Origin of the sequence: Pseudomonas machongensis (assembly GCF_034961125.1) — a bacterium.
Lineage (GTDB): Bacteria > Pseudomonadota > Gammaproteobacteria > Pseudomonadales > Pseudomonadaceae > Aquipseudomonas > Aquipseudomonas machongensis.
The window spans coordinates 1-50,846 of record NZ_JAYFUI010000040.1 but is presented as its reverse complement, the minus strand read 5'-3'; the positions used below and the strand labels follow the sequence as shown (position 1 = coordinate 50,846).

Genomic DNA, 50,846 nt, shown 5'->3' with positions numbered 1-50,846 from the left:
AGCGCGTCTACCAATTCCGCCACCTGGGCAAAGCTTTTACATCTACTGCATGAAACTTGAATCGTGTTGCTGAATGACAGAAAAACCTGCTATCTATCACTCGAAATATTTGGTGCCCAGGAGAAGACTCGAACTTCCACGACCGTTAAGTCACTGATACCTGAAACCAGCGCGTCTACCAATTCCGCCACCTGGGCACACATTTTGTCGAGGTCACATGATGCTTTACATCAGGTTTCATCTCAACTACAACGTCGGCTGTCCGTCGTTGTGGTGCGCACTATACGGATGCCCCTGAGGGCTGTAAAGCCCCGGATCGAAAAAAATTTCAAAAAATTCAAGTTGTTGATTCCAGTGACCTAATGCCGCTGCCGGGGTGCCCCGCAGGGGCTGTCCAAGGCAAAGATTTCCGGTTTCAATACGCCTATGCCAGAATTCCTATCTATATACCCCAAGGTGAACCCCTTCTGATGGCCGATTGGCAATCCCTCGATCCCGAGGCCGCTCGCGAAGCGGAAAAATACGAGAATCCCATCCCCAGCCGTGAGCTGATCCTGCAGCGCCTTGCCGACCGTGGCGAACCCGCCGCGCGCGAGGAGCTGGCGGCAGAGTTCGGTCTGTACGAAGAAGACCAGATCGAAGCCCTGCGCCGCCGTCTGCGCGCGATGGAGCGTGATGGTCAGCTTATCTATACCCGGCGCGGCACCTATGCCCCGGTAGACAAGCTCGACCTGATCTGCGGCCGCGTCTCCGGCCACCGCGATGGCTTCGGCTTCCTGATCCCCGACGACGGCAGCGAAGACCTGTTCCTCAGCCCTGCGCAGATGCGCCTGGTGTTCGACGGCGACCGTGGCCTTGCCCGCGTGTCCGGTGTCGATCGCCGTGGCCGCCGCGAAGGCGTGCTGGTCGAGATCATCTCCCGCGCCCATGAAAGCGTGGTTGGCCGCTACTTCGAAGAAGGCGGCATCGGCTATGTGACCCCCGACAACCCGAAGATCCAGCAGGAAGTGCTGGTGACGGCGGGGCGCAACGGCGGCGCCAAGATCGGCCAGTTCGTCGAGATCAAGATCACCCACTGGCCGACCCCGCGGTTCCAGCCGCAAGGTGATGTGGTCGAGGTGATCGGTAACTACATGGCGCCGGGCATGGAGATCGATGTCGCCCTGCGCAGCTACGACATCCCCCACGTCTGGCCCAAGGACGTGATCAAGGAAGCGCGCAAGTTCCGCTCCGAAGTCGAAGAGAAGGACAAGGAAAAGCGCATCGATCTGCGCCACCTGCCGTTCGTCACCATCGACGGCGAGGACGCCCGCGACTTCGACGACGCCGTCTATTGCGAGCCGCTGGGCAAGCTGCGCCTGTTCTCCGGCGGCTGGCGCCTGTACGTGGCGATCGCCGACGTTTCCAGCTACGTGCGCCTGGGCTCGGCCCTGGACGTCGAGGCCCAGCAGCGCGGCAACTCGGTGTACTTCCCCGAGCGTGTGATTCCGATGCTGCCCGAGGAACTCTCCAACGGTCTGTGCTCGCTGAATCCGCATGTCGATCGCCTGGCCATGGTCTGCGAGATGACCATCAACAAGGCCGGCCAGATGGTCGACTACCAGTTCTACGAAGGCGTAATCCACTCTCATGCGCGTCTGACCTACAACAAGGTCAGCAGCATGCTCGAGCACTCCCGCACCCGCGAGGGCAAGGCCCTGCGCGAGGAGTACAGCGCGGTACTGCCGGACCTCAAGCACCTCTACGCGCTGTACAAGGTGCTGGTCGATGCCCGTCATACCCGTGGTGCGATCGACTTCGAAACCCAGGAAACCCGGATCATCTTTGGCGAAGACCGCAAGATCGACGAAATTCGTCCGACCGTGCGCAACGACGCCCACAAGCTGATCGAGGAATGCATGCTGGCGGCCAACGTCGCCACTGCCGAGTTCCTGCAGAAGCACAACGTGCCGTCTCTGTACCGCGTGCACGATGGGCCGCCACCGGAGCGCCTGGAAAAACTGCGCGCCTTCCTCGGTGAACTGGGTCTGTCGCTGCACAAGGGCAAGGACCCCTCGCCGAAGGACTACCAGGCCCTGCTGGCGAGCATCGCCGGGCGCCCGGACTTCCACCTGATCCAGACCGTCATGCTGCGCTCGCTGAGCCAGGCCGTGTACAGCACCGAGAACAATGGCCACTTCGGCCTGAACTACGAGGCGTACACCCACTTCACCTCACCGATCCGCCGTTACCCGGACCTGTTGGTGCACCGCGCCATCCGTAGCGTGATCCGCTCGAAGGTCGACACCCCGCACGTCAAGCGCGCCGGTGCGATGAGCATTCCCAAGGCGCGGATCTACCCGTACGACGAGAACAGCCTCGAGCAGATGGGCGAGCAGTGCTCGATGACCGAGCGCCGCGCCGATGAAGCCACCCGCGACGTGGTCAACTGGCTCAAGTGCGAATACATGCGCGACCGCGTGGGTGAGACTTTCCCAGGCGTGATCACCGCAGTGACCGGTTTCGGCCTGTTCATCGAGTTGACCGACATCTATGTCGAAGGCCTGGTGCACGTCAGTGCGCTGCCGGGCGATTACTACCACTTCGATCCTGTGCACCACCGCCTGGCCGGTGAGCGTACCGGTCGCAGCTTCCGCCTGGGCGACACCATCGAAGTGAAGGTGATGCGCGTCGACCTCGAGCAGCGCAAGATCGACTTCGAACTTTCCGAGGCCGCGATCAAGGCACCGGGCGGCCGCAAGCCGCGTAGCGAATCGGCTGACGCCGGCAAGCCTGCGACCACCAAGGGTGCGGCCAAGTCCGAGCCGGCAGCGGCCACCGAGGCGAGGATCTCGCCCAAGCCGCGCAGCCGCAAGAGCGAAGCTTCTGAAGCCTACTTCCCGAAAGACGCCGTGCAGCGTAACGCCGAAGTGCGCAAGAGCCGCGAGATGAAGAAGGCGCTGATGGGGGATGCGCGGCAGCACACCAGCAGCAAGGCCGAGAAGGGCAGCAAGGCTGCGGGCAAGACCAAGCATCGCAAAGGCCCGTCGAAGTCCGGCGCGCCACGTAAGGGCAAGAGCGGCAAGTCATGAGTCAGCTGGAAAAAATCTACGGCGTACATGCCGTGCAGGCGTTGCTGCAGCACCATCCCAAGCGGGTCAAGCAGATCTGGTTGTCGGAGGGGCGTAGCGAGCCGCGTCTTCAGGCGCTGCTGGCGCTGGCTGCAGAAAACCGCGTTGCGGTCGGCCAGGCCGAGCGCCGCGAACTGGACGCCTGGGTCGAGGGCGTGCACCAGGGTGTGGTCGCCGAGGTGAGCCCAAGCCAGGTGTGGGGCGAGGCGATGCTCGAGGAGTTGCTCGAGCGCACCGAGACGCCGCCGCTGATCCTGGTGCTCGACGGTGTCACCGACCCGCACAACCTTGGCGCCTGCCTGCGCACCGCCGATGCTGCGGGCGCGACTGCCGTGGTGATTCCCAAGGACAAGTCGGCCACGCTCACAGGCGTGGTGCGCAAGGTCGCCTGTGGCGCTGCCGAGGTGATCCCGCTGGTGGCCGTGACCAACCTGGCGCGCACCCTGGAGAAACTCCAGCAGCGCGGCCTGTGGGTGGTCGGCACTGCTGGCGAAGCGGAGCAGGAGATCTACCAGCAGGACCTCACCGGTCCGCTGGTGATGATCATGGGCGCAGAAGGCAAGGGCATGCGCCGCCTGACCCGTGAGCATTGCGACTTCCTGGTGAAGCTGCCGATGGCCGGTAGTGTCAGCAGTCTGAACGTCTCGGTGGCGACCGGAGTGTGCCTGTTCGAGGCGGTGAGGCAGCGTCAGGCCAAGCGTTGAGAGCCTGAAGCGGCGGCGTTCCTTTCGCGGGCAAGTCGGACCGCCGAACCGCCGCTCCCACAGACCTGCGTAAGCCTCTGTGGGAGCGGCGGTTCGGCGGTCCGACTTGCCCGCGAAAGCATCACCGCCGCGTTCACATATCCCGCCAATATGTTTCCGACTGTTCAAATAATCGCCAATCACCTTGCTTGTCCAACCCGCCTTCTCTACAATTGCGCCCCTTGCCGAGCTGGCGGGTGCGCATGTGCCTTCACTCAAGCAAGACATACAGTGTCATTCACTCCTTGTCTGACCAGATTCGCTGGCAGACTACTAACCCGTAAGGAGCATTCATGCGTCATTACGAAATCATCTTCCTGGTTCACCCGGACCAGAGCGAGCAAGTCGGCGGCATGGTCGAGCGTTACACCAAGCTGATCGAAGAAGATGGTGGCAAGATCCACCGCCTGGAAGACTGGGGCCGTCGTCAACTGGCCTACGCAATCAACAATGTTCACAAGGCTCACTACGTGATGCTGAACGTTGAGTGCACCGGCAAGGCCCTGGCCGAGCTGGAAGACAACTTCCGCTACAACGATGCCGTTATCCGTAACCTGGTCATCCGTCGCGACGAAGCCGTTACCGGTCAGTCCGAGATGCTGAAGGCTGAAGAGAACCGCAGCGAGCGCCGTGAGCGTCGCGAGCGTCCTGAGCATGCTGACTCCGCCGATGGCGACGACAGCAATGACAGCGACTCCAGCGATAACGCTGACGAGTAATCCACGGACCTTTAGAGGAGCCTATTAAATGGCACGTTTCTTCCGTCGTCGTAAATTCTGCCGCTTCACTGCTGAAGACGTGAAAGAGATCGACTTCAAAGATCTCAACACCCTGAAAGCTTACGTATCCGAAACCGGCAAGATCGTTCCAAGCCGTATCACTGGTACCAAAGCTCGTTATCAGCGTCAGCTGGCTACCGCTATCAAGCGCGCCCGCTTCCTGGCCCTGCTGCCCTACACCGACAGCCACGGCCGCTGAGACCGGGTCGTCGACAAGTAGTAAGGGATAGGCATGCGAGCGTTGGCTGATTTCATCATGCGCGGTCGTGTGCAGGCCACTGTCGTGGTGGCTGGTTGTGCGGCATTGCCGCTGTTGTTCTGGTTGAGTGCCGCCGCCGGGAGCCTGGTGTTCCTGCGGCGTGGTTTCAAGGACGCATCCTCGGTCATCGTGTGGGGCATCTTGCCCGCGCTGGCCTGGTGGATCTTCGGTGAGCCGCGCACCTTGATGGTGCTGCTGGGGACGCTGGGGCTGGCTGCGCTGTTGCGCGCCGGGCACTCCTGGAACCGGGTGCTGTTGTCCAGCATCGCCTTGGGCCTGTTGTACGGTGTCATCCTCGGTTCAGTGTTCCGCGAACCGATCGAAGCTCTGGCGCGAGCGCTTGAAAAAGCCCTGCCGCAGATGCTCGACGGTCTCTACCAGCAGTTGTCGGTGGAGGAGCAGGCACACCTGGGGGCACTCATCGTACCGGTGCTCAACGGCCTGATTGCAGCTTTGCTGCAGGTCGTCAGCGTTCTGGCCCTGATGTTGGGCCGGTACTGGCAGGCCGCGTTGTACAACCCGGGAGGTTTCGGCCGCGAGTTTCAAGCGGTGCGGATTCCCCTGGTGCCGGCACTGGTGCTGCTGGCGTGCATGGTGTTCGGGCCGAACTTCGGTTCCGCCGTCGCCTTGCTTACGCCGCTGTGCAGTGTGCCGCTCATGTTCGCGGGCATTGCCCTGCTGCATGGGCTGGTGGCCCAGAAACGCCTGGCCAGGTTCTGGCTGGTGGGGTTGTACGTGACGCTGGTGCTGTTCATGCAGCTGACCTATCCGTTGCTCGTGGTCTTGGCCATTGTCGACAGCCTGATTGATTTTCGCGGTCGCCACTCCCCCAAGGGGAATGATTCCGCGAACGGTGAAGGTTAAAAGTTAAGAGGTTTTACCAAATGGAACTGATCCTGCTGGAAAAAGTCGCCAACCTGGGCAACCTGGGCGACAAAGTAAAAGTTAAGGCTGGTTACGGCCGTAACTTCCTGCTGCCATTCGGCAAGGCCACCGTTGCCAACGCCGCTAACCTGGCTGCATTCGAAGAGCGTCGTGCAGAGCTGGAAAAAGCCGCTGCCGACAAGAAAGCTTCGGCTGAAAGCCGCGCTGCCCAACTGGCCGAGCTGGAAGTGACCATCACTGCCACCGCTGGCGACGAAGGCAAGCTGTTCGGTTCGATCGGCACCCACGACATCGCTGATGCCCTGACCGCCTCCGGCGTTGAAGTGGCCAAGGCTGAAGTTCGTCTGCCGAACGGCACCATCCGTCAGGTTGGCGAATACGACGTAGCTGTGCACCTGCACAGCGACGTTGAAGCCACCGTACGCGTGGTCGTCGTAGCTGCCTAAGCTGCGCTGACTGACTGGCCCCTCGCGGGCCAGCCGGTTAACATCGGGCACGGTCCTGTTTTTCAGGCCGTGCCCTTTGTCTTTTTGAACCCCCCAGAATTCTTGCGTGGCCATGAACGAGATTACCAATCCCGAACAGCTCGACCTGCAAACCGCTGCCCTGAAGGTGCCGCCGCATTCCATCGAGGCCGAACAGGCTGTGCTCGGTGGCTTGATGCTGGATAACAACGCCTGGGAGCGAGTGCTGGACCAGGTGTCCGATGGCGATTTCTACCGGCATGACCACCGTCTGATTTTCCGTGCCGTGCACAAGCTGGCCGATGCCAACCAGCCGTTCGACGTGGTCACCCTGCACGAGCAGTTGGACAAGGAAGGCCTATCGACCCAGGTCGGTGGCCTGGCGTACCTGGCCGAGCTGGCCAAGAACACTCCGTCGGTGGCCAACATCAAGGCCTACGCCGCGATCATCCGTGAGCGGGCGACGCTGCGCCAATTGATCAGCATCAGTACCGACATCGCCGACAACGCCTTCAACCCGCAAGGGCGCAACGCCGAAGAGATTCTCGACGACGCCGAGCGGCAGATCTTCCAGATCGCCGAGGCGCGGCCCAAGACCGGTGGACCGGTGGGGGTCAACGAGCTGTTGACCATGGCGATCGACCGTATCGACACCTTGTTCAACTCCGACAGCGACATCACCGGTGTTTCCACCGGCTTTACCGACCTGGACGAGAAGACCAGCGGCCTGCAGCCCGCCGACCTGGTCATCGTCGCCGGCCGTCCGTCGATGGGCAAGACCACCTTCGCCATGAACCTGGTCGAGAACGCCGTGCTGCGCAGCGACAAGGCTGTGCTGGTGTTCTCCCTCGAGATGCCTGGCGAATCGCTGATCATGCGTATGCTCTCGTCGCTGGGTCGCATCGACCAGACCAAGGTCCGCTCCGGCCAGCTCGACGACGATGACTGGCCGCGCCTGACCTCGGCGGTCAATCTGCTCAATGACCGCAAGCTGTTCATCGACGACACCGCCGGTATCAGCCCCTCGGAGATGCGTGCACGTACTCGCCGCCTGGCGCGTGAGCATGGCGAGATCGCGCTGATCATGGTCGACTACCTGCAGCTGATGCAGATTCCGGGCTCGGCCGGCGACAACCGGACCAACGAGATTTCCGAGATCTCGCGCTCGCTCAAGGCCCTGGCCAAGGAGTTCAACTGCCCGGTCATCGCCCTGTCGCAGCTCAACCGCTCCCTGGAGCAGCGCCCGAACAAGCGCCCGGTCAACTCCGACCTTCGTGAATCCGGAGCGATCGAGCAGGACGCCGACGTGATCATGTTCGTCTACCGTGACGAGGTGTATCACCCCGAGACCGAGCACAAGGGCGTGGCGGAAATCATCATCGGCAAGCAGCGTAACGGTCCGATCGGTTTTGTCCGCCTGGCGTTCATTGGCAAGTACACCCGCTTCGAGAACCTGGCGCCGGGCATGTACAACTTCGACGACGACGAATAACCACCCGGAGCTGAATCGGCCCCCTGTGGGAGCGGGTTTACCCGCGAATGCGATGTTGAACCCGCCATCGCATTCGCGGGTAAACCCGCTCCCACAGGGGGCGATGTTTTTCTGGGCGATCACTATGATTCCGACCACCACCGTCGGATTTGGTCAAAATTTGTGCTATATTCCGCGCCCGCGATTTCCCTGCACACCAGAACCGGTCACTGACATGCAAGCAGCCAAACCACTCTACGACTATCCCAAGTACTGGGCCGAATGCTTCGGGCCAGCGCCTTTCCTGCCGATGAGCAGGGAGGAGATGGATCAGCTCGGCTGGGATTCCTGCGACATCATCATCGTGACCGGTGACGCCTACGTCGACCACCCATCGTTCGGCATGGCCATCATCGGCCGCCTGCTGGAAGCCCAGGGCTTTCGCGTCGGTATCATTGCCCAGCCGAACTGGCAGTCCAAAGATGACTTCATGAAGCTCGGCGAGCCGAACCTGTTCTTCGGTGTCGCGGCCGGCAACATGGATTCGATGATCAACCGTTACACCGCCGACAAGAAGGTGCGTTCCGACGACGCCTACACGCCTGGTGGCCTGGCCGGCAGCCGTCCGGACCGCGCCAGCCTGGTGTACAGCCAGCGCTGCAAGGAAGCCTACAAGCACGTGCCGATCGTGCTCGGTGGCATCGAGGCCTCGCTGCGCCGCATCGCCCACTACGACTACTGGCAGGACAAGGTCCGCCACTCGATCCTGGTCGATGCCAGCGCCGATATCCTGCTGTTCGGCAACGCCGAGCGGGCGGTGGTCGAGGTTGCCCAGCGCTTGTCCAACGGCGAGAAGATCGAGTCGATCACCGACGTGCGCGGCACCGCGTTCATCCGCCGTGACACCCCCGAGGGTTGGTACGAGATCGACTCCACCCGCATCGACCGTCCGGGCCGTGTCGACAAGATCATCAACCCCTACGTCAACACCCAGGACACCCAGGCCTGCGCCATCGAGCAGGCCAAGGGCGAGGTGGAAGACCCGAACGAAGCCAAGGTCGTACAGATTCTCGACAGCCCGCGCATGACCCGCGAGAAGTCGGTGATCCGTCTGCCATCGTTCGAGAAGGTACGCAACGACCCGGTGCTCTATGCCCACGCCAACCGCGTGCTGCACCTGGAAACCAACCCAGGCAACGCCCGCGCCCTGGTGCAGAAGCACGGTGAAGTGGACGTGTGGTTCAACCCACCACCCATTCCCATGAGCACCGAGGAAATGGACTACGTGTTCGGCATGCCCTACGCGCGCGTCCCGCACCCGGCCTATGGCAAGGAGCGCATCCCGGCCTACGAGATGATCCGCTTCTCGGTGAACATCATGCGCGGCTGCTTCGGCGGCTGTACCTTCTGCTCGATCACCGAGCACGAAGGCCGGATCATCCAGAACCGCTCCCACGAATCGATCCTGCACGAGATCGAGGAGATGCGCGACAAGGTACCGGGCTTCACTGGCGTGGTCTCTGACCTGGGCGGGCCGACCGCCAACATGTATCGCATCGCCTGCAAGAGCCACGAGATCGAGAAGCACTGCCGCAAGCCGTCATGTGTGTTCCCGGGCATCTGCGAGAACCTCAATACCGACCACAGCTCGCTGATCTCGCTGTATCGCAAGGCGCGTGCGCTGCCGGGGGTAAAGAAAATCCTCATCGCCTCGGGCCTGCGTTACGACCTGGCGGTCGAGTCGCCGGAGTACGTGAAGGAGCTGGTCACCCACCACGTCGGTGGCTACCTCAAGATCGCCCCGGAGCACACCGAGCGTGGTCCGCTGGACAAGATGATGAAGCCGGGTATCGGCAGCTACGACCGCTTCAAGCGCATGTTCGAGAAGTACTCGAAGGAAGCGGGCAAGGAGCAGTACCTGATCCCGTACTTCATCGCTGCGCATCCTGGCACCACCGACGAAGACATGATGAACCTGGCCCTCTGGCTCAAGGGCAACGGTTTCCGCGCCGACCAGGTGCAGGCGTTCTACCCTTCGCCCATGGCGTCGGCCACGGCCATGTACCACTCGGGCAAGAACCCGCTGCGCAAGGTCACCTACAAGAGTGAGGGTGTGGAGATCGTCAAGAGCGACGAGCAGCGCCGCCTGCACAAGGCGTTCCTGCGCTACCACGACCCGAAGGGCTGGCCGATGCTGCGTGAAGCGCTGACCCGCATGGGGCGCGCCGACCTGATCGGCCCGGGCAAGCACCAGTTGATCCCGCTGCACCAGCCGCAGACCGACAGCTACCAGAGCGCCCGTCGCAAGAACTCGACGCCGGCTGGCAGCCACAAGGTGGCCAAGGAGCAGAAGATCCTCACCCAGCACAACGGCCTGCCGCCGCGTGCCAGCGATGGCAGCAAGCCGTGGGACAAGCGCGAGAAGGCCAAGGCCGAGGCATTCGCCCGCAACCAGCAGGCGGCCAAGGAGCGCAAGGAAGCGGCCAAAGGCAGCAAGGGCAACAAGAAGCCGCGCCAGCCAGTGATTCCGCGCTGACCTCCAGGCCCGCAAGGAACATTGTGGGGGCGAAGCGCCGTCCCCACAGGTTCTGTAAAACGATCAATCAGGCTTGTGATCGACCCACTTCGGCGCCACCGGGGCGATGAAGCTGTCCATGCCATCGAGCAGCTCATCCGCCTGCTGACCGAGCAACAGCATCGCCCGGTGCTGCGGCCGCACGAAACCTTCCTCGACGATATGGTCGAGGAAGCCGCCAAGCTTTTCATAGAAGCCATTCACATCCAGCAGCCCCAGCGGCTTGGCGTGATAGCCCAGTTGGCCCCAGGTCCAGACCTCGAACAACTCTTCCAGCGTACCCAGCCCACCCGGTAGGGCGATGAAGGCATCGCTGAGCTCGGCCATGCGCGCCTTGCGGGCATGCATGCCGTCGACCACCTCCAGGCGCGTCAGCCCTTTGTGGCCGACTTCGGCGTCCATCAGGCTCTGCGGGATGATGCCGATGACTTCGCCGCCAGCGGCCATGGCAGCATCGGCGACGATGCCCATGAGGCCGACGGCGCCACCGCCGTAGATCAGAGTCAGGCCGCGGTGGGCGATGGCCTGGCCGAGGGCGATGGCGGCCTCACGATAGGCCGGGTTGGCGCCGATGCTGGCGCCGCAGAAGACACAGACGGAACGTACGGGCATTGCTTATCTCCAGTGCAGTTCACCCGCTGCGCAGGCAGCGGGGCACACAGGGTAAGGCGCAATGCCGCGTGCTCCAAGCGTCGAATTCACTCCGGTCGGGCGAACTCGCAGACCGCAGCACCGGTTGCGCCGCACGCATAGGCAGCCAACAGGCCGCGCATGAAATTTCCGAGATTCATGGCACTTGCTCCTAAATGAGAGGTTGTCCCATCGTCTATCAAGCAGGCATGATGTGCTCTTAGATTGTTTGTATACAATCCATTGAACAATACTACTGGCTGGCTCATTGATGGCCCTTGATTCAAATCAGCAAGGGCCTGGCCGGTTTCAGGCAGTCTCGCAATTGATAAAACCCTGCCAAGGAGATTCACGATGTTTGCGAAAGCTGTAGCGGTATCCCTGCTGACCCTCGCCAGCGCTTCTGTCTTTGCCGCCGACTGCAAGGTGACTGTCGACTCTACCGACCAGATGTCGTTCAACACCAAGGAGTTCACCGTCGACAAGAGCTGCAAGACCGTCGAGATCGAACTGACTCATGGTGGCAGCCTGCCGAAGAACGTCATGGGCCATAACCTGGTGATCAGCAAGACTGCCGACATGCAGGCCATTGCCACCGAGGGCATGGCCCAGGGTCTGGACAAGGACTACATCAAGGCTGACAACGCTGCGATCATCGCCCACACCAAGATGATCGGCGCTGGCGAGAAAGACACCATCAAGCTGGACACCTCCAAGCTCGAAGCCGGTGGCGACTACAGCTTCTTCTGCACCTTCCCGGGCCACATCTCGATGATGAAGGGCAAGGTTGTCGTCAAGTAATGTCTGCTGTGTAGGGCCTTAAGGCCCAATTCGCGGGCAAGCCCGCTCCCACAAGTTGTTCACTGCCCTTGAGAACAGTGAACAACTTGTGGGAGCGGGCTTGCCCGCGAAGCTTTTCAAGGGGCGAACGGCAGTTCGCGCTTGTGCTGGGTCTTGCGGTAGGTGGCGACGATGATGTCGAACGCTGCCTGGTCAACCGGCTGCCCATGCAGGAAGGCATCGATCTGCTGATAGGTCACGCCATGCGATGCCTCGTCCGGCTTGCCTGGTTCCAGGTCTTCCAGATCTGCAGTTGGCACCTTCTCCACCAGCGATTCCGGCGCACCGAAGCTGCGCGCGATCGCCCGCACCTGGTTCTTCACCAGCCCGCTCAGCGGCGCCAGGTCACAGGCACCATCACCGAACTTGGTAAAGAAGCCCATCACCGCCTCGGCGGCGTGGTCGGTGCCGATCACCAGGCCTGCGCGCGCGCCAGCGATGGTGTACTGGGCGACCATGCGGGTGCGCGCCTTGACGTTGCCGACGACGAAGTCGACCAGGGTCGGCGAGCCGTTCTTCAGTTCCACCACTTCGGCGGCCAGGGCCCTGACAGCCGGGGCGATATCGACGGTGTGCACTTCGTCTGCCTTGATCACCTCCAGGCAGGCCTGGGCGTCGTGCTCGTCGTGCTGCACCTGGTAGGGCAGGCGCACGGCGATGAAGGTGTAGGCCTGGTCGCCGGTCTCGGCGCGCAGTTCATTGACAGCGCGTTGGGCGAGCAGGGCAGCGGTCAGCGAATCGACGCCGCCGCTGATGCCTAGCACCAGGGTCTTGAGCCGGGCGTTGGCCAGGCAGTCCTTGATGAAGGCCACGCGCCGGGCCACTTCCTTCTCGAGCGCGGCGGCGTCGGCGAAGGGCGGCTGTACCTTGAGCGCCTGGGCAATCTCTTGCTGAACGGCTTGCATGGGTTACTCCTTGCTAGGGACTTTGAATACGTGACGCAGGTAGGCGACGAAGTTCTCGTCGCGGCATTGGGTCTTGGCGGCTTCGTCGGAAATCTTCGCCACTGGCGAGCCGTTGCAGTCGGTCATTTTAAGCACGATGCTCATCGGCGCCACACCCGGAATGTCACAGGTCAGGTTGGTGCCGATGCCGAAGCTGACATTGATGCGACCGCGCAGTGCGCGGAAGATCTGCAGGGTGCGCGGCAGGTCCAGGCCATCGGAGAACACCAGGGTCTTGGTCATCGGATCGATCCCCAGCTTGCGGTAGTGCGCGATGGCCTTTTCCGCCCAGGCCACCGGCTCGCCGGAATCGTGGCGCAGGCCGTCGAAGAGCTTGGCGAAGTACAGGTCGAAGTCGCCAAGGAATGCATCCATGGTGATGCAGTCGGTCAGGGCGATACCGAGCAGACCGCGGTACTCGCGCACCCAGCAGTCCAGTGCGGCGATCTGGCTGTCGATCAACCGTGGGCCGAGTTGCTGGTGGGCCATGATCCATTCGTGGGCCATGGTGCCAAGTGGCTTGATATCCAGTTTCCATGCCAGGTCGACGTTACTGGTGCCGACGAAGCGTGCTGGGAAGTCATCGCGCATCACCCGCACCACTTCTTCCTGCACGCGGCTCGAGAAGCGTCGGCGGGTGCCGAAGTCGGCGACCTGCAGGGCGCCCAGCTCCTCTTCGCTGGCATTGGCGCGCAACCAGTCGAACTTGCGATGGAGCTGGTCGCGCGCAGCGTTCAGGCGCATCTGCGGATGCAGGTGGCGGTTGCGCACTTCACTGATGATCGCCAGCAGCGGCACCTCGAACAGGATCACGTGCAGCCACGGGCCGCGCAGACGCAGGAACAGCTGGTCGTGCTCGATGCCGATGCGCAGGTAGCGCAGGTTGAAGCGGAACAGGCCGAGAAAGCGCAGGAAGTCGGGCTTGAGGAAGCTGATGCGCTCAAGGAAGGCCAGTTGGCCGTCGTCGAGGGTGAGGTCGGCCAGCCGTTCGATCTGCCGGCGGATTTCGCCCAGATAGGGGCGCAGGTCTTCGCCATTGCGGCAGCGGAATTCCCATTCCACGTCGGCGTCCGGGTAGTTGTGCAGGACGCCCTGCATCATGGTGAGCTTGTAGAAGTCGGTGTCGAGCAGGTTATGCACGATGCGCTCGGCGAATGCGCTCTCGCTCATTGAATGGCTCCAGGGCGGCGATTGGTGCCTATTGTGCCAGCTTCGAGAGGGGGCCAGGGATTTGTGGTGGCCCCTTTGCGGGGAAACGCCGCCTGACTGCGAAAGGCCATCATCGATAAACCACCATTCCCCGTCACAGCGTCTAGCCTTGAAACAGTGCCTGCCTGTAGCAGTCGCGCACCAGCGGTGTGCACTTCGGTGACGTCATGCTGTTACAGGATGGTTGCACGTAAACACTTGCGAGGGTTGCAATGATGGCACCTTGCGGTTGCTCCTTTGTTTTGCGTTCAGTGGCGCCTGCCCTGTGGCAGACGGTTGCACGCTCAATAAAGAAACGACCGCCGGGGGTCTGCAGTGGCCCAGCGGAGTGTGTTTTCCCGGAAGACAAAACCGATGGCACGGCCCTTGCTCAGAGCACAGGGTTGATGAAGTTGTAGTGCCAACTAAAAAAACTCTAGGAGCACCACCTCATGTCGCAGACGTTTTACAAGAAAGGTTTCCTGGCACTGGCCGTGGCTACGGCACTGGGTGTTTCTTCGTATGTACAGGCCGACGTAAAGATCGGCGTAGCGGGCCCGATGACCGGCGCCAACGCAGCGTTTGGCGAGCAATACATGAAGGGCGCCCAGGCGGCAGCCGATGTGGTCAACAAGGCCGGCGGCATCAACGGCGAGAAGATCGTCCTGGTCAAGGGCGATGACGCCTGCGAGCCAAAGCAGGCCGTGGCCGTGGCCAACCGCCTGGTCGATCAGGACAAGGTGATCGGCGTGGTCGGACACTTCTGCTCCTCCAACACCATTCCCGCCTCCGAGGTGTACGACGAAGCGGGCGTCATCGCAATCACCCCCGGGTCGACCAACCCGCAGGTCACCGAGCGTGGCCTGTCGGCCATGTTCCGCATGTGCGGACGTGACGATCAGCAGGGCATCGTTGCCGGCGACTACATCGTCGATGTGCTCAAGGGCAAGAAGGTCGCGGTCCTGCACGACAAGGACACCTATGGCCAGGGCCTGGCCGATGCGACCAAGGCGCAGCTCGAGAAGCGCGGCGTCAAGCCTGTGCTGTACGAAGGCCTGACCCGTGGCGAGAAGGACTTCAGCGCCGTGGTCACCAAGATCCGCTCCACCGGTGCCGACGTCGTCTACTTCGGCGGCCTGCACCCGGAAGCCGGTCCGCTGGTGCGCCAACTGCGCGAGCAGGGCCTGAAGGACGTCAAGTTCATGTCCGACGACGGTATCGTCACCGACGAACTGGTGGCCACCGCAGGCGGTGCGCAATACACCGACGGCGTGTACATGACCTTTGGTGCCGATCCGCGCCTGCTGCCGGACAGCAAGGCGGTGGTCGAGGAGTTCCGCAAGGCCGGCACCGAGCCTGAAGGCTACACCCTGTACGCCTACGCCTCGATCCAGGCGCTGGCCGCCGCGTTCAACGGCGCCAAGTCGAACAAGGGCGAAGACGCCGCCAAGTGGCTCAAGGCCAATCCGGTCAAGACCGTCATGGGCGAGAAGAAGTGGGACAGCAAGGGCGACCTGACCGTCTCCGACTACGTGGTCTACCAGTGGGATGCCAACGGCAAGTACCACCAGCTGGAAAAACAAAAATAACAACGGCTCGCGGCCCGGGCGCGTTGGCGCACCGGGCCCCAGCCCCGCGGTATTTGTACTTTATCCGTAGATCTGCACAGTCCTGCGCGGCGAGGGACGCTCTGCCCTTGCCCTCGCCGTGGTCGGCGCTCGTGCAATCTCAACAGGTGAGATTGCGTTATGGATGGTATTTTCCTGCAGCAACTGATCAATGGGCTGACCCTCGGGTCTGTCTATGGTCTGATCGCCATCGGCTACACAATGGTCTATGGCATCATCGGCATGATCAACTTCGCGCACGGCGAGGTGTATATGATCTCCGCGTATCTCGCGGCGATCAGCCTGGCATTGCTGGCCTACTTCGGTATCGAATCCTTCCCGCTGCTGATGCTTGGCACGCTGTTGTTCACCATTGTCGTCACCGGTGTCTATGGCTTCACCATCGAGCGCATCGCCTACAAGCCACTGCGCAACTCCACCCGCCTGGCTCCGCTGATCAGCGCCATCGGTATCTCGCTGATCCTGCAGAACTACGCGCAACTCAGCCAGGGAGCGCGCCAGCAAGGCGTACCGACCCTGCTCGAAGGTGCCTGGCGCGTCGATATCGGCACCGGCTTCGTCCAGCTCACCTACACCAAGATCTTCATCCTGGTTGCCGCCTTCGTCGGCATGGGCCTGCTCACCTATGTCATCAAGTACACCAAGCTCGGGCGCATGTGCCGCGCCACCCAGCAGGACCGCAAGATGGCGTCGATCCTCGGGATCAACACCGACCGGGTGATCTCCTATGTGTTCGTCATCGGTGCGGTGATGGCAGCGCTGGCGGGTGTGCTGATCACCATGAACTACGGCACCTTCGACTTCTATGCGGGCTTCATCATCGGCATCAAGGCGTTCACTGCCGCGGTACTCGGGGGCATCGGCTCGCTACCGGGCGCCATGCTCGGCGGGATCATCCTGGGCATTTCCGAGTCGCTGTTCTCTGGGCTGGTCAACTCCGACTACAAGGACGTCTTCAGCTTCTCGCTGTTGGTGATAATCCTCATCTTCCGTCCACAAGGCCTGCTCGGTCGCCCGCTCGTGGCTAAGGTGTGATCATGTCCGTTGCCAATACTGCCTCCACTTCCTCAAGCAAGGGTTTCGACATCAAGCGCAGCCTGATCGAGACCCTCGTCGCCGGCCTGCTGGCGCTCATCGTTTTCGGACCTGTCGTCGGCGTGGTGCTCGACGGCTACAGCTTCAATGCAGAACCCCGGCGTGTGGCCTGGCTGGTCGGCGGGGTGATGATCGGTCGCTTCGTGCTCAGCCTGTTCCTGCAGACAACCACCGGCCAACGCCTGCTGCAAGGTTTCGACAGCGGCGGCTCAGGCGTGCACGTGCTGGCACCCGATTACAAGTCGCGCCTGCGCTACATCATCCCGGCGCTGATCGTCATCGCCATCGTCTTCCCGATCTTTGCCAACAAGTACTTGCTGACCGTAGTCATCCTCGGGCTGATCTATGTGCTGCTGGGCCTGGGCCTGAACATCGTGGTCGGCCTGGCCGGGTTGCTCGACCTGGGTTACGTAGCGTTCTACGCCATTGGCGCCTATGGCCTGGCGCTGGGCTACCAGTACCTGGGGCTGGGTTTCTGGAGCGTGCTGCCGCTGGCGGCCATCGCTGCGGCACTGGCCGGATGCATACTGGGTTTTCCGGTGTTGCGCATGCATGGCGACTACCTGGCGATCGTGACCCTGGGCTTCGGTGAGATCATCCGCCTGGTGCTGAACAACTGGCTGTCGTTCACCGGTGGCCCGAACGGCATGCCGGCGCCGTCGCCGACCTTCTTCGGGCTGGAGTTCGGCCGTCGGGCGAAGGATGGCGGGGTGCCGTTCCACGAGTTCTTCGGTATCGAATACAACGCCAACTACAAGTTCCTGTTCATCTACATCGTGCTGTTCCTGGTGGTATTGGCGGTGCTCTACATCAAGCACCGGCTGACGCGCATGCCGGTCGGCCGCGCTTGGGAGGCGCTGCGCGAAGACGAGATCGCCTGCCGTTCGATGGGCCTGAACCACGTGCTGGTCAAGCTTTCGGCCTTCACCCTTGGTGCTTCTACTGCCGGTCTTGCCGGGGTGTTCTTCGCCACTTACCAAGGCTTCGTCAACCCGTCCTCGTTCACCTTCTTCGAATCGGCGTTGATCCTGGCCATCGTCGTGCTGGGCGGGATGGGCTCGACCGTGGGCGTGGTGATCGCCGCCTTCGTGCTGACCGTGGCGCCGGAGCTGCTGCGCAGCTTCTCCGAGTACCGCGTGCTGCTGTTCGGTGTGCTGATGGTGCTGATGATGATCTGGCGACCGCGAGGGCTGATTCGCATCAGCCGCACTGGCGTGGTCCCACGTAAAGGAGTGGCGCCATGAGCGACGAAATCATTCTCTCGGTCGACAACCTGATGATGCAGTTCGGCGGCATCAAGGCGCTCAGCGACGTCAGCCTGAAGGTCAAGCGCAACCAGATCTTCGCCCTGATCGGCCCCAACGGCGCCGGCAAGACCACGGTGTTCAACTGCCTGACCGGCTTCTACAAGGCCAGCGGTGGGCGTATCGAGCTGAACGTGCGTGGCAGCCACACCAACGTCATCCAACTGCTGGGCGAACGCTTCGAGGCGACGGATTTCGTTTCGCCGGCCCGTTTCGCCAATCGTCTGTACTACAAGATGTTCGGCGGTACCCATCTGGTGAACCGCGCAGGCCTTGCGCGCACCTTCCAGAACATTCGTCTGTTCAAGGAAATGTCGGTGGTGGAAAACCTGCTGGTGGCCCAGCACATGTGGGTCAACCGCAACCTGCTGGCCGGGGTGCTCAACACCAAGGGGTATCGCCAGGCCGAAAGCGACGCGCTGGATCACGCGTTCTACTGGTTGGAGGTGGTCGATCTGGTCGATTGCGCCAACCGCCTGGCTGGCGAGTTGTCGTACGGTCAGCAGCGTCGGCTGGAGATCGCCCGGGCCATGTGCACGCGGCCGAAGATCATCTGCCTGGACGAGCCGGCCGCCGGTCTCAACCCGCAGGAGACCGAGGCGCTGAGTCGTATGATCCGTGTGCTGCGCGACGAACACGACATCACCGTGGTGCTGATCGAGCACGACATGGGCATGGTCATGAGCATTTCCGATCACATCGTCGTGCTCGACCACGGCAATGTGATCGCCGAAGGCGCTCCGCAGGACATCCGCAACAACCCGACGGTAATCGCCGCCTACCTGGGTGCCGACGAAGAGGAACTGATATGAGTGCACCCATTCTCGAGCTCAAGGACCTGGATGTGTTCTATGGGCCGATCCAGGCGCTGAAGAAGGTCTCGATGCACATCGAGGAGGGCGAGACGGTCAGCCTGATCGGTGCCAACGGCGCGGGCAAGTCCACGCTGCTGATGTCGATCTTCGGCCAACCGCGGGCAGCTTCCGGGCAGATCCTCTACCGTGGCACTGACATTACCCGCAAGTCGTCGCACTATATCGCCTCCAACGGCATCGCCCAGTCACCGGAAGGGCGGCGGGTGTTCCCCGACATGACCGTCGAGGAGAACCTGATGATGGGCACCATCCCCATCGGCGACAAGCATGCCGACGAAGACATGCAGCGCATGTACGAGCTGTTCCCGCGACTCAAGGAGCGACGCAACCAGCGGGCCATGACTATGTCTGGCGGCGAGCAGCAGATGCTGGCCATCGCCCGCGCCTTGATGAGCCGGCCCAAGCTGCTGTTGCTGGACGAGCCGTCGCTGGGGTTGGCGCCGATCGTGGTCAAGCAGATCTTTTCGACCCTGCGCGAGCTGGCCAAGACCGGCATGACCATTTTCCTGGTCGAGCAGAACGCCAACCATGCGCTGAAACTGTCGGACCGGGCCTATGTGATGGTCAACGGGCAAATCCGCATGACCGGGACCGGGCAGGAGTTGCTGGTCAACGAAGAGGTGCGTAGCGCCTATCTGGGTGGGCATTAAGGTGTGGCAGGGGCTGCTTTGCGGCCCCGGTCGCCAATGTGGACAACTTGTCGCACATCCCGCTTGAACCACCGTAGATTCCCTGCATAACCCCTTGTTTCCACAGGCACGATGTTTTCCACGATTAATGTGGAACCGCCTGTGGAAAACATGGTGGCATGTCGCTGAAACCCACGTATCCAAAGGCCTGCATGGCGTTGGTCAATATTTGATCAGTCACGCTTTGTGCACTATTGCGTCGCGCTTTTGCCCATGAATCGCGGCTCGAAATCGCTGTTGCCTTTCTGTGGATAAGTCTGTGCGCAACCCTTGGACAGACTGCTGGACACGGCGTGGTTGAAAGCGTTGCGCCATCACCTGAGCGTTCTGAATGAGTTTATCCAGGTCAAAGGGTTCCCTTTGACCGACGAGTTGCCCCCAATCTATGGGGAAAGCCTTGTGGATAAGATGCGTATAGCCAGCACCAGCCCTTGTGCTGCAAGGCTTTCGAAGCGTTGCCTGTTTTTTGACCAGTACCGAAAACGGCTTGCTGCCAGCGTGCGCCGCGGGCATGCTGCAAGGCCTGCGACGACCCCTACAGCGAAGGAGAACAGCATGACGTCCACCGTATTCATCACAGGTGCCACTTCCGGTTTCGGTGAAGCCACTGCCCGTCGTTTCGCCGACGCAGGCTGGAAGCTGGTGCTCACCGGTCGCCGCAAGGAGCGCCTGGATGCCCTGTGCGCCGAGCTGTCGGCCAAGACCGAGGTGCTCGGCCTGGTGGTCGATGTGCGCGACCGCAAGGCGATGGAGGCGGCCATTGCCAGCCTGCCGCCGGCCTTCGACAAGCTGCAGGGCCTGGTCAACAACGCAGGGCTGGCCCTGGGCGCCGACCCTGCACCGCAGTGCGACCTGGACGACTGGGAAACCATGGTCGATACCAACATCAAGGGCCTGATGTACACCACCCGCCTGCTGTTGCCACGCCTGATCGCCCATGGCCGTGGCGCAAGCATCCTCAATGTGGGTTCGGTGGCGGGCAACTATCCCTATCCGGGCAGCCATGTGTATGGCGGCACCAAGGCCTTTGTCGGGCAGTTCTCCCTGAGCCTGCGCTGCGACCTGCGTGGCACCGGCGTACGGGTGACCAACATCGAGCCGGGCCTGTGCGAAAGCGAGTTCTCGCTGGTGCGCTTCGGTGGCGACCAGTCGCGCTACGACGCTACCTACGCGGGCGCCGAGCCGATCCAGCCGCAGGACATCGCCGATACCATCTTCTGGGTACTCAACCAGCCGGCGCACATCAACATCAACAACCTTGAGCTGATGCCGGTAAGTCAGGACTGGGCTGGGTTCTCGATCGACCGTTCGGCCAAGGGTTGAAAACGGTTCCACGCCAGCCCTTGCAGGAGCGGCGGTTCGGCGCCCCTACATCAATCAGAGCAGGCGTTGCAGGCCTTCGAGGCAGGTGGCCAGGTGGTAGGGCGTGGTGGACGGCATGTCGTGTCGGCTGACTGCGCCCTGGCCGTCGCGGCATTCGTGCCAGCCGCCGGCATGCAGGAAGTTGTCTTCGAGGGCTTTGAGCTGGGTCATCAGCTTCGCCTCGTTGCCTGGCTTCAATGCCAGCGCCCGCAGATATTCGGCCTGGGCCCAGATCCGCTGGGTCGCATCGATCACCTTGCCTTCGACATCCAGCGAAGCGAGCACCGCCGCGTCCTTCACGCCGCAGCGCTCGGCATATTCGAATGCCCGGCTGATCGACGCATGCAGCGGTGTGCCGCGCAGCAGTGGCGAGGTGTCGAGCAGGTAGAACCATTCGAACTGGTGCCCAGGCTCGAACCAGTTATCCACAGTACCGCGGGGTTTCTCCAGCATCACGCCGTGGGTCGGATCGATGAACTGCGCCTGCAGGGCTGTGCATAACTGCACCAGGGCCGCTTGCGCGGCATCGTCCTGGCGCACCGCCAGGGTCTGCAGGAAGGCTTCGACCAGGTGCATCTGCGGGTTCTGCAGCGGGCCGCTGCCAAGATCGGACCAGTCTTCGCCGAGCACGGCTTCGTAAAGGCCATCATCCCGGGCGAACTGCTCCTCGATGATTTCCAGGGCGGCGTTCAGCGCCGACTCGACCAGCCCTTCGCGGACCTTGCCCCAGTAGTGGGCGCAGGCGAAGACGATGAAGGCGTGGGTGTAGAGGTCCTTGCGTCGGTCCAGTGGCTTGCCGTCGGCATCGATGCTGTAGAACCAGCCGCCGTGCTCGGCATCGTGAAAATGCCGTTGCAGCGAGCGGAACAGAGCGGCGGCGCGCTCGGCGGCACCGGGTTGCTCGATGCGGCTGCTGAACAGGTAAAGCTGGCGTGCGCAGGCCATGGCGCGGTAGCGCTGCACCGGCAAGGGGTGGTGTTCGGCGTCGAGGGCTTCGAAGGGCAGGGCCATGTCGGCGTTCCAGCCGGGACCTTGCCACAAGGGCACGATGCGCTCGGCGAAATGTTCGCGCACAGAAGCCAGGCAGGTACTCAGCTCGGACGGGGTAGGGCGGGGGTTGGACATGAAGGCGCTCGTCGCAATCGGGCAGGGCGCCATGGTAGCAGAACTGGGGGAGGGGTTGATTGTGCCGGCCGCTTCGCAGGCTTCAGCCCGGATTCCCCAACCCCTGCCAATGCCGCGCCCCGACGAAAATGAAGCGCAGTTGCTGGGTGATCTTGTCCTGCGCGGTCAGCGCCTGCGGGCAAGCCGGATCAGGGCTGTCGATCAGCTCTGGCAGGGTGGCGAACACGGTCTTGACCACCAGGTCGGCCATCACCCCGAGGGCGGCGCTGTCCAGATGCTGCCAGCGGGTCATGCGTGCAAGGTCGGTGGCCAGGTCAGAGCTGATATCCCGGCGCAGCCGGGCGATGGCCTGGCGCACGGGCTGCGAGCCGCCGTACTGTTCACGGGCGAGGAACAGGAACTGGGCGCGGTGTGCCGCTACCACGTCGAGGAAGATACGTACCGAGGCGTCGGTGATGCCACCGAGTTCGAATTCGTTGTGGCGCACCAGGCGAATGGTCTGGCGGAAGGTGGCATCGACCTCGGCGACCAGCGCCAGGCCCAGGGCATCCATATCGGGGAAATGCCGGTAGAAACCGGTGGGGACGATGCCGGCCGCCTTGGCCACTTCGCGCAGACTGATGCTGCCGAAGCCCCGGCCACTCTCCATGAGCTGGCAGGCGGCGTCGAGCAAGGCCTGGCGGGTCTGTTGCTTCTGTTCGGCACGCGGCAGCATGGGGCTCTGGATTCTGTGACTGTACGGCTTGGCACTCTAGATAAAAAAACGAAGCCCGGTCAATGGACCGGGCTTTGGAGGGGAGCAAGCGCTGTATGTCGAGTTGTCGTTATCAGCCATGGGCATCAGCTCACGCGGCGGATTTCGACCAGACGATCCGAGCCGCCTTCGGCTACGCGGTTGTTGCGTTCGATCAGGCGGTCCGAGTCACCTTCGGCTACGCGGTTGTTGCGTTCGTTCAGGCGATCCGAGCCACCTTCGGCTACGCGGTTGTTGCGTTCGATCAGGCGATCCGAGCCACCTTCGGCAACGCGGTTGTTGCGTTCAATCAAACGATCCGAGCCACCTTCGGCAACGCGGTTGTTACGTTCGATCAGACGATCCGAGCCACCTTCGGCAACGCGGTTATTACGTTCGATCAGACGATCAGAGCCACCTTCGGCAACGCGGTTGTTACGTTCGATCAGACGATCAGAGCCACCTTCGGCAACGCGGTTGTTACGTTCGATCAGACGATCAGAGCCACCTTCGGCAATCGTCTTCAGAGGCTGGGAAATCACTGCCGAGCTGGAACGGGCTTCGGCACTCAGGTGTTGGTCGGCAGCCGGCAAGGCGAAGGCGTTGGCGGCCAGGATGGAAAGACTCAGGCTCAGCAGCAGTTGGCGTTTCATGATTCGGTGCTCCTCGTGGGACGCTGGAAAGTGGGTACGAGGGCAATGCTACGCTTGGTAACTCAAGAAAAAAGTTCATATGGCTAATGGTAACAATCGACGCAAATGATGGTGGGTCGGAAGGGCTCTGGATCAATGATTTCGGGGTGGTTGGTGGCTACGTGCTACCGCGTTTCACCGGTAACATCCAGGTCGATTTCACCCGCAAAGCTGAGAAATGGGTCAGAAAAAACTTCGCTATCATTGCCCTCGTCGATAAAACCCCTCGGGCTTTCATCAGTCCGAAGTAGGGAATGCCTTTGCCGCACCGCTTCAAGTCTTGCAGTCAGGAGAGCCCCGCAATGACGCGCCCCGCCAGAATCTTCACCTGGATCCTCGCCAGCCTCGCGGCCTTGCTGGCGATACTGGTGGTGGTGATTGCCACCTTCGACTGGAACCGTATCAAGCCGCTGCTCAACGAGAAGGTCTCCGAAGCGCTGCACCGCCCGTTCGCCATCAAGGGCAACCTCGCCGTGCACTGGCAGCGCGAGCCCGATGAGGGCGGCTGGCGCGCCTGGGTGCCTTGGCCGCGCTTCGTGGCCGAAGACCTGACCCTGGGCAACCCCGACTGGCTCAAGGAGCCGCAGATGGTCGGCCTGGAACGTGTCGAGTTTCGCCTGTCGCCGCTGCCGCTGTTGTTCCAGCAGATCTCGATCCCCCGAATCGACCTCACTCATCCCACCGCCAGCCTCACGCGCCTGGCTGACGGCCGCGCCAACTGGACTTTCGATTTCGGGCCCAAGGACGAGAACGCCGAACCTTCCAGGTGGGTGCTCGATATCGGGGCGATCGGATTCGACCAGGGTAATGTGCGCTTCGACGACCAGACCCTGAAGACCGACATGAAGGTGCAGATCGACCCGCTGGGCAAGCCGATCCCGTTCAGCGAGATCGTCGGCAAGGCCAGCGCGGAAAAAGCCGGTGGCGCGCAGGATTACGCGTTCGGGCTCAAGGCCGAAGGCCGCTACAAGGACCAGGCAGTGTCCGCGACCGGCAAGATCGGCGGCTTGCTGGCGCTGCAGGACGCCAGGCAGCCATTCCCGCTGCAGGTCGATGCACGCGTGGGTGACACCCGCGCAGCCGTCGCCGGCACCCTGACCGATCCACGCAACCTCGGCGCTCTGGACCTGCGCCTGAAGCTTTCCGGCAGCAGCCTGGGCAACCTGTACCCGCTGACCGGTGTGACCCTGCCCGATACCCCGGCGTATTCCACCGACGGCCACCTCAGCGCCAACCTGCATGATCCGCAGGGCGCGCGTTTCCGCTACGAAGGCTTCAACGGCAAGATCGGTGACAGCGACATCCATGGCGACCTGGCCTTCGTCGCCAGCCAGCCACGCCCCAAGCTCTCCGGCAACCTGGTCTCCAACCAGTTGCTGTTCAAGGACCTGGCGCCACTGATCGGCGCCGATTCCAATGCCGAGCAGAAAGCCCGTGGTGGTGCCAGCAAGCAGCCGACCGGCAAGGTGCTGCCGGTAGAGGAGTTCCGCACCGACCGCTGGCGGGCGATGGATGCCGACGTGACGTTCGCTGGCAAGCGCATCGTGCATAGCGAGCAGTTGCCGTTCAAGGATCTGTCTGCCCATGTGGTGCTCGAGGACGGTCTGCTGCGTATGGTCCCGCTGCGCTTTGGCGTGGCCGGCGGCAACCTCGATGCCAATATTCGCCTCGATGGCCGCTCGGTGCCGATGCAGGGCCGGGCACGCCTGACTGCCCGCGGCTTCAAGCTCAAGGAACTGTTCCCCACCTTCGCGCCGATGCAGACCAGCTTCGGCGAGCTGAACGGCGACGCCGATCTGAGCGGTCGCGGCAACTCTGTGGCGGCGTTGCTGGGCACTTCCAACGGCGACCTGCGCCTGCTGATCAATGATGGTGCGATCAGCCGCAGCCTGATGGAGATCGCCGGGCTCAACGTCGGCAACTACGTGGTCGACAAGCTGTTCGGCGACGAGGATGTGAAGATCAACTGCGCGGCGGCCGACGTCGGTATCAAGGATGGCCTGGCGACCACGCGGCTGTTCGTGTTCGACACCGAGAACGCGATCATCTACATCAATGGCACGGCGAATTTCGCCAGCGAGCAACTGGACCTGAAGGTCACTCCGGAATCCAAGGGGCTGCGCCTGTTCTCGCTGCGCTCACCGCTTTATGTGCGTGGGCCGTTCGCCAAGCCCAGTGCTGGTGTGCAGGCGGTGCCGCTGGCCTTGCGTGGCGCAGGGATGGTGGCGCTGGGTGTGGCCATCGGGCCGGCCGCCGGGTTGCTGGCGCTCATCGCTCCGAGTGGTGATGTGCCCAACCAGTGCACGCCGCTGCTGGAGCGGATGAAGGCCGGCAAGGCGCCTGCGGCGGTGAAGCCGAAGAAGTAGAGGGAACGGCACGGCGGTTCGGCGCCCCGACTGGTCCCGCGATAGGGCCGGCCCAGCCAAATAACCGGCTACAGCCCGAGCGCCGTCAGGAAGGCATCGATCTGCCGCTCGAACGCCGGCCGCTCATACTCCACCAACGCCATGCGCCACAGCCCCTTGAGGTAAGTGGCGATGATCGCTGCATTCCATGGCGGGTCCATGCTCGACGGCAACTCTCCACGCTCGCGGTCCTCGGCCAGGCGCCCGGCGAACATCGCCTTCAAGTCCGCCAGCGCCTGCTCGGCGCGTAACCTCAGCTCGTCGTCGACCAACACCGCCGAGACCTTCCAGCCGCCGCGCAAGTGGGCCGAGCAAGCCTACGCTGAACTGTTCTACTGGAATGAAGCCGAGCACGGCGGGCACTTCGCGGCGTTCGAGCAGCCGCAGATCTTTGCCCGGGAGATGTGGCGGGCCTTTGCGCGGTTCCGCTGAGAGGGTTGAGCGGACTTGTCGCGGTGCCGGGCACCGCGACGGCCTCTTCGCGGGCAAGCCCGCTCCTACAGCCCTTGCAGCAGGTCGGACATATCGTCCGCGTGCTCTTCTTCCTGGGCCAGGATGTCTTCGAAGATGCGACGGGTGGTCGGGTCCTTGTCACCGATGTACTGGATGATCTCGCGGTAGCTGTCGATGGCGATACGCTCGGCAACCAGGTCTTCGAGCACCATCTCCTTGAGATTGCTGCCGGCCACGTACTGCGCGTGGGAGTTCTTGCTCAGGTTGTCCGGGTTGAAGTCCGGCTCGCCGCCCAGCTGGACGATACGCTCGGCCAGCTTGTCGGCGTGTTCGGACTCCTGGTTCGCGTGCTCGAGGAACTCCTCGGCAGCGACGCTGGCCTTGATACCACTGGCCATGAAGTAGTGGCGCTTGTAGCGCAGGGTGCAGACCAGCTCGGTGGCCAGCGACTCGTTGAGCAGGCGGATGATGGTCTCGCGGTCGGCGTTGTAGCCTTCGGTGACGGCGCCTTGCTCTACATGCTGGCGTGCGCGCTGGCGCAAAGTGTTGATATCGGTCAGTTCAACGTTGCTCATGATTCTCTCCATACAGATCAGGGGGTAAGTGGGCGGGAGGGCTTACTGGCCGGGTAAGGCCTTGCGGTCCTCTTCTCGCTGTTTGCAGGTCTTGAATCCCTTGGCGTCGACATGCCCGCTGGCGTCGAAGCGCACGTAGTAGGGCTGTTGCTTGCCATCCTTGTAGAGGATGTAGTCGTTGCAGATCCCGCCGTTGGGCAGGTCGCTCATGTTCGATGGGCTGCCGCCGATGGCGATGACCTTTTGCGTGGTCATGCCGTGCTCGACCTGCTTGACCAGCGGCTCGTCGCGATAGGTGACGTAGTCCGCCGGGTTTTCCGGACGGCTGCCGCAGGCCGCGAGGGTCGTGCTTGCGACAAGAATGGCCAGGATCGCTTTGTTCATGGTTCCGCTCCTTGCAGAAAGGTCCGTTGCGGGTGGCTGTCAAGGTTGGAACCGCACGGCGCGTCAAGAGTTCGATTCATCAGGCGAAGCGGCGACTACCCTGAGAAGGGCAGGGTTCAGGGAGAGGAACGGCAGATGACAAACGAACTGGCCACACGCTACCCACTGGTGCTGGTACCGGGCATGCTCGGTTTCGTGCGCTTGCTGCTCTACCCCTACTGGTTTGGCATCGTGCCGGCGTTGCGCCGGGGTGGGGCACAGGTGTTCGCGGTGCAGGTCTCGCCGCTGCATTCCAGCGAGGTGCGTGGCGAGCAGTTACTGGTGATCATCGAAGACATCTGCCAGCGCACCGGGGCAGACAAGGTCAACCTCATCGGCCACAGCCAGGGCGCTTTGAGCGCGCGTTATGCCGCAGCGCGCAGGCCTGGGCGAGTGGCGTCGGTCACCTCTGTTGCCGGTCCCAACCACGGCTCGGAACTGGCCGATCATCTTGAACGCAGCGCCCCCGGCGATTCGCCACGGGGGCGCCTGCTCAAGGCTGCACTGCATGGCCTGGCGCTGCTGCTGGTGTGGCTGGAAACCGGCTGGCGCCGTGATCCGTTGCCGATCGATGTGCACGCCTCGCACCAGTCGCTGACCTGTTCGGGCGTGGCGCTGTTCAACCAGGCTTATCCACAGGGCTTGCCGCAGCACTGGGGCGGCGAGGGCGCTGCCGAGGTCGACGGCGTGCGCTACTACTCCTGGTCCGGCATCCTGCAGCCTGGACGCACCGACAAAGGCTGGAATCGCTTCGATGGCAGCAACCGCTTCTGCCGGCTGTTCGCCCGCAGTTTCATTCGGGAAAAAGGCCAATGCGATGGCATGGTCGGGCGTTACAGCTCGCACCTGGGCCAGGTGATCGGCGATGATTACCCGCTCGATCACCTGGACATCGTCAACCAGCAGTTCGGTGCCGTGGGCAAGGGCGCCGACCCGGTGCGCCTGTTCACCGAGCACGCTGCCCGGCTCAAGGCTGCCGGGCTGTAAGCGCGCGGCGCACGGGAGTGGTCCAGCGTTCGGCGAGGATGACCCCGGCCAGTGTCAGCAGGCCGCCATACAAGTGATAGCTGGCCAACTGTTCGTTCAGGACGCCAGCAGCGATCACGGCAGTCACCACCGGCAACAGGTTGAAGAACAGGGTCGTGCGGGTCGGCCCGAGCCTGTGCACGGCCTGCATCCAGAACTGCGGCGCGATCATCGACGCCAGCACACAGGCATACAGCACCAGGCCGATGTTGTTCGCGGTCAGCCCGGTCTTCTCCGACAGCAGGTACATCGGCAGCAGTACCAGGATCGCCATCCAGATCTGCAGATACAGCAGTTGCATCTGTGGCAGGCGCAATTGCCATTTCTTCAACAGCACGCTGTACAGCGCATACGCGAAGGTGGCGACCAGCATCAGCAGGTCACCGCCATTGAGCCCTTGGTGCAGCAGCGCGCCGGGATTGCCGGCGGACACCACCTCCAGCACGCCGAAGAACGACACCAGGGCGCCGAGCGAGGCGCCGTAGGTCAGGCGCTGGCCGAGCCAGGCGATCGACAGGGCCAGCGACATCAGTGGCATCAGCGAAAGGATGATGCCCATGTTGGTGGCGCTGGTGATGCCGGCGGCGAAGTACGCCATGCTCTGGTACATGACCATGCCCAGTACCCCCAGGACGAACAGCTTGCCCAAGAGCGGGCGGATCGCTGTGCGATTGCGCCACACCTGCGGCAGCAGGAAGGGGGTGAACAGCAGGCCTGCGAGCAGCCAGCGGTAGAAGCCGATCTCGGCGGGAAAGATCGCCCCGGCGGACATCTTGGTGACGACGGTGTTGCCGGCCCAGATAAGAATCGCCAGGACGGGGAAGCTGCAGTTCATGAGGCTTTGACTCGTGGGAATTGCTGTTTCGGTGTGACGCTTCTGGGGGGCGGTTCGGCGCTCCGACTTGCCCGCGAAAAGAACACCGCAGATGCCCGCCATTATCCTCTGTCTGTCCACAAGGCTATACTCCCATCCAGACAACTCGCCCCGTGAAGCAGACAGCATGTCCGCCAAATACCTCGACCATCCCCGTTTCCCCGAACTCCCGGCGCCGGTGTACTTTCGCTACGACGAGTTCGGCGCCGACACGGTCAGCGCCCCGCACTTTCATCCGTGGGGCCAACTCAACTATGCCGCCCATGGCGTCATGCACCTGGATGTCGACGGCCAGCGTTTCATCTCGCCGCCCAACCACGCGGTCTGGGTTCCTCCTGATCATGAGCACGGTTGCTACAACCCGCAGGCCGTCGTCTTCCGCTCGGTCTACCTCGACCGCAGCCTATGCGCCGATCTGCCAGCCCAGCCCTGCAGCCTGGCGATAAGCGACATCCTCAAGGCGATCCTCGGCGATTTCGCTCGTCGCGACCTCACGGTCGCCCAGGATGAACGCGATCAGCGCCTGGTCCAGGTGCTGCTCGACCAACTGCAGCTGGCGCCCACGCAAACCTGCTACCTACCTTTCGCCCGCAGCGACGGCCTGCGTCAGGTACTCGAGGCCCTGCACGCCGAGCCCGGCGATAACCGACCGCTCGGCGACTGGGCCGCTCAGGTGCATGTCAGCGAGCGCACCCTGGCCCGCCAGTTCATCCGCGAACTGGGCATGAGCTTTGGCGAATGGCGCCTGCGCCTACGCTTTCTGCGCGCCATCGAAGCGCTGGAAAGCGGCTTGCCTATCCAGAGCATCGCGTTCGATCTCGGCTACAGCAGCGCCTCGGCGTTCATCGCCATGTTCCAGCGCCAGGCCCGGTGCACGCCTGAGCAGTACCGGCGGAGGGTGCGGGCAGGGATGTAAGAATTCTTGTCTACACTCAGCTCGACGACCGTGCATCCTGCGCGGGACAAGGAGACCACTCCATGAAGATGCTGCATGTGTCATTGCTGGTACTGGGGATGTCGATCGCCGGGCAAGGATTCGCCGCTACGCCGCAGCAGGAAAAGATGAAGACCTGTAACGCCGACGCCACCACTCAGGCCCTCAAGGGCGACGAGCGCAAGGCGTTCATGAGCAACTGCCTGAAAAAAGCCGAGCCTGCCAAGCCGACCACGCCACAGGAGCGCATGAAGGCCTGTAACGCCGACCCGAAGGCCACGGCGCTCAAGGGCGACGAGCGCAAGGCATTCATGAGCGAATGCCTGAAGAAGAAGTGACCTGCGCCTATGCCTTGCGCCTGAAGGCTGGCAGACTGCGGGTCTTTCCGCTGTCTGCCGCCGAGGCTGTATGACTTTCACTCCCCGCCAGATCACCCTGGCCAGCTGCATCATCGTCGTTGCCGGCCTGCTCCTGGCGTTGCCCCTCAAGCTGCTGCCGAGCCTGCTTGCGGGCCTGCTGGTGTTCGAGCTGGTCAACATGCTCACCCCGCGCCTGCAGCCGCTGATCGCCGGACAACGGGCGCGCTGGCTGGCGGTGGCGCTGCTCGGCACGCTGGTGGTGAGCACGCTGACGCTGTTGATCGCCGGCGCTTTCAGCTTCCTGCTGCACGAGGCGGAGAACCCCGGCGCTTCGCTGGACAAGTTCATGGGCCTGGTGGAGCGCGCCCGAGGGCAGTTGCCGCCGTTCATCGAGGGTTACCTGCCGGCCAGCGCGGCAGAGTTCAAAGTGGCCATCGGTGACTGGATCCGCAGCCACCTGAGCGACCTGCAACTGGTGGGCAAGGGCATGGCGCACATGTTCGTGACCTTGCTGATCGGCATGATCCTTGGCGCGATCATCGCCTTGCAGCGCCTGCCCGACCTGTCCCGACGTAAGCCGCTGGCCGCTGCGCTGTTCGAGCGCCTGAGCCTGCTGGTGCAGGCGTTTCGCAACATCGTCTTCGCGCAGATCAAGATCTCGCTGCTCAACACCGCGTTCACCGGCATCTTCCTCGCCGTGGTGCTGCCGCTGTTCGACGTGCACCTGCCGCTGACCAAGACCCTGATCGTACTGACCTTCCTGCTCGGACTGCTGCCAGTGATCGGCAACCTGATGTCCAACACCCTGATCACCATCGTCGGGCTGTCGCTGTCGATCTGGGTTGCGGCGGCGGCGCTGGGCTACCTGATCGTCATCCACAAGGTCGAGTATTTCCTCAACGCGCGGATCGTCGGTGGGCAGATCCGTGCCAAGTCGTGGGAGCTGTTGCTGGCGATGCTGGTGTTCGAAGCGGCGTTCGGCTTGCCGGGGGTGGTGGCGGGGCCGATCTACTATGCCTACCTGAAGAGTGAGCTGAGGCGGATGGAGCTGGTCTGAGGGGTTGCTTGAACGTGTACCGGCCTCTTCGCGGGTTTACCCGCGAAGAGGCCAGCACAGGCAAAGGGTTAGATTGTCCCGTACCGCTTGCGCGCCTCAATGGCCAGCCCGCTGCCAATGCTGCCAAAGATATTGCCTTCCACATGCCGCGCATTGGGCAGCATCGCCGCAACGCTGTTGCGCAGCGCCGGAATGCCGCTCGAGCCCCCGGTGAAGAACACCGTATCCACCTGCGCTTCACTGACCCCGGCCTTGGCCAGCAGCTCGCTGACGCTGCCACGGACCCGCTGCAACAGGCCGTCGATGGCGTCCTCGAACAGGCCGCGGGTCAGGTCCGCAGCCAGGCCCGGCTCGACCCGGCCCAGGTCGATGCGCCGGCTGACCTGGTCGGTCAGCTCGATCTTGCTGGCCTCCACTTCCATCGCCAGCCAGTGTCCGGCGCGCTGTTCGATCAGGTTGAACAGGCGGTCGATGCCCAGCGCATCCTCGATGTCGTAGCGCATGCTGCCCAGCGCCAGTTGCGACTTCTGCGAGTACAGGGCGTTGATGGTGTGCCAGGTCGCCAGGTTCAGGTGGTAGCTGGTCGGCATCAGCGCGCCGCTCTTCATGCGGCTGCCATAGCCGAACAGCGGCATCACGCCTTGCAGGCTCAGTTGCTTGTCGAAGTCGGTACCGCCGATGTGCACGCCGCCGGTGGCGAGGATGTCATCCTGGCGCTCATCGACCAGGTGCCGTTCGGGCGACAGGCGGATCAGGGTAAAGTCCGAAGTACCACCGCCGATATCGACGATGAGCACCAGCTCTTCGCGGCTGATGCCCGACTCGTAGTCGAAGGCTGCGGCGATCGGTTCGTACTGGAACGACACGTCCTTGAAGCCGATCTTGCGTGCGACTTCGGCGAGGGTATCCTCGGCCTCCTGGTCGGCCGCTGGGTCCTCGTCGACGAAGAACACCGGGCGGCCCAGCACGACCTGGTCGAAGCTGCGCCCGGCATTGGCCTCGGCGCGCTTCTTCAGCTCGCCGATGAACATGCCCAGCAGGTCCTTGAATGGCAGCGCGCTGCCGAGCACGCTGGTGTCATGCTTGATCAGCTTGGAGCCCAGCAGGCTCTTGAGCGAGCGCATCAGGCGGCCTTCGTAGCCTTCCAGGTACTCGTGCAGGGCCAGACGGCCATACACCGGGCGCCGCTCCTCGATGTTGAAGAACACCACCGACGGCAGGGTGATCTTGCCCTCTTCCAGGGCGATCAGCGATTCGACGCCAGGGCGGTGCCAACCCACCGTGGAGTTGGAGGTGCCGAAGTCGATGCCAAGGGCGCGAGCCGGGGATAGGTCAGACATGGGGAGGGGCTTCCGGAGGCCAAACGGCCGCGCAGTTTATGCCAGTGGCCGACAGAATCAAGACCGATCGTCTGCCATATGACAAACCCAAGCGAACCTTGAAAGGCTATGCTTGACCCCAATCTTCAGATGCAACACGAAAATTCCTACTGGTGATCCTTAGATGGACTTCAAAGACTATTACAAGATACTCGGCGTCGAGCCCAGCGCGGACGAGAAGGCGATCAAGGCCGCGTACCGCAAGCTGGCGCGCAAGTATCACCCCGACGTCAGCAAGGAGCGTGACGCCGAGGAGAAATTCAAGGAGGCCAACGAGGCCTACGAAGTGCTGGGCGATGCGCAGAAACGCGCTGAATTCGACGAGATCCGCAAGTACGGCGGCCAGCATGGCCGGCCGTTCCAGGCGCCGCCAGGCTGGGAAAGTCGCGGCGGTGGCGGCGGCTTCGAGAGCGGTGACTTCTCCGACTTCTTCAGCTCGATCTTCGGTGCCCGTGGCGGCAATCCCTTTGGCGGCGCACGCGGCCAGCAGCGCAGTGCCGGCAGGCGAGGGCAGGACGTGGAACTGGAACTGGCAGTGTTTCTCGAAGAGACCCTGAGCAAGGACTCCAAACAGATCAGCTTCCAGGTGCCGCAGACCAACGCTGCCGGGCAGCGCACCGGTTTCACCACCAAGACGCTGAACGTGAAGATCCCGGCCGGAGTGACCGACGGCGAGCGCATTCGCCTCAAGGGCCAGGGCGCTCCGGGTGTCGGCGGTGGTGCCAACGGCGACCTGTTCCTGACCATCCGCATGGCGCCGCACCCGCTGTTCGATGTCGAAGGCCACGACCTGATCATCACCGTGCCGCTGGCTCCCTGGGAGGCAGCGCTGGGCACCAAGGTGGCGGTTCCGACCCTGACCGGCAAGATCAACCTGACCATCCGCCCCGACAGCCAGAGCGGCCAGCGCCTGCGGGTCAAGGGCATGGGCCTTGCGAACAAGCAGGGCGAGCGTGGCGATCTCTACGCCCAGCTCAAGGTGGTCATGCCGAGCACCTCCGATGCGACCACTCGCGAACTCTGGACCAAACTCTCCGAGAAGGCCGCGTTCAACCCGAGGACACAATGGAGTAAGTGACCATGAGCAGCACCCTGATCGTTCAACTGGACATGCGAACCTTGTGTCAGGAGGCCGATGTCACGGCCGACTGCGTGATCGAAATCGTCGAGCACGGCATTGTCGAACCCTCCGGGCGCACCCCCGAGGACTGGTTGTTCGACGATCAGGCGCCGTTGCTGACAAAGCGCGCGGCGAAGCTGCACCAGGAGCTGGAACTGGAGTGGGAAGGGGTGGCGCTGGCGCTGGAGCTGCTGCAGGAAGTGCAGCAGTTGCGCAGTGAGAACAGCATGTTGAGGCAGCGTTTGGGGCGGTTTACCCAGATGTGAGGTTTGCAGGCCCGGCCTCTTCGCGGGCAAGCCCGCTCCTACAGGTACTGCACAATGCCTGTGGGAGCGGGCTTGCCCGCGAAGAGGCCAGCACAGCCAACATCAATTTCAGGTTGGTTCGGCACCTGGATTCAGCACCAACTGCATCAAGGTAAGGTCCATCCAGCGTCCGAACTTGACGCCCACCTGCGGCATCTGTCCGGTCACCACGAACCCCAGCCGCTCATGAATGCGCACCGAGGCAGCGTTGCCACTCTCGATGGCCGCCACCATCACATGCTTGCCACAACTGCGTGCACGTTCGATCAACAACTGCATCAGCACCGGCCCCAGGCCTTTACCACGTTGATCCCCACGCACATACACCGAGTGCTCGACGGTGAAGCGGTAGCCCTCGAAGGTACGCCAGTCGCCAAAGGAGGCGTAGCCCAGCACGCCGCTTTCATCCACGGCCACCAGCACCGGATAGCCCTGCTCTACACGTGCAGCGACCCAGGCCTTGCGGTTGGCCAGGTCTACCTGTTGTTCGTTCCAGATCGCCGTGGTGTTGCGCACGGCGTCGTTGTAGATGTCGAGGATGCCCGCCACGTCTTCGGGTAGGGCATCACGGATCTGGTAGCTCATGGCAGTGTCTCGCAAAGTCGATGTTGCAGATTAAATGGTTACCAGCCCGCGCACACCTTCGGCCTGCATGTTTTCGCCGCGGCCGCGCTGGACGATTTCACCGCGGGCCATGACCAGATATTGGTCGGCCAGCTCTTCGGCAAAATCGTAGAACTGCTCGACCAGCAGGATGGCCATGTCGCCGCGCTGGGCGAGGCTGCGGATGACCGCGCCGATTTCCTTGATCACCGACGGCTGGATGCCTTCGGTGGGTTCATCGAGGATCAGCAGGCGCGGACGGCTGGCCAGCGCGCGACCGATCGCCAGCTGTTGCTGCTGGCCGCCGGAGAGGTCGCCGCCACGGCGTTGCTTCATCTGTTCGAGCACCGGGAACAACTCGTAGATGAATGCCGGCACCTCCCGCGCCTCGCGGGCGCTGAAGCGCGACAGGCCCATCAGCAGGTTTTCCTCCACGGTCAGGCGCGGGAATATCTCGCGGCCCTGGGGCACGTAGGCGATGCCGGCATGCACCCGCTGCTGGGGCTTGAGCGCAGTGATCGGCTTGCCCTCCCACTCGATGCTGCCTTCGCGGGCTGGCACCAGGCCCATCAGGCAGCGCAGCAGGGTGGTCTTGCCCACGCCGTTGCGGCCCAGCAGGCAGGTGACTTCGCCGATCCTGGCTTCGAACGACAGGCCTCGGAGGATGTGGCTGCCGCCGTAGTACTGGTGCAGGGTGTCGATCTTGAGCATGTTTGGTTCCTGACAAATCTGTTTGATCTGTACCGGCCCTTTCGCGGGCAAGCCCGCTCCCACAAGGATCGTGTGCCCCCCTGTGGGAGCGGGCTTGCCCGCGAAGAGGCCAGTGCAGGATTCCTGGTCTAGCGGCCCAGATACACCTCGACCACCCGCTCGTCCGCCTGCACCTGCGCAAGCGACCCCTCGGCCAGCACCGAGCCCTGGTGCAGCACCGTCACATGGTCGGCAATGCTGCCCACGAAGCCCATATCGTGCTCCACCACCATCAGCGAATGCGTGCCCGCCAGGCCCTTGAACAGCTCGGCGGTGAACTCGGTCTCGGCGTCGGTCATGCCCGCCACCGGCTCGTCGAGCAGCAGCAACTGCGGCTCCTGCACCAGCAGCATGGCGATCTCCAGGAACTGCTTCTGGCCGTGTGACAACAGCCCGGCCTGGCGCGAGGCCAGGCTGTTCAGGCGCACGGTCGTCAGCACGTGCTCTATTCGCTCACGCTGCTCGCTGCTCAAGCGCGCCGCCAGGCTGGCCCAGACCGACTTGTCGGTCTTGAGCGCCAACTCGAGGTTTTCATGCACGCTGAGCGCCTCGAACACCGTGGGCTTCTGGAATTTGCGGCCGATGCCCGCCTGGGCGATCTGGTACTCGCTCATGCGGGTCAGGTCCAGGGTATCGCCGAAGAACGCACTGCCGGTGTCGGGGCGGGTCTTGCCGGTGATCACGTCCATCATCGTGGTCTTGCCGGCGCCGTTGGGGCCGATGATGCAGCGCAGTTCGCCAACGCCGATGTACAGGTTGAGCGCGTTGAGCGCCTTGAACCCGTCGAAGCTGACGCTGATGTCTTCAAGGCTCAGTACCGTGCCATGGCGGGTGTCGAGCCCGGCCTTGCGCGGCTGGCCCAGGCCAATGGCGTCGCGGCCGGTGCCCACCTGATCGAAGACCGGCTCCAGCATGAATTCCGGATGAACCGCAGGGATGCCTCTCATGGCTGGCTCCTTTTCTTCAGCAGCCCGACCACGCCCTTGGGCAGGTACAGGGTGACCAGGATGAACAGTGCGCCGAGGAAGAACAGCCAGAACTCCGGGAAGGCCACGGTGAACCAGCTCTTCATGCCATTGACCAGACCGGCGCCGAGCAGCGGGCCGATCAGCGTGCCGCGCCCGCCCAGGGCAACCCAGACGGCGGCTTCGATGGAGTTGGTCGGCGACATCTCGCTGGGGTTGATGATGCCCACCTGCGGCACGTAAAGCGCCCCGGCCAGGCCGCACAGCACGGCGCTGAGCACCCACACCAGCAGCTTGAAGCCGCGTGGATCGTATCCGCAGAACATCAGGCGGTTCTCGGCGTCGCGCAGCGCGGTGAGCAGGCGCCCGAACTTGCTGCGCGTCAGCCACCAGCACAGGTACAGGCTGCCCAGCAGCAGGGCGACCGTGAGCAGGAACAGCACCGCGCGGGTACCCGGTGCGGTGATCTCGAAGCCCAGGATGGTGCGGAAGCTGGTGAAGCCGTTGTTGCCGCCGAACCCGGTTTCGTTGCGAAAGAACAGCAGCATCCCGGCAAACGTCAGGGCCTGGGTCATGATCGAGAAGTACACCCCCTTGATCCGCGAACGGAAGGCGAACCAGCCGAACACCAGTGCCAGCATCCCCGGCGCCAGTACCGCCAGGCACAGCGCCCAGGCGAAGTGCTGGGTGCCGGCCCAGTACCAGGGCAGCTCGCTCCACGACAGGAAGGTCATGAAGCCCGGCAGGCCGTCGCCGGCCGCCTGGCGCATCAGGTACATGCCCATGGCATAGCCGCCGAGGGCGAAGAACAGGCCGTGGCCCAGCGACAGCAGCCCGGCGTAGCCCCAGACCAGGTCCAGTGCCAGGGCGACGATGGCGTAGCAAAGGATCTTGCCGACCAGGGTCAGGGTGTAGGCCGAGACCTGCAGCGCATGGCCCTCAGGCAGCAGCGACAGCAGCGGCAGGGCCAGCAGCACCAGGATGACGATGGCGCCGGTGGCCAGTGACAGGCGTGGCCCGAGCTTTTGCGTGGCAGTGACAAGCAGTGGCTGGTTCATCAGTCGATTACCCGTCCCTTGAGGGCGAACAGGCCTTGCGGGCGTTTCTGGATGAACAGAATGATCAACGCAAGGATGAGGATCTTGCCGAGCACCGCACCGATCTGCGGTTCCAGCAGCTTGTTGGCGATGCCCAGGCCGAAGGCGGCCCAGAGGCTACCGGCCAGTTGCCCGACGCCGCCGAGCACCACCACCAGGAAGGAGTCGATGATGTAGCTCTGGCCCAGGTCAGGGCCGACGTTGCCGACTTGGCTCAGGGCCACCCCGCCCAGCCCGGCGATGCCCGAGCCCAGGCCGAAGGCGAGCATGTCGACGCGCCCGGTGGACACACCGCAGCAGGCCGCCATGTTGCGGTTCTGCGTGACCGCGCGCACGTTCAGCCCCAACCGTGTGCGGTTGAGCAGCAGCCAGGTGAGCAGCACCACCGCCAGGGCGAAGCCGATGATCACCAGGCGGTTGTAAGGCAGCACCAGGTTGGGCAGCACCTGGATGCCGCCAGACAACCACGCCGGGTTGCTCACCTCGACGTTCTGCGCGCCGAACAGCAGGCGCACCGCCTGGATCAGGATCAGGCTGATGCCCCAGGTCGCCAGCAGGGTTTCCAGCGGGCGGCCGTAGAGATGGCGGATGACGGTGCGTTCCAGCGCCATGCCGACTCCGGCACTGACGGCGAAGGCCACCGGCAGGGCGATCAGCGGGTAGAACTCGATGGCGCCGGGGGCGTAGCGCTGCAGCAGCACCTGCACCAGGTAGGTGCTGTAGGCACCGAGCATCAGCATTTCGCCGTGGGCCATGTTGATCACCCCTAGCAGGCCGAAGGTGATCGCCAGGCCCAAGGCCGCCAGCAGCAGGATCGAACCCAGCGACAGGCCGCTGAACGCCTGGCCGAGGATCTCACCGAACAGCAGCTTGCGTTGGACCTGGGCCAGGCTGGTCTCGGCGGCGGTGCGCACTCCGGCGTCGGGTTCTGCGCCAGGCTGCAACAGGGCTTCCAGACGGGTACGCGCCAGCGGGTCGCCGGTTTCCCCGAGCAGGCGCACTGCGGCCAGGCGTACCCGAGGTTCGCTGGCGCCCAGTTGCAGGTTGGCCAGGGCGAGGCCCAGGGCGGCGTGCACGGCGGCGTCCGGCTCACTGGCGAAGGCGCGATCGAGCAGCGCCATCTGCGCCGGTTGCGCGCTCTTTTGTAGTTGCCGTGCTGCGGCCAGACGCAGGTTGCTGTCGGCGCTGAGCAGTTGATGGCTGGCCAGGGCGTTGTCGATCAGGCCGCGCAGGCGATTGTTCAGGCGCACCTTGCGCGTGTCGTCTTCGGCTATGCGCCCTTCGCGCAGGTTTTCCAGCAGCGCCAGGCGGGCCGGTTCGGGTTGTGCGGCCCAGCCTTCGAGCAGGCTGGCCTGTTCGGCGGGCTTGGCGCCGAGGAAGAATTCGCCCTCGCTGGCGTGGGTGGCCAGAGGCAGGAGCAGCAGGAGGGTGAGCAGTAGTCTGAGCATGCGGGTAATCCTGGAAATCGGCGGTGGATTCTTCGCGGGCAAGCCCGCTCCCACAGATCTCGAGAACACCGCTGAACCTGTGGGAGCGGGCTTGCCCGCGAATGGGCCGCAACGCGGCCCCCGTGCAATCAGTTACCCTTCACCGCATAGTCAGGTCGCTTGTCGTTACCCGGAATGAACGGGCTCCACGGCTGCGCGCGCAGCGGCTGCTCGGTCTGCCAGACCACACTGAACTGCCCGTCTTCCTGGATCTCGCCGATCATCACCGGCTTGTGCAGGTGGTGGTTGGTCTTGTCCATGGTCAGGGTGAAGCCGGACGGCGCCTGGAAGCTCTGCCCGGCCAAGGCCTCACGCACTTTGTCGACATCGGTGGACTTGGCTTTCTCGACCGCCTGCGCCCACATGTGGATGCCCACGTAGGTGGCCTCCATCGGGTCGTTGGTCACCGCCTTGTCGGCACCCGGCAAGCCCTTGGCCTTGGCGTAGGCTTTCCAGTCGGCGACGAACTTCTGGTTGACCGGGTTCTCCACCGACTCGAAGTAGTTCCACGCCGCCAAGTGGCCGACCAGCGGCTTGGTGTCGATGCCACGCAGTTCCTCTTCACCCACCGAGAAGGCCACCACCGGCACGTCGGTGGCCTTCAGGCCCTGGTTGGCCAGCTCTTTGTAGAAGGGCACGTTGGAGTCGCCATTGACGGTGGAGATCACCGCCGTCTTGCCGCCTGCGGAGAACTTCTTGATGTTGGCGACGATGGTCTGGTAGTCGGCGTGGCCGAACGGCGTGTAGACCTCTTCGATATCCTTGTCGGCCACGCCCTTGCTGTGCAGGAAGGCGCGCAGGATCTTGTTGGTGGTGCGCGGGTAGACGTAGTCGGTGCCCAGCAGGAAGAAGCGCTTGGCACCACCGCCGTCTTCGCTCATCAGGTACTCCACCGCCGGGATCGCCTGCTGGTTGGGCGCAGCGCCGGTGTAGAACACGTTCGGCGACATCTCCTCACCTTCATATTGCACCGGGTAGAACAGCAGCCCGTTGAGCTCCTCGAACACCGGCAGCACCGACTTGCGCGACACCGAGGTCCAGCAGCCGAACACCACCGCGACCTTGTCCTGGGTCAGCAGTTGGCGGCTCTTCTCGGCGAACAGCGGCCAGTTCGAGGCCGGGTCGACCACCACCGGTTCGAGCAGCTTGCCATTGACCCCGCCCTTGGCGTTGATCTCGTCGATGGTCATCAGCGCCATGTCCTTGAGCGACGTTTCGGAAATGGCCATGGTCCCGGACAGCGAATGCAGGATGCCGACCTTGATGGTCTCGGCCGCCTGGATGCTCCAGCTCAGGCCCATCGCCGCAATCGATGCGCTGAGGGTGAAGGCCTTGATCAGACTGCGTCGCTTCATGTGCTCTCTCCGCTGAGTTGTTGTGGTGTTGGCAGAAGGGAGATTGCAAAGGCTGTGCCGTGGTGCGCGAGGCTGCAGATTAGAAGGGTTGTGCTTCGATGCGGGGCTTGGATGAGGGCCAGGTTGGTGCTTGCGCGGCTGGCCTGCACAGGATTGGGGCCAGGGCGGTGAACAGTTTTGACACATAAGCGGTACTTGAGTACCGTTCGGCACCGCAGTAGATTCTGCGGCCGGGATTGGCGTCCCGTTATACAGAGAGATCGAGCATTGACGCTCCTTGCGACTTTGCTCTGCATGGCTGCACCCGTTATGGGCGGAGCCGTGTGTGGGAGCCTTCGGGCTCACCGGTTCTCTCTGCCGGCACGCCAACCCGCACGGCTCCGTCCACCCATATTGGCGTATGGGCTCGGAGCGTCATAAAGAGAGAGCTGCAAGGAGACGCACCATGCTCAAGAAGATCGTTCCAGATCCACCTTCCGCATCCACCCAGCGGGAGGCTCAGTCATGATCCATGACCCATACATCCCAACCCCGCGTCGTCGCCGGCCTGTCACGGCCAGCATGGATTACGGCACCTGCCATCAGTCCCATGACCCGATCTGTACCGTGCGCGCAGGCATCGACAGCGCCGACGCGCTGGTGTGCGCGATCGCGGCGCTCAAGGCAGCGTATGAAACCAATGCGCTGGCGTTGGAGCAGGTGGGGGAACCTCTGCGCAGCTTGCTGACTGCGACGGAAAACTCACTGGAGAAGGGCGTGGCGTTGGCTGAAGCGGTGCTGGAGGGGCTGGAGGTGCCGTAGCGGGCAAGCCCGTGCCATCCAGCACCGCAGATCAAAGGGTTACCAGGCCATGTACACCTTCGGGCTGCATGTTTTTGTCACGGCCACGCCCTGAAGCGCTGGCAGGCCAGCACCTGCAGGCTCGGCGCCGGGCCGAACTTGCAGGTGTGAGCATACCTTGCCGGGTCAGGTGTCGGAGGGCGTGTCATCCTTGGCTTGTTTGAGCAGCTTTTGCACAGCATCAGTAAAGGCCTGATCGCCAGCCTTGGCGGTGTAGACCATGTTCAGTTTGATGTCGGTAATCACGGACAGATCTTTGAGCAACGCCTTGTCGCCCAGGATCTTCAGCTCCCATTGCGAAATGGCGCCGGTGCCTTCGAAAGGCAGGTAGCGCCCGTCATGGAACATCAGCTCGTATACCCAGGTGCCTGGCTCATACCCCAGGCCATCCTCGGTTGTCGTTTCAGACAAGGCTATCTGTTGATTGACGCCTGGATTGCGCAATACCAGTAGTGGATCCAGAGCGGCCTTTTCGCGCGCCTCTTTCTCCTGCATGGTCGCCGTTTCAATGACAGGATACATCGATGTGGCCGCAGTGCTGTTTGGCTCGAGCAAGGTGTTGCTCGCCACCTGGGTGAGCACGGCGCATAGCTCGCTCAGGTCCGGCCTGTCCTTCATGACCAAGGTGACGGAAACGTGTTTCAGTTGGCGCAGATAGTGGCCTGGGTAGCTCTTGTCGAAGTCCGCTGCCGAAAACGCGAAATTCAAGGAAGGCGCTGAGTCGGCGTTGGAACCTTTCTCGAAAAGGCTGTCCCATTGCTTTTGCCCCAATTGATGGTTGAGGCTGAAGGTCTTGCGGATGGTCAGTCGCCGTTCGTTGTTCGACAGGTACTCGTTTTCCATCTGCTGTAACCCCAGCAGCAAAGACTCGCCGGCCAGCATGCCCTTGTATTTGTCGTGCCAGGCATAGGCGTCGAAGAAGCCCTGGCGGCGATAGTCGCCAATCTCCAGGCGCCAGGCAGACTCGGTCATCTGGCACAGAGACCGCACGGCGTCGTAGGCACTGCCGTAGATCTGTTCCTGGCGCGCCGTGAGCCAGTCGTAGGTCGCCACGATGTTGAAGCTGTTGGTCATGGACGCATGGGCCTCCCACAGGTTTTTGCGGTCCTGGACACAACGCGCCAGTTCGATGTTGCTGGCGCTGAGCTCAAGTTCCAGTTCCTCGAGATTATTGTTGATAACGCTCAGGTCCCATTCGGCTTCGCGCTTTTCGAACGCCCAGTTGTCTGCGCGGCGGTTGTAGTCGGCTTGTGTCTTGAGCTCTATGGCCAGCATGTCCGAGACATCGCTGGCGATCTTCAGGCCCGCAGCGGTTGCATACATGGGCGCCGCAGGCTTTTGCCCACCGACCGCCAAGCCGAAGATTGTCGGCACACCAGTGTCTACGGCCGAGCCTGCGAGCTCGAAAGGAATGCTCAACAGTTTGGTGCTGTTGGAGATCCAGGTGAACGCGGTCGCGGCTTCTTCTTCAGGGGAGCGTCCGATGTTGATCAGTTCGTCTAGCCAGTCGGCGCGGGCGATCAACTTGCTTCTGCTCATCTGTAGCCCTGATTTGCGCTTTTGCAGGCTGTTGATGGATTTTTGCTGCAGGCGAATGGCGAAGTCCGCCATCTTGAGATTGTGTGCCTGGCGCAACACCAGCAGTTTCTTGTCGAACTGGCCTTCCATCAGCGCGAGGTAATGACGACCCAGATCTGCCAGTTGGCGTGCAGCCTCTGTGGCCAGGGGCAGCAGGTGGCGGAAACGATAGTGTGGCAACCTTTCCTGGGCTCTTCGAAATACTGCAGGTTGGCTGTTGAATCCACCTTGGCCACCAGGGAAGGCTTCCAGGCTCTCGCTGTTCCAGGTCAGCGGCGGCAATGCTTTGCCATCGATCGTCAGGCCGTGGCGCAGATTGGACAGGCGTTGCCTGAGCAGCTGCTGCAACCCGGTCACGCGAGGGTTGGTGGGCCTGCGGAAAACATCATCGCTCAGCGTTTCGAGCGCTGTGACCCTCCAGCGGGAGGTCAGGTCCGCCTTGGTCAGTGGGCCGAGCAGTTGTAGTGCCTGCTGATAACACAGCCAGGCCTGGTTCAGGCTGCTGAGGGTGATCTGGCGATAGAAGTGGTCGCCTTGCATCTGCCAGTTTTCGAGCAACGAAAGGTAGATCGCTTCCTGGTAATAGCGCGAACGCAGAAAGACCCAGGTGATGGGGTCGACGTCCTGGCTCAGGGTCGAGCTCAGGGTGCCGACTTCGGCCAGCGGGCGCGTGCACCAGGGGGCGGGGCGTCCTTCGGCATCAGGTTTGGTGCGATACGGGTTGAACAGGTAGCGCAGGTACCAGTCTTCGGCTTCCTCGAACTGCTGCTGTTCGGTCAGGCGCATGGCTATCATGGCCGGTACGTGTAGGAACAGCTCACGCAAGTACAGCGCGTTGGCGCCGTGGAAGTCTGTGGGCAGGGAGGTATCGCTTTCATCCAGCGAGGGTTCGGGCAGCGACTGGGTGTCCCACGCAAGTACCCGTTCGACGCCTTGGCTGGCACGGGCGACGAGGTTTTTGCCGAAGAGCGTGTTGAGGCGAAACTTGTCGCTACTGAGATGTGGCGGGTCGTCCTTGACTGCGGTCAAGTCCAGGTACTGAGCCTGTTTTGTATTGGCTGCAATGGAGATGCTCCAGGGTTTATCTACACCGGACTGATGTATCTTGTACTCTCTAATATAGAAAAAGTAATCATCGACTAAGGGGGTCCAAAGAAAGAATTTCAGGTGAGTGACATCGGTGGAAGGTATCGACATGCCATTGGTGAAGTCCTTGAGTTCCCACCGGGTCGCTGCTTCAGGTGACGAAATTGTTTTTATATAGATATGGCCTTTTATATCGATAGAGCGAGGCTTAAGATGTGAAGTGAAGTTAATGGTTAGGTTGCTGTTTGTTTTGTTGATTTTTAATTCAAGGTGTGCTGGGTCGTTGTCTGTTATGTTGTCTGGCGTCCAGACTAGATCGCCTGAAACGTAGGGGTGTGATAGGGCAGTAAACTCATCGTAGTTCGCTGGGAATTTGTTTGGGGTGGGTGGGGGGGGCGGTAGTGGAGTCATATCTTTGGCGTACCGACGTAGATAGTTTGAGTGCCCAATGTAGGGCTCGATCAGCGAAGCGAGGATAATTTCCCCATCGTAAGGGTGAACAACTGAATGCTCTCGCCCAAAACTATTGATCAGAACCTGGCTGAGCGAATCGGCATCGGTATTGCTCAGGCTTTTTTCCTCCACCAACAGCAAGTCTCGGAAAACCAGGTAGTAATCACGGTCATGAACGCGTTCTTCTTTCGCGTTGCTGTCGTATAGCAGTACGGTCAGCCAAGGATCGCTGGCTCTCTCCCCTTCCTGATTCACGGTAACAATCAGACCTGGCTCGAATTCTTTATTTTTGGCATGGGTCTCTGGTTTCCACTCGCCCTTTGCAAAACCGTCCAGACACAGGATTTCATTGGGGGTGCTCCAGGTGTCGTCGCTCTGCTGGAAGCAATAGTTGACCGTAAGCTTGCGCTTTCCGAGCAAGGTGGCGCTGGCATCATTACCGTTGACCAGATCGTTGGCGCTGCGCTCCAACCAGAAGACGTAGCGTCGACCAGCAATGACGACGGGACGTACCAGATCGGCGCGGCTGTCGGGCTGAGCGGCGCCGACGATCTCTCCGGCAGGGGACAGCGAGATTGGCTGCCATTCGCTCCAGGCCAATGGGCTCAGGCGGCGTTTGTCGTCGCACAGGCTGATGTCCAGGGTGCGCCAGTAGTATTCCAGCGGCGTGCTGTTGGTGCGGGCGATCAGGTGGTAGGTGTTGCGCTTGGGATCGTGCCCATCCAGATACCCGCTGACCACCTGCAGGTTACTGATGCGTTCGAACTTGGTGAGGTAGTTGCAGATGGCGGTGTGCAACAGGGTGATGTCCATCTTGCCCTGATTGAGCTCGATTTCCAGCGCCTGAAAGGCCTTGCTCTTGTTGGTGCGATGGGTGTAGTGGATCAGGTTGGCCGGATGGTTCAATTGTTCACGGTTGCGCTTCCAGGTGCCGTACTGACCCATCTGGCCTTGCCAGGCCAGTTGCTGCTCGCCAGACGGCGCGTTGTCCAGGTAGCCCGGCTCCAGACGTGCGTGCACGCGCGACAGATAGTGCTGCAGGCTGCCGATGGCCTGGTCGAGCAGGGTGGTCTGCACCTCGGGGCCGACCAGGATGTCGCACAGGCAGTAGGTGCACAGATCATCGGCATTACCGAAAGCGACCGAAGCATTGCCTGCACCCTTGGCCCCGTGCCCGATCAGGTAGCCGGCCAGCGCATCACGCCACGATTCGGCGCTCTGTGCGTCGACGCTGGCCCGCATGGTTTCGTCGGTACTGGCCAGTAGCAACTGGCTTGAGGCTTCGTACTGACGGTAGCTGGAGTGTTCGGTGAGCTCGGTGAGGTCGAGCAGCGAACGGCAGGCAAGGCCCGTGGCCTGGGCCAGAGATTTCATGCGCAGGATGTAGTCGATCTGCCTGATGTTGGTGGGTACACCCGGGATACCCACCGACCGGCTTACGGTACCCGGAGCAGTACCCACGACTTCGAATTCGAGCGGGTGATACTCATGGCCTCCTTTGTCTGCTGATTTCCACGTCGCCAGCCATTTTTCGGGTTTGTAGGCGTCCTGGTATTGTTTTTCGGTAACCAGTAGAGGGCCGGGATTCTGATCGAGGAACCTCAGCAGCTTGCCGTTCAAGCTGCCGAACTCGCTGTCTTTATAATTCCAGGAGCCAGCCACGCGAATGATCACCCTGAGCAACACCAAGTCGATCTTGAAGCGCTCGTAAGCGGCCAGCTCAGCGGTAGATAGCGTCTCCAGGAAGTCGTTGAAGGTCGGTCGGGTATCCTCCACTTCCATGAGCTCTTCGTAGGCCGGGCAGGCTGCCGCGACGTCGTCGTCGGTCCAGGCACAGAGCGTGGCCATCGTCCTGGCGAACTGTTGGCGATCTGTAGCAAGGGTGCTGGGTTGCAATCCTTTGAAGAAGCGCAATACGTCTTCCTCGCTACGCCCTTGCTCGGTACTGACTGCTACCCAGCCTTTGAGGCAGGCGAGCTTGTAGCAAACATCGAGGGTGACTGCCTGGCTGTTGCGCTCAAGCGCGAATCTATCGGGGTGATCGGCGATGCACTGAATCAGTCCAGGGCTCAACGCAAACAACACGCTCACTGCGCAGCGTTTTTCCAGATCAAGCCAGCTCTGGCTTGCCTCGCCCGCCTGTGCAGGGCTGGTGGCGGTCAGCGAATCAGCAGCCTGCAACAGCTCGGCGTGGCTTTTCCCGACCCAGTTCACCAGTGGTTCGACATGGTTCAGGGTGAAACCGGGCATGTTCAGCTGCAGGCCCAATGTGTCTGCCAAGAGTTGGGCAACCAGTGCTGTGTGTCGCACTGGCTCCTCAACAGGGTCAGGTGCGCTATCACCGGGGCGTGTGGATGCATCCTTCAATGCAGCGTCGATTGCGACCTGATGCAGCCTGATCGCCTTCGCTCGATGGTCTTCGATCCAGCTGCCGTCTGTTTGTTGGCCGATGGTCAGGGCAGCAAGCAGTGCACTGGGAAGTATCTGTTGTTGACGCAGCCACTGATCAAGATTGGTCAGTGCGATCAATACGTCGAGGATGCCGGTCGTCTCGATATCACTGATCAGCGGTGTGCCGCTCAACTGTGTCTGCACGTCGATGCCGGCGTTGGCCAATAGCTGGAGCAGGGCATCGGTTTCCTGTCGCGAGCGCTTGAGCATGCGGTGCAGGCGGCTGAGCCGATAGAGTGCCGACAGCAGTGAGAGCGACAACGTCAGTTGCAGATTCGGCTGGGCGTTTTTTACCAACTGCAGCCAGTCGAGGGTTGTCTGTTCATCGACCCCCAATGCCTTGGCCAGGCCCGGAAGTATCTCGAACTGTCCTTCGGCACCGTCGTTCGGGTCCAGGGGCCGGTCATCGAGTACCAGTGATGATGAGGTATCCAGTGCGGTGCTGCCGGGGCCATCGAGCACGCGGTCGAGCAGGGCCGGCTGGGTGCCGACGGTATAGGGGCAGACCTCGCACACCAGTGCAGCGAATTGTTCGGCGCTGATGGCGTAGGCCTCGCTCAGATAGCGGAACACCCCCAGCGCACGCAAGGTAGTGGGCGACAGATCCCAGTCCTTTTTCTGACCTTCGGCCCGGAGGATCGAGATCAACAGAAGGTCGACCTCGGCGAACGGCAGGTCCAGTTCGCGTTGCAGGTGAATCATCTGATACATGCGTGGCAAGCAGTTGCCGTCGAGTCTGTTGAACGTCGCTTTGATACCGGCGCCGGACAAGGTGTCCTTCAGTGTCAGGCGAACCTTGCTGCGTGCATTGATGAAGACCGCGCCGGAATGGAAGTTTTCCAGCGACGTTGCGCTCGTCGGTTGGTAGGCCTCGGATGTTCGGACAGTGCTGTGACCGGCTTGTGCGTCATCGTCGATGCTGGCTATGGCAAGCAGCTCCAGCACCTGTTCGAACGCAAGACCGGTCTTGCCCATGAACGTCTCGACGTCCTTCAGGCTCGCGATAGCCTTTTGCTCTGTTGTGTTCTGCAGCCCGTACCATTTGCGCCAATCCCTGAGTTTTAAGTTCAGCGCGTCGTTATCGAGCAGCAACTGCTGCACCCCGGGCCCGAAGCCGCTGGCCATGCGCATGGCCTGGCGCAGCTCCTTGCTGCGCAGTTGTGCTTCACAGAACACCGGGTAACAGCGCAGCGACTGTTGCAGCAGTTCGAAGTAGGGGATCTTTTTGTGTGCAAGCACCGTCTTGATCTGCTCGTGCGCATGGTGATATGGCAGATTTACGTGCAAGCCTGCATCAGCGAGCACTTCGGGCAGGTCGGTAGTTGAACCTGCGCGGGCCTGGGCGTGGTGAGTCAGTGTCGAAATGGCCAATGCCAGTGCATTGACAGGTTGCTCCAGGCGTTCAGGGTCCAGTACCAGTTGTGCCAGATCCGGGCGACGCTGAGCCAGTGTCTGACGTTGCTCCGATTCGCTGGTCGCTTCGATGCTCAGAGCCTTTTGATAAAGCGCATGCAGGTAGGCGATGGGGCCGGTATTCGATTCAGGCGCAGCGGGGTCGCAGGGGTTGGCCAATTGTTCGGGAAACAGATGGGCGTAAGTACAGGCGAGGTTGCTCTGATCGGACATGACAGCGTGCTCCAGGCGAATGAAGACACGTCAGGCAGGTTTGCCATGACGCATGGGTCCTGGCGCTATTGGAAGGGGGGCGGCGAAAACGCACAACTGGCAGAAATATTAGGTGTGCACGCCAGCCCAGGCAGGGCGCGGGCTGGCGAGGGGCAGATGACGGCTTCTGGTGTCAGCCGTTGCGCGCCGCAGTACGCGGATGACGCTTGCTGCGCACGAACTGGTAGGTAACGGCCAGCAGCAGGAACCAGATCGGCGTGACCACCAGCGCCGAACGGGTGTCGGCCTCAAGGCTCAGCAGCACCAGGATGCCGGCGAAGAACACCAGGCACACGTAGCACATGAAACGCCCGCCAGGCATCTTGTAGATCGACTTCTCGTGCAGCGCCGCGCGCTGCTTGCGGTAGCTCAGGTACGACAGCAGGATCAGCGTCCAGACGAACATGAACAGCACCGCCGACACCGTGGTCACCAGGGTGAAGGCTTCGATCACGTTCGGCACCAGGTAGATCAGCACCGCGCCGAGCAGCAGGCACAGGCAGGAGAAGTACAGGCCGTTGGCCGGTACGGCGCGCCGCGAGAGCTTTTCGAAGGCCTTCGGTGCATCGCCTTCCTGGGCCAGGCCGTAGAGCATGCGGCTGGTGGAGAACACGCCGCTGTTGGCCGACGAAGCGGCCGAGGTCAGCACCACGAAGTTGATGATGCTCGCCGCTGCCGGCAGGCCGGCCAGCACGAACAGCTCGACGAACGGGCTCTTGCCTGGCACCACGTCGCGCCACGGGGTCACGGCCATGATCGCGATCAGCGCCAGCACGTAGAACACGATGATGCGGATCGGGATCGAGTTGATCGCCCGCGGCAGGGTGCGCTCGGGGTTCTTCGCTTCGGCGGCGGTGGTGCCCACCAGCTCGATGCCGACGAAGGCGAATACCGCGATCTGGAAGCCGGCGAAGAAGCCGAACAGGCCATTGGGGAACATGCCGCCGTCATTCCACAGGTTGGCCAGGCTGGCCGTGTGGCCGCTCGGCGACTGGAAGCCGGTGATGACCATGTACAGGCCGGTGGCGACCAGGCCGAGGATGGCGACGATCTTGATCAGGGCGAACCAGAACTCCATCTCGCCGAACAGTTTCACCGTGACCAGGTTCAGCGACAGCAGCACCGCCACGCAGGTCAGCGCCGGTATCCACTGCGGCAGGTCGGGGAACCAGAACTGTGTATAGGCGGCGATCGCCACCACGTCGGCGATGCCGGTGACGACCCAGCAGAACCAGTAGGTCCAGCCAGTGAAGTAGCCGGCCCAGGGGCCGAGCAGGTCGGCGGAGAAATCGATGAACGACTTGTAGTTGAGGTTCGACAGCAACAGCTCGCCCATGGCACGCATGACGAAGAACAGCATGAAGCCGATGATCATGTAGACGAAGATGATCGACGGGCCCGCGAGGCTGATGGTCTTGCCCGAGCCCATGAACAGGCCGGTGCCGATGGCGCCACCGATGGCGATGAGCTGGATGTGGCGGTTGGTCAGGTTGCGCTGCAGATGCTGGTCATCTGCCTGGGGGGATGAGGTCCGGGTCATAGGCTGCATTCCATTGAGGGTCAGTCTTCTTGTGAGCGAAAGCCGGTTAGGCTAACACGCACTGCAAAGGTGCGGGCGTGACAGATCGCCACGATCTTGGCGGTGCAGTGGGGATTCTTGAATGACCGAAATCAACGGATGCCCTTTTCGCGGGCAAGCCCGCTCCCACAGGTACGGCGCTGAGTCGGGGTTCAGCGCCGTACCTGTGGGAGATTCTATGGTTCTCAGCAAGCCAGTTTCGCCCCTTTGGTGACGTATTCGTCCTGATTTTTCATCAGGGCGAATGCCACCCGCGCGAGCTTTCTTGCCAGGATTACCAGAGCTTGGGTCGTTGCTTTACCCGTGCTCAGATGCTGTTCATAAAGTCCCTTCCAAGCGGCAGATCTGCTGGCAGCCATCGCAGCGTTATGCAATAAGCGACGAATTTCTGAGCAACCTCGCTTGGTAAGGCGGCGGCGTCCATTCTTCTGTCCGGAATCATTAACTCGTAGATCCATTCCCAGGAATGCAATGTACGAGTCACTGCTTTTGAACTCGCCCCTCACAAAAGCCATCACCAATGCTGTCGCTGTGAGAAAACCAATGCCCTCTACTGCTTGGCAGCGAGCGACCTGCTCCTGCAGCCCAGCCTCTCGCAGCACTTCTTTAATCTTCTTTTGGATCAACTGATCCAAT

The 50,846-nt window shown here is 62.3% G+C and carries 43 protein-coding genes and 1 tRNA gene; 23 read left to right on the top strand and 21 right to left on the bottom strand.

What is annotated here, in order from left to right; all coding sequences use genetic code 11:
• Window positions 1-110: 110 nt before the first annotated feature.
• Window positions 111-197: transfer RNA gene (locus VA602_RS02855), tRNA-Leu, on the bottom strand.
• Between the two features lie 273 nt (window positions 198-470).
• On the opposite strand from VA602_RS02855, the gene rnr reads away from it, so the two are divergent.
• The 8 genes from rnr (at window position 471) to VA602_RS02815 (ending at window position 10,247) form a co-directional block, all read left to right on the top strand.
• Window positions 471-3,071, top strand: a complete 2,601-nt coding sequence (gene rnr / locus VA602_RS02850; RefSeq protein WP_323452417.1) for a ribonuclease R — start codon at window positions 471-473, stop codon at window positions 3,069-3,071.
• Window positions 3,068-3,814, top strand: a complete 747-nt coding sequence (rlmB, locus tag VA602_RS02845; RefSeq protein WP_063546384.1) for a 23S rRNA (guanosine(2251)-2'-O)-methyltransferase RlmB — start codon at window positions 3,068-3,070, stop codon at window positions 3,812-3,814. Before rnr ends, rlmB begins: the two co-directional genes overlap by 4 nt.
• Window positions 3,815-4,146: 332 nt before the next feature.
• The gene (gene rpsF / locus VA602_RS02840) at window positions 4,147-4,572 is read left to right on the top strand and encodes a 30S ribosomal protein S6 (protein WP_029612766.1); all 426 of its coding nucleotides are present in this window, start codon (window positions 4,147-4,149) and stop codon (window positions 4,570-4,572) included.
• Window positions 4,573-4,600: 28 nt separating this feature from the next.
• A complete protein-coding gene (rpsR, locus tag VA602_RS02835) occupies window positions 4,601-4,831 on the top strand; it encodes a 30S ribosomal protein S18 (RefSeq protein ID WP_003249563.1) in 231 nt (76 codons plus the stop codon).
• A gap of 33 nt (window positions 4,832-4,864) precedes the next feature.
• Window positions 4,865-5,755: a YybS family protein gene (locus tag VA602_RS02830; protein ID WP_054894539.1), complete on the top strand. Its 891-nt coding sequence runs from the start codon at window positions 4,865-4,867 to the stop codon at window positions 5,753-5,755.
• A gap of 20 nt (window positions 5,756-5,775) precedes the next feature.
• Window positions 5,776-6,222 carry a 50S ribosomal protein L9 gene (rplI, locus tag VA602_RS02825; RefSeq protein WP_003249568.1) on the top strand — a complete coding sequence of 149 codons (447 nt, stop codon included), beginning with the start codon at window positions 5,776-5,778 and terminating at the stop codon, window positions 6,220-6,222.
• Window positions 6,223-6,334: 112 nt separating this feature from the next.
• Window positions 6,335-7,732: a replicative DNA helicase gene (dnaB, locus tag VA602_RS02820; protein ID WP_054894540.1), complete on the top strand. Its 1,398-nt coding sequence runs from the start codon at window positions 6,335-6,337 to the stop codon at window positions 7,730-7,732.
• Window positions 7,733-7,946: 214 nt separating this feature from the next.
• The gene (locus VA602_RS02815) at window positions 7,947-10,247 is read left to right on the top strand and encodes a YgiQ family radical SAM protein (RefSeq protein ID WP_323452416.1); all 2,301 of its coding nucleotides are present in this window, start codon (window positions 7,947-7,949) and stop codon (window positions 10,245-10,247) included.
• A gap of 63 nt (window positions 10,248-10,310) precedes the next feature.
• Here the strand turns inward: VA602_RS02815 and VA602_RS02810 are convergent, their stop codons facing one another.
• Window positions 10,311-10,898 carry an LOG family protein gene (locus VA602_RS02810; protein ID WP_323452415.1) on the bottom strand — a complete coding sequence of 196 codons (588 nt, stop codon included), beginning with the start codon at window positions 10,896-10,898 and terminating at the stop codon, window positions 10,311-10,313.
• Window positions 10,899-11,270: 372 nt separating this feature from the next.
• Between VA602_RS02810 and azu the strand changes: the two genes are divergently transcribed.
• A complete protein-coding gene (azu, locus tag VA602_RS02805) occupies window positions 11,271-11,717 on the top strand; it encodes an azurin (RefSeq protein ID WP_323452414.1) in 447 nt (148 codons plus the stop codon).
• A 116-nt stretch (window positions 11,718-11,833) separates the two neighbouring features.
• Here azu and nadE read toward each other — a convergent pair whose 3' ends face one another.
• A complete protein-coding gene (gene nadE / locus VA602_RS02800) occupies window positions 11,834-12,661 on the bottom strand; it encodes an ammonia-dependent NAD(+) synthetase (RefSeq protein WP_323452413.1) in 828 nt (275 codons plus the stop codon).
• Window positions 12,662-12,664: 3 nt separating this feature from the next.
• Window positions 12,665-13,870, bottom strand: a complete 1,206-nt coding sequence (gene pncB, locus VA602_RS02795; protein WP_065862457.1) for a nicotinate phosphoribosyltransferase — start codon at window positions 13,868-13,870, stop codon at window positions 12,665-12,667.
• Window positions 13,871-14,340: 470 nt separating this feature from the next.
• Between pncB and VA602_RS02790 the strand changes: the two genes are divergently transcribed.
• The 6 genes from VA602_RS02790 to VA602_RS02765 all read left to right on the top strand — a co-directional run bounded on the left by VA602_RS02790 (window position 14,341) and on the right by VA602_RS02765 (window position 20,802).
• The gene (locus VA602_RS02790; protein ID WP_054894546.1) at window positions 14,341-15,477 is read left to right on the top strand and encodes a branched-chain amino acid ABC transporter substrate-binding protein; all 1,137 of its coding nucleotides are present in this window, start codon (window positions 14,341-14,343) and stop codon (window positions 15,475-15,477) included.
• A 159-nt stretch (window positions 15,478-15,636) separates the two neighbouring features.
• Window positions 15,637-16,551 carry an ABC transporter permease subunit gene (locus tag VA602_RS02785; RefSeq protein WP_054894547.1) on the top strand — a complete coding sequence of 305 codons (915 nt, stop codon included), beginning with the start codon at window positions 15,637-15,639 and terminating at the stop codon, window positions 16,549-16,551.
• A 2-nt stretch (window positions 16,552-16,553) separates the two neighbouring features.
• Complete coding sequence (gene livM, locus VA602_RS02780) at window positions 16,554-17,855, top strand: high-affinity branched-chain amino acid ABC transporter permease LivM (protein ID WP_065862458.1); 1,302 nt, start codon at window positions 16,554-16,556, stop codon at window positions 17,853-17,855.
• Window positions 17,852-18,727 carry an ATP-binding cassette domain-containing protein gene (locus VA602_RS02775; protein ID WP_063546373.1) on the top strand — a complete coding sequence of 292 codons (876 nt, stop codon included), beginning with the start codon at window positions 17,852-17,854 and terminating at the stop codon, window positions 18,725-18,727. Before livM ends, VA602_RS02775 begins: the two co-directional genes overlap by 4 nt.
• Window positions 18,724-19,440, top strand: coding sequence for an ABC transporter ATP-binding protein (locus VA602_RS02770; protein WP_054894550.1), 717 nt, complete (start codon window positions 18,724-18,726; stop codon window positions 19,438-19,440). The genes VA602_RS02775 and VA602_RS02770 overlap by 4 nt, the downstream gene beginning before the upstream one ends.
• A gap of 594 nt (window positions 19,441-20,034) precedes the next feature.
• On the top strand, window positions 20,035-20,802 hold the full coding sequence (locus tag VA602_RS02765) for an SDR family oxidoreductase (RefSeq protein WP_054894551.1): 768 nt from the start codon (window positions 20,035-20,037) through the stop codon (window positions 20,800-20,802).
• A 54-nt stretch (window positions 20,803-20,856) separates the two neighbouring features.
• Here the strand turns inward: VA602_RS02765 and VA602_RS02760 are convergent, their stop codons facing one another.
• The 3 genes from VA602_RS02760 to VA602_RS02750 form a co-directional block, all read right to left on the bottom strand.
• Complete coding sequence (locus VA602_RS02760) at window positions 20,857-21,966, bottom strand: AGE family epimerase/isomerase (RefSeq protein ID WP_323452412.1); 1,110 nt, start codon at window positions 21,964-21,966, stop codon at window positions 20,857-20,859.
• A gap of 82 nt (window positions 21,967-22,048) precedes the next feature.
• Entirely contained in the window at window positions 22,049-22,681 is a 633-nt protein-coding gene (locus tag VA602_RS02755; RefSeq protein ID WP_054894553.1) for a TetR family transcriptional regulator, read from the bottom strand.
• A 125-nt stretch (window positions 22,682-22,806) separates the two neighbouring features.
• Window positions 22,807-23,352: a phage infection protein gene (locus tag VA602_RS02750; protein ID WP_323452411.1), complete on the bottom strand. Its 546-nt coding sequence runs from the start codon at window positions 23,350-23,352 to the stop codon at window positions 22,807-22,809.
• 341 nt (window positions 23,353-23,693) lie between these two features.
• On the opposite strand from VA602_RS02750, the gene VA602_RS02745 reads away from it, so the two are divergent.
• Window positions 23,694-25,757, top strand: coding sequence for an AsmA family protein (locus VA602_RS02745; protein ID WP_323452410.1), 2,064 nt, complete (start codon window positions 23,694-23,696; stop codon window positions 25,755-25,757).
• A gap of 68 nt (window positions 25,758-25,825) precedes the next feature.
• On the opposite strand, the gene VA602_RS02740 is transcribed toward VA602_RS02745, so the two are convergent.
• The 3 genes from VA602_RS02740 to osmE form a co-directional block, all read right to left on the bottom strand.
• Window positions 25,826-26,071, bottom strand: coding sequence for a hypothetical protein (locus tag VA602_RS02740; RefSeq protein ID WP_323452409.1), 246 nt, complete (start codon window positions 26,069-26,071; stop codon window positions 25,826-25,828).
• A gap of 222 nt (window positions 26,072-26,293) precedes the next feature.
• Window positions 26,294-26,824, bottom strand: coding sequence for a ferritin-like domain-containing protein (locus VA602_RS02735; protein ID WP_065861630.1), 531 nt, complete (start codon window positions 26,822-26,824; stop codon window positions 26,294-26,296).
• A gap of 42 nt (window positions 26,825-26,866) precedes the next feature.
• Window positions 26,867-27,208, bottom strand: a complete 342-nt coding sequence (gene osmE, locus VA602_RS02730; RefSeq protein WP_054925771.1) for an osmotically-inducible lipoprotein OsmE — start codon at window positions 27,206-27,208, stop codon at window positions 26,867-26,869.
• A gap of 135 nt (window positions 27,209-27,343) precedes the next feature.
• Here osmE and VA602_RS02725 point away from each other — a divergent pair, with 135 nt between their 5' ends.
• Entirely contained in the window at window positions 27,344-28,234 is an 891-nt protein-coding gene (locus VA602_RS02725) for an esterase/lipase family protein (protein WP_151926074.1), read from the top strand.
• Here the strand turns inward: VA602_RS02725 and VA602_RS02720 are convergent.
• Complete coding sequence (locus tag VA602_RS02720) at window positions 28,215-29,108, bottom strand: DMT family transporter (RefSeq protein ID WP_323452408.1); 894 nt, start codon at window positions 29,106-29,108, stop codon at window positions 28,215-28,217. The two genes, VA602_RS02725 and VA602_RS02720, sit on opposite strands and share 20 nt — an antisense overlap.
• Before the next feature lie 166 nt (window positions 29,109-29,274).
• Here VA602_RS02720 and VA602_RS02715 point away from each other — a divergent pair, with 166 nt between their 5' ends.
• The 3 genes from VA602_RS02715 to VA602_RS02705 all read left to right on the top strand — a co-directional run bounded on the left by VA602_RS02715 (window position 29,275) and on the right by VA602_RS02705 (window position 31,497).
• Window positions 29,275-30,063 (top strand): AraC family transcriptional regulator, encoded by a 789-nt coding sequence (locus tag VA602_RS02715; RefSeq protein WP_323452407.1) that lies wholly within the window; start codon window positions 29,275-29,277, stop codon window positions 30,061-30,063.
• A 62-nt stretch (window positions 30,064-30,125) separates the two neighbouring features.
• The gene (locus VA602_RS02710; RefSeq protein ID WP_054894563.1) at window positions 30,126-30,419 is read left to right on the top strand and encodes a PsiF family protein; all 294 of its coding nucleotides are present in this window, start codon (window positions 30,126-30,128) and stop codon (window positions 30,417-30,419) included.
• A gap of 70 nt (window positions 30,420-30,489) precedes the next feature.
• The gene (locus tag VA602_RS02705) at window positions 30,490-31,497 is read left to right on the top strand and encodes an AI-2E family transporter (protein WP_054894564.1); all 1,008 of its coding nucleotides are present in this window, start codon (window positions 30,490-30,492) and stop codon (window positions 31,495-31,497) included.
• A 68-nt stretch (window positions 31,498-31,565) separates the two neighbouring features.
• Here the strand turns inward: VA602_RS02705 and VA602_RS02700 are convergent, their stop codons facing one another.
• Window positions 31,566-32,837 carry an Hsp70 family protein gene (locus VA602_RS02700; protein ID WP_063546350.1) on the bottom strand — a complete coding sequence of 424 codons (1,272 nt, stop codon included), beginning with the start codon at window positions 32,835-32,837 and terminating at the stop codon, window positions 31,566-31,568.
• Window positions 32,838-33,000: 163 nt separating this feature from the next.
• On the opposite strand from VA602_RS02700, the gene cbpA reads away from it, so the two are divergent.
• Window positions 33,001-33,954, top strand: coding sequence for a curved DNA-binding protein (gene cbpA / locus VA602_RS02695; RefSeq protein ID WP_323452406.1), 954 nt, complete (start codon window positions 33,001-33,003; stop codon window positions 33,952-33,954).
• Window positions 33,955-33,956: 2 nt separating this feature from the next.
• Window positions 33,957-34,262, top strand: coding sequence for a chaperone modulator CbpM (locus VA602_RS02690; RefSeq protein WP_323452405.1), 306 nt, complete (start codon window positions 33,957-33,959; stop codon window positions 34,260-34,262).
• A 108-nt stretch (window positions 34,263-34,370) separates the two neighbouring features.
• Here VA602_RS02690 and VA602_RS02685 read toward each other — a convergent pair whose 3' ends face one another.
• The 6 genes from VA602_RS02685 to urtA all read right to left on the bottom strand — a co-directional run bounded on the left by VA602_RS02685 (window position 34,371) and on the right by urtA (window position 40,558).
• Window positions 34,371-34,886 carry a GNAT family N-acetyltransferase gene (locus tag VA602_RS02685; protein WP_323452404.1) on the bottom strand — a complete coding sequence of 172 codons (516 nt, stop codon included), beginning with the start codon at window positions 34,884-34,886 and terminating at the stop codon, window positions 34,371-34,373.
• Window positions 34,887-34,916: 30 nt separating this feature from the next.
• Complete coding sequence (urtE, locus tag VA602_RS02680; RefSeq protein ID WP_054894570.1) at window positions 34,917-35,615, bottom strand: urea ABC transporter ATP-binding subunit UrtE; 699 nt, start codon at window positions 35,613-35,615, stop codon at window positions 34,917-34,919.
• A 128-nt stretch (window positions 35,616-35,743) separates the two neighbouring features.
• The gene (urtD, locus tag VA602_RS02675) at window positions 35,744-36,601 is read right to left on the bottom strand and encodes an urea ABC transporter ATP-binding protein UrtD (RefSeq protein ID WP_323452403.1); all 858 of its coding nucleotides are present in this window, start codon (window positions 36,599-36,601) and stop codon (window positions 35,744-35,746) included.
• Complete coding sequence (gene urtC, locus VA602_RS02670) at window positions 36,598-37,677, bottom strand: urea ABC transporter permease subunit UrtC (RefSeq protein ID WP_323452402.1); 1,080 nt, start codon at window positions 37,675-37,677, stop codon at window positions 36,598-36,600. Before urtC ends, urtD begins: the two co-directional genes overlap by 4 nt.
• Window positions 37,677-39,164: an urea ABC transporter permease subunit UrtB gene (gene urtB, locus VA602_RS02665; protein WP_323452401.1), complete on the bottom strand. Its 1,488-nt coding sequence runs from the start codon at window positions 39,162-39,164 to the stop codon at window positions 37,677-37,679. The genes urtC and urtB overlap by 1 nt, the downstream gene beginning before the upstream one ends.
• Before the next feature lie 128 nt (window positions 39,165-39,292).
• Entirely contained in the window at window positions 39,293-40,558 is a 1,266-nt protein-coding gene (urtA, locus tag VA602_RS02660; RefSeq protein ID WP_151926082.1) for an urea ABC transporter substrate-binding protein, read from the bottom strand.
• A gap of 504 nt (window positions 40,559-41,062) precedes the next feature.
• On the opposite strand from urtA, the gene VA602_RS02655 reads away from it, so the two are divergent.
• Complete coding sequence (locus VA602_RS02655) at window positions 41,063-41,359, top strand: hypothetical protein (protein ID WP_323452400.1); 297 nt, start codon at window positions 41,063-41,065, stop codon at window positions 41,357-41,359.
• A gap of 165 nt (window positions 41,360-41,524) precedes the next feature.
• Here VA602_RS02655 and VA602_RS02650 read toward each other — a convergent pair whose 3' ends face one another.
• From VA602_RS02650 to VA602_RS02640, 3 genes are all read right to left on the bottom strand, one after another.
• The gene (locus VA602_RS02650) at window positions 41,525-48,592 is read right to left on the bottom strand and encodes a Tc toxin subunit A-related protein (RefSeq protein ID WP_323452399.1); all 7,068 of its coding nucleotides are present in this window, start codon (window positions 48,590-48,592) and stop codon (window positions 41,525-41,527) included.
• A gap of 172 nt (window positions 48,593-48,764) precedes the next feature.
• Entirely contained in the window at window positions 48,765-50,171 is a 1,407-nt protein-coding gene (gene cycA, locus VA602_RS02645) for a D-serine/D-alanine/glycine transporter (protein ID WP_323452398.1), read from the bottom strand.
• A 224-nt stretch (window positions 50,172-50,395) separates the two neighbouring features.
• A partial coding sequence (locus tag VA602_RS02640; protein ID WP_323452397.1) for a transposase occupies window positions 50,396-50,846 on the bottom strand: 451 nt, incomplete at its 5' end.

What these genes read in the sequence shown, in the direction of transcription:
- cbpA (WP_323452406.1), top strand. Translation starts at nt 33,001, where the DNA reads ATGGACTTCAAAGACTATTACAAGATACTCGGCGTCGAGCCCAGCGCG.
- rpsR (WP_003249563.1), top strand. Translation starts at nt 4,601, where the DNA reads ATGGCACGTTTCTTCCGTCGTCGTAAATTCTGCCGCTTCACTGCTGAA.
- urtD (WP_323452403.1), bottom strand. Translation starts at nt 36,601, where the DNA reads ATGAGAGGCATCCCTGCGGTTCATCCGGAATTCATGCTGGAGCCGGTC.
- nadE (WP_323452413.1), bottom strand. Translation starts at nt 12,661, where the DNA reads ATGCAAGCCGTTCAGCAAGAGATTGCCCAGGCGCTCAAGGTACAGCCG.
- VA602_RS02700 (WP_063546350.1), bottom strand. Translation starts at nt 32,837, where the DNA reads ATGTCTGACCTATCCCCGGCTCGCGCCCTTGGCATCGACTTCGGCACC.
- VA602_RS02705 (WP_054894564.1), top strand. Translation starts at nt 30,490, where the DNA reads ATGACTTTCACTCCCCGCCAGATCACCCTGGCCAGCTGCATCATCGTC.
- VA602_RS02690 (WP_323452405.1), top strand. Translation starts at nt 33,957, where the DNA reads ATGAGCAGCACCCTGATCGTTCAACTGGACATGCGAACCTTGTGTCAG.
- urtB (WP_323452401.1), bottom strand. Translation starts at nt 39,164, where the DNA reads ATGCTCAGACTACTGCTCACCCTCCTGCTGCTCCTGCCTCTGGCCACC.
- VA602_RS02810 (WP_323452415.1), bottom strand. Translation starts at nt 10,898, where the DNA reads ATGCCCGTACGTTCCGTCTGTGTCTTCTGCGGCGCCAGCATCGGCGCC.
- azu (WP_323452414.1), top strand. Translation starts at nt 11,271, where the DNA reads ATGTTTGCGAAAGCTGTAGCGGTATCCCTGCTGACCCTCGCCAGCGCT.
- osmE (WP_054925771.1), bottom strand. Translation starts at nt 27,208, where the DNA reads ATGAACAAAGCGATCCTGGCCATTCTTGTCGCAAGCACGACCCTCGCG.
- VA602_RS02790 (WP_054894546.1), top strand. Translation starts at nt 14,341, where the DNA reads ATGTCGCAGACGTTTTACAAGAAAGGTTTCCTGGCACTGGCCGTGGCT.
- VA602_RS02770 (WP_054894550.1), top strand. Translation starts at nt 18,724, where the DNA reads ATGAGTGCACCCATTCTCGAGCTCAAGGACCTGGATGTGTTCTATGGG.
- VA602_RS02830 (WP_054894539.1), top strand. Translation starts at nt 4,865, where the DNA reads ATGCGAGCGTTGGCTGATTTCATCATGCGCGGTCGTGTGCAGGCCACT.
- pncB (WP_065862457.1), bottom strand. Translation starts at nt 13,870, where the DNA reads ATGAGCGAGAGCGCATTCGCCGAGCGCATCGTGCATAACCTGCTCGAC.
- VA602_RS02650 (WP_323452399.1), bottom strand. Translation starts at nt 48,592, where the DNA reads ATGTCCGATCAGAGCAACCTCGCCTGTACTTACGCCCATCTGTTTCCC.
- urtA (WP_151926082.1), bottom strand. Translation starts at nt 40,558, where the DNA reads ATGAAGCGACGCAGTCTGATCAAGGCCTTCACCCTCAGCGCATCGATT.
- VA602_RS02785 (WP_054894547.1), top strand. Translation starts at nt 15,637, where the DNA reads ATGGATGGTATTTTCCTGCAGCAACTGATCAATGGGCTGACCCTCGGG.
- rnr (WP_323452417.1), top strand. Translation starts at nt 471, where the DNA reads ATGGCCGATTGGCAATCCCTCGATCCCGAGGCCGCTCGCGAAGCGGAA.
- livM (WP_065862458.1), top strand. Translation starts at nt 16,554, where the DNA reads ATGTCCGTTGCCAATACTGCCTCCACTTCCTCAAGCAAGGGTTTCGAC.
- VA602_RS02710 (WP_054894563.1), top strand. Translation starts at nt 30,126, where the DNA reads ATGAAGATGCTGCATGTGTCATTGCTGGTACTGGGGATGTCGATCGCC.
- rpsF (WP_029612766.1), top strand. Translation starts at nt 4,147, where the DNA reads ATGCGTCATTACGAAATCATCTTCCTGGTTCACCCGGACCAGAGCGAG.
- VA602_RS02715 (WP_323452407.1), top strand. Translation starts at nt 29,275, where the DNA reads ATGTCCGCCAAATACCTCGACCATCCCCGTTTCCCCGAACTCCCGGCG.
- rplI (WP_003249568.1), top strand. Translation starts at nt 5,776, where the DNA reads ATGGAACTGATCCTGCTGGAAAAAGTCGCCAACCTGGGCAACCTGGGC.
- VA602_RS02655 (WP_323452400.1), top strand. Translation starts at nt 41,063, where the DNA reads ATGATCCATGACCCATACATCCCAACCCCGCGTCGTCGCCGGCCTGTC.
- VA602_RS02755 (WP_054894553.1), bottom strand. Translation starts at nt 22,681, where the DNA reads ATGCTGCCGCGTGCCGAACAGAAGCAACAGACCCGCCAGGCCTTGCTC.
- urtE (WP_054894570.1), bottom strand. Translation starts at nt 35,615, where the DNA reads ATGCTCAAGATCGACACCCTGCACCAGTACTACGGCGGCAGCCACATC.
- VA602_RS02725 (WP_151926074.1), top strand. Translation starts at nt 27,344, where the DNA reads ATGACAAACGAACTGGCCACACGCTACCCACTGGTGCTGGTACCGGGC.
- urtC (WP_323452402.1), bottom strand. Translation starts at nt 37,677, where the DNA reads ATGAACCAGCCACTGCTTGTCACTGCCACGCAAAAGCTCGGGCCACGC.
- VA602_RS02815 (WP_323452416.1), top strand. Translation starts at nt 7,947, where the DNA reads ATGCAAGCAGCCAAACCACTCTACGACTATCCCAAGTACTGGGCCGAA.
- VA602_RS02750 (WP_323452411.1), bottom strand. Translation starts at nt 23,352, where the DNA reads ATGAAACGCCAACTGCTGCTGAGCCTGAGTCTTTCCATCCTGGCCGCC.
- cycA (WP_323452398.1), bottom strand. Translation starts at nt 50,171, where the DNA reads ATGACCCGGACCTCATCCCCCCAGGCAGATGACCAGCATCTGCAGCGC.
- VA602_RS02745 (WP_323452410.1), top strand. Translation starts at nt 23,694, where the DNA reads ATGACGCGCCCCGCCAGAATCTTCACCTGGATCCTCGCCAGCCTCGCG.
- VA602_RS02735 (WP_065861630.1), bottom strand. Translation starts at nt 26,824, where the DNA reads ATGAGCAACGTTGAACTGACCGATATCAACACTTTGCGCCAGCGCGCA.
- VA602_RS02760 (WP_323452412.1), bottom strand. Translation starts at nt 21,966, where the DNA reads ATGTCCAACCCCCGCCCTACCCCGTCCGAGCTGAGTACCTGCCTGGCT.
- rlmB (WP_063546384.1), top strand. Translation starts at nt 3,068, where the DNA reads ATGAGTCAGCTGGAAAAAATCTACGGCGTACATGCCGTGCAGGCGTTG.
- VA602_RS02720 (WP_323452408.1), bottom strand. Translation starts at nt 29,108, where the DNA reads ATGAACTGCAGCTTCCCCGTCCTGGCGATTCTTATCTGGGCCGGCAAC.
- VA602_RS02765 (WP_054894551.1), top strand. Translation starts at nt 20,035, where the DNA reads ATGACGTCCACCGTATTCATCACAGGTGCCACTTCCGGTTTCGGTGAA.
- dnaB (WP_054894540.1), top strand. Translation starts at nt 6,335, where the DNA reads ATGAACGAGATTACCAATCCCGAACAGCTCGACCTGCAAACCGCTGCC.
- VA602_RS02685 (WP_323452404.1), bottom strand. Translation starts at nt 34,886, where the DNA reads ATGAGCTACCAGATCCGTGATGCCCTACCCGAAGACGTGGCGGGCATC.
- VA602_RS02775 (WP_063546373.1), top strand. Translation starts at nt 17,852, where the DNA reads ATGAGCGACGAAATCATTCTCTCGGTCGACAACCTGATGATGCAGTTC.